Source organism: Brevundimonas sp. SORGH_AS_0993 (genome assembly GCF_030818545.1).
GTDB lineage: Bacteria > Pseudomonadota > Alphaproteobacteria > Caulobacterales > Caulobacteraceae > Brevundimonas.
The window spans coordinates 2,528,146-2,585,816 of the sequence record NZ_JAUTAH010000001.1 but is presented as its reverse complement, the minus strand read 5'-3'; the positions used below and the strand labels follow the sequence as shown (position 1 = coordinate 2,585,816).

Genomic DNA, 57,671 nt, shown 5'->3' with positions numbered 1-57,671 from the left:
CTACGCCCCCACCTTCCAGCTGGGCCATCCGCTGGTGTTCGAACTGGCGGCGCGTCTGGGCCTGCTCTTTCCCGCCGACATCGACCACGTCTTCTTCGCCGGCTCGGGTTCGGAAGCCGTGGACAGCGCCTTGAAGATCGCCCTGGCCTATCAACGGTCGCGCGGCTTCGAGAACCGCACGCGCCTGATCGGCCGCCAGAAGGGCTATCACGGCGTCGGCTTCGGCGGCATTTCCGTAGGCGGGCTGGAGAACAACAAACGCGGCTTCCTGACCCTGCCGGGCGTCGATCACCTGCCCCACACGCTGAACCTGGAAGAGGCCGCCTTCTCGCGCGGGCAGCCCGCCTGGGGCGCCCACCTGGCCGACGAGCTGGAAATCCTGATCGACCAGCACGGCGCCGAGACCATCGCCGCCGTCATCGTGGAGCCCCTGTCGGGTTCGGCCGGGGTCATCGTGCCGCCGGTCGGCTATCTGGAGCGTCTGCGCGAGATCACGGCGCGCCACGACATCCTGCTGATCTTCGACGAGGTCATCACCGGCTTCGGCCGCGTGGGCGGCGTGACGGCGGCCGAGACGCTGGGCGTCACCCCCGACCTGATGACCTGCGCCAAGGGGTTGACCAACGGGGCGGTGCCGATGGGGGCCGTCGGGGTTCGCAAGGGCATCTACGACGCCGTGGTGAACGGCGCGGCCGGACCGGGGATCGAGCTCTTCCACGGCTACACCTATTCCGGCCATCCGCTGGCAGCCGCCGCCGCCCTGGCGACCCTGGACGTCTATGAGGCCGAGGGGCTGTACGACCGGGCGCACGATCTGGGCGACTATTGGGAAGAGGCGGTCCACAGTCTGAAGGGCCTGCCCAACGTCATCGACGTGCGCAATCTGGGCCTTGTCGCCGCCGTCGAGCTGGCCCCCCGGCCCGAGACGCCGGGCGCCCGCGCGACCGAGGTTTTCCACCGCGCCTTCGATACCGGCCTGCTGATCCGGGTGACGGGCGACGTCATCGCCCTGTCGCCGCCGCTGATCATCGACAAGGCCCAGATCGACGAACTGGTCAGCGGCCTGGCCGATCTGATCAAGACAACACCCTGAAACACAGCCTGACGGCGCGCGCGATTTGGGCGATGCTGCACCATCGGCGAAGAGGAGACGGCACGACGTGAGGCGCGGATCGGCAGATAGGGTGTGGAGCCGGTTCAGCCGCGCCGTTCTGGCGGCCGCCCTGCTGCTGGGCCTGACCGCCCTGCCCGCCGCCGTTCAGGCTCAGGCGCCCCCCCGAACTTCTGGTGATCGGCTGGTGCTGGGCCTGCCGCTGGAGCCGCCCAACCTGGACCCCACCTCGGGCGCGGCGGCGGCGGTGGACGAGGTGGTTTACGCCAACGTCTTCGAGGGCTTGACAAAACTGACGCAGAACGGCGCGGTCGCCCCGCTTCTGGCCGAAAGCTGGGAGGCGTCGCCCGACGGCCTGACCTGGACCTTCCACCTGCGGCGCGGCGTGACCTTCTCCGACGGATCGCCCTTCGACGCCTCGGTCGCCAAATTCAGCCTGGACCGCATCACCGCGCCCGGCTCAACCAATGCGCAGAAGGCCCTGTTCGCCCCGATCCAGCGGGTGGAGGTCGTCGATCCGGCGACCCTTCGCATCCATCTGTCCCGACCGATGGCGACCCTGCCCTATGTCCTGGCCTGGGGCGATGCGGTGATGGTGTCGCCCAAGAGCGCCGCGACCGAGGCCGTCGCTCCGGTCGGCACCGGCCCGTTCCGCCTGCAAGGCTGGCAGCGCGGCAGCCAGCTGACCCTGGTGCGCCGCGACGGCTATTGGGGAACGCCGCCCCGGCTGAACACCGTCGTCTTCCGCTTCATCGGCGACCCGACCGCCGCCTTCGCCGCCGTCAGCGCCGGGGACGTGGACGCCTTCCCCAACTATCCCGCGCCCGAGAACGCCGCCCAGTTCCAGCGCGATCCGCGTTTCCGCGTCGTGGTCGGCGCGTCCGAGGGCAAGGTCATCCTGGGGATCAACAACGCCAGGGCGCCGTTCAACGACGTGCGGGTGCGTCGCGCCCTGTCCTACGCCATCGACCGCGACGCCCTGATCCAGGGGGCCATGTTCGGCTTCGGCGAGCCGATCGGCAGCCACTATTCGCGTCAGGCGCCGGGCTATGTCGACCTGACCGGCCTCTATCCGCACGACCCGGCCAGGGCGCGCGCCCTGCTGGCCGAGGCGGGTCATCCCAACGGGATCGACGTGACCCTGCGTTTGCCGCCCCGCCCCTACGCCCGGCGCAGCGGCGAGGTGCTGGTCTCGCAACTGGCCCAGGCGGGCATCCGCGCGAAGATCGAGAATCTGGAATGGGCCCAGTGGCTGGATCAGGTGTTCAAACGCCGCCAGTTCGACCTGACCATCGTCGAACACGTCGAGCCGATGGACTACGACATCTATGGCCGGAAGGACTATTATTTCGGCTATGACAGCCCTGCGTTCGACGCCCTGTTGAAACAGGTTCAGGCTGCGCCGGACGAGGCGACGCGCACCCGCCTGCTGGGCGACCTGCAACGCCGCATCGCCGAGGACGCGGTCAACGGCTTCCTGTTCCAGTCGTCGCGCATCGGGGTGTGGAAGGCCGGTCTGAACGGCCTATGGATCAACGCCCCCATCGCCGCCAACGACGTGACCGGCGCCTATTGGGAAGGGTCGGGACCAGCGGGTGAAGCGACGAGTGGACGTAACGGCGCCACCTTGCCCTGGGGCTGGATCGGCCTGATCGCGGGCGCCGCCCTTCTGGCCTTCGTCGGCTGGCGGTTCGGCGCGGTCTGGCTGGCGAGGAAGCTGGGCGGCCATGCCCTGACCCTGCTGGCGGCGACGGTCGTGATCTTCCTGTTGCTCCAGGTCGTGCCGGGCGATCCGGCCAGCTATATGATGGGGTTGAACGCCAGCCCGGAAAGCATCGCCGCCCTGCGCCAGCAGATGGGGCTGGAGGGCTCGGGCCTCGAACGCTACCTGGCCTGGCTCGGCGATCTGCTGACCGGCCGCTTCGGGACCAGCTACACCTATCAGGTGCCGGTCGGCGGGCTGATCGCCGAGCGTCTGGCCGTCTCCGCCCCCCTGGCCCTGATGGCCACCGTCCTGTCCCTTCTGGTCGCCCTGCCCATAGGCGTCGCCGCCGCCAGCCGTCGCGGCACGGCGGTCGACACCGGACTGATCGGCCTGACCCAGATGGGCGTCGCCCTGCCCAACTTCTGGATCGCCATGCTGCTGATCCTGCTGTTCTCGGTGAACCTGGGCTGGTTCTCGGCGGGCGGCTTTCCGGGCTGGAGCGGCGGCTTGTGGCCCGCCTTCAAGGCCCTGATCCTGCCGGCCGTGGCGCTCGCCGCGCCCCAGGCCGCCATCCTGGCCCGCGTGTTGAGGACCGCCCTTCTGGACACGATGAACGAGGACTATGTCCGCACCGCCCGCGCCAAGGGTCTCAGCGTCAATCAGGCCCTGTGGCGGCATGCGCTCAGGAACGCCTGGATTCCGGTCCTGACCATCCTGGGCCTTCAGTTCCCCTTCCTTCTGGCCGGCGGCATCATCATCGAGAACGTCTTCTCCCTGCCCGGCCTGGGGCGTCTGGTCTTTCAGGCCATCACCCAGCGCGACCTGATCGTGGTGCAGGGCGTGGTGGTGGTGCTGGTCTTCGCCGTGGTCCTGGTCAGCTTCCTGATCGACCTGGCCTATCTGTTCGCCGATCCGCGCCTGAGGGGGCGTCGCGCATGACCCAGGTCGTCGCCCTTCCCCCCTCGATCCCGACGCGCGCCCGCTGGCCCCTGTCGCTGGTCGTCGGCCTGATCCTGACGGCGTCGGTGATCGCCACCGCCCTGACGGCCCTGGTCTGGACTCCCTACGATCCGGCGGCGGTGGACATCGCCGCCAAGCTGAGCGCGCCGTCCGCCGCCCACTGGATGGGGACCGACCATTTCGGCCGCGACGTCCTGTCGATGATCATGGCGGGCGCGCGGAACTCCCTGATCGTCGCCTTGGTCGCGGTCGGCGTCGGCGCGGGCGTCGGCACGCCGCTGGGTCTTCTGGCGGCGGCGCGCGGCGGTTGGATCGACGAGCTGGTGATGCGCGGCAACGACCTGATCTTCGCCTTCCCCGCACTGTTGCTGGCGGTCATGATCACCGCCGTCATGGGGCCGGGCGCGATCAATGCGATCATCGCCATCGGCGTCTTCAACATTCCGGTCTTCACCCGCGTGGCGCGCGGCGCGGCGCAAGGATTGTGGACCCGCGAATATGTCCTGGCGGCCCGCACGGCCGGCAAGTCCAGGGCGCTGATCTCGGTCCAGCACATCCTGCCCAATCTGATGAGCCTGCTGATCGTCCAGGCGGCCATACAGTTCGCCGTCGGCATCGTGGCCGAGGCGGGCCTGTCCTATGTCGGCCTGGGCGCCCAGCCGCCGGCGCCCAGTTGGGGCCGGATGCTGGCCGAGGCCCAGACCCTGATCGGCTTCGCGCCGTGGCTGGCCGTCATGCCGGGACTGGCCATCTTCGTGACCGTGCTGGGCCTCAGCCTGACCGGCGACGGCCTGCGCGACCTGTTCGATCCCCGCGTGCGGCGGGAGCGTCGCGCATGAGCGTCCTCGACATCCGCGACCTGAACCTGACCATCGGCCAGACGCCGATCCTGAAAGGGGTTTCGCTGTCCGTCGCCCCCGGCGAGATCCTGGGCCTGGTCGGCGAAAGCGGATCGGGCAAGTCGATGACGGCCCTGGCCGTGCTGGGCCTGACGCCGCCGCGCGCGACCCTGACCGGCGACATCCGCCTGAACGGCCGGGCGATCTCCAACGCCCCCGACGCCCTGATGCAGCAGATGCGCGGCCGCGAGGTCGGCATCGTGTTTCAAGAGCCGATGACGGCCCTGAACCCCGTCATGACCATCGGCGATCAGGTCGCCGAGACGGTGCGCCTGCACAGGAAGGTGTCGCGCAAGGCGGCCCTGGCCGTGGCCCGTTCGGTGCTGGACCGCGTCGGCCTGCCCGCCGACCGCTTCCCCCTGACCCGCTATCCGCACGAGCTGTCGGGCGGCCAGAGGCAGCGCGTCGCCATCGCCATCGCCATCGCCCTAACGCCGAAACTGCTGATCGCGGACGAAGCGACGACGGCTCTGGACGTCACCACCCAGGCCCAGGTGCTGGACCTGTTGAAACGGCTGGTGCGCGAGGACGGCATGGGCCTGATCCTCATCACCCACGACCTGGCCGTGGTGGCCGAGACCTGCGACCGTCTGGCGGTGATGAAGGACGGCGAGGTGGTCGAGGAAGCGCCGGTCGGCCGCATCCGCACGGGCATGACCCATCCCTACTCGCAACGCCTGCTGGCCAATGCGACCCACGCGCCGGTGCGCCGCAGCCGGCCTCAGGCCGACGCCGCCCCCGTGCTGGAGGTCCAGGGCCTGGTGCGCGATTACGGCGGCGCGCCCGCCCTGTTCGGCAAGTCCAGAACCTTCCGCGCCGTCGACGACGTCAGCCTGTCGATCCAGCCGGGCGAGAGCGTCGGACTGGTGGGCGAAAGCGGCTGCGGCAAGTCCACCCTTCTGCGCGCCATCCTGGCGCTGGAACCGCCCCAGGCCGGCCGCGTCCGGGTCAAGGGCCGCGACATCACCGCCGCGCGCGGCGCCGCGCGGAAGGCCATCCGCCGCGACATTCAGGTGGTGTTCCAGGACCCCTACGGCAGTTTCGACCCGCGCTGGAAGGTCCGCGATCTGGTCGCCGAAAACTTCCACCTGCTGGACGTAAGGCCCGACCCCGCAGAGGCCCGCCGCCGCATCGACGAAATGCTGGAGCGCGTCGGCCTGGCCAGCGGCGCCGCCGACCGCTATCCACACGAGTTCTCGGGCGGCCAGCGCCAGCGCATCGCCATCGCCCGCGCCCTGATCACCGAACCCTCGGTCATCTGTCTGGACGAGGCGGTGTCGGCCCTGGACGTTTCTGTCCGGGCCCAGGTGCTGGACCTGCTGGCCGACCTGTCGGATCGTCTCGGCCTGTCCTACCTCTTCGTCACCCATGACCTCGGCGTGGTCCGAAGCGTCACGGATCGCCTCCTGGTCATGCAGGGCGGCAGGATCGTCGAACAGGGCCAGACCGCCGCCGTCTTCGCCGCCCCGGCCCACCCCTATACGCAGAAGCTTCTGGCGGCGACGCCGGATCTGGTCCGCAATCCCGTCCTGGAAAAGGAAACCGCCCGATGAACCGCAGAACCGTCCTCGGCTCGGCCCTGATCGGCGCCGCAGCCTCCGCCGCCGGCGCCGCGAGCGCCAAGCCGGCCGCTCAAGCCGCCGCCCGCGCCTCGGGCCGCACCGGGCCGCTGAACCTGATCACCGATGTGGAGGGCCTACAGGTCGGCCAGGCCCACGACGCCGACGTGCGCACCGGCGTCACCGTCATCCTGGCCGAAAAGCCGGCCACCGCCGCCGTCGACGTGCGCGGCGGCGGCCCCGCCGGACGCGAGACCGACGTGCTGCGGCCCGAGAACCTGGTGCAGGAGGTGGACGCCATCATCCTGTCGGGCGGCTCGGTCTATGGGCTGGGGTCGGCCGACAGCGTCGCCGCCTGGATGGGGATGCGCGGGCGCGGCTATGGCATGGGCGGGGCGCCGGGCGTGCCGCCCTCGCCCATCATCCCGACCGCCTGCCTCTACGATCTGGCCAATGGCGGGAACAAGCAGTGGGGGATGGAGCCGCCCTATCGCCGACTGTCGGTCCAGGCGCTGGAAGCCGCCGGCGACCGCTTCGACCTGGGCACGGCCGGCGCCGGCTATGGCGCCGAGGCCGGGGCGCTGAAGGGCGGGATCGGCTCGGCCTCGGCGGTGATGGAGGCGGGCTGGACGGTCGGCGCCATCGTCGCGGTCAACAGCGTCGGCTCGGTCGTCGCGCCCGGCGGCAAGACCTTCTGGGCCGCCCCCTATGAGATCGGCGACGAGTTCGGCGGCCTGGGCGCCGTGGGTCTTCACGCCTCGGCCGAGGACTGGGGTCTGTCCAAGTTCCGCGCGCGCCCGCGCGAGAACACGACCATCGCCTGCATCGCCACCGACGTGGCCCTGACGCGGGTGGAATGCCAGCGCATGGCCATCATGGCCCAGGACGGCATGGCCCGCGCCATTCGCCCCAGCCACGCCCCCTTCGACGGCGACACCCTGTTCTGCCTGTCCACCGGCAAGAAACAGATTGACAACCCGGCGCTGCGCCAGGTCGCGGTTGCCCAGTTGGGCAACGTCGCCGCCGACGTCCTGGCCCGCGCCGTGGCGCGCGGCGTCTATCACGCCACCAACTATCAGGGCGCCGCCGGCAAGACCTGGCGAGAGCTGTCGGTCTAGATTTTTCAGCGTGTCGATTTCGCGGCGAGGGGCCTGGGCGAAGCGCGGTTGTTGCTGACGTTTCTGGACTGTGTGTGGTCCAGAAACGTCGACACCCCCGTCGCTTACGCGGCGGGGGTGTCGGTGTCGGTGGGTGCGGGAGCAGGATTTGAACCTGCGACCTTCAGGTTATGAGCCTGACGAGCTACCGGGCTGCTCCATCCCGCGTCGAAGGGGTGGATCGGAAGGAAGAGTGCGTTCGAGAAGGCCGAGTGTATCGGCTGTATTGGTCTTCATTTCGTTGTCCGCCTGGTAGACCCGGCGGCGACCTACTCTCCCGCGCCTTAAGACGAAGTACCATTGGCTCTGGAGGGCTTAACGACCGAGTTCGGAATGGGATCGGGTGGGGAACCTCCGACATAGCCACCAGGTCAACGAGGCGGACAGCGGAATGAAGAGAAGACATTGTCTGGATCGTTCGGGTCTGAACGATCATCGAATGAGTTTTGCTGAGAAACGATCAAACCGATCGGATTATTAGTACCAGTAAGCTTCATGGGTCGCCCCACTTCCACACCTGGCCTATCAACGTGGTAGTCTTCCACGATCCTCAGCGAAGCCTTGTTTTGAGGTTAGTTTCCCGCTTAGATGCTTTCAGCGGTTATCTATTCCATACTTAGCTACCCTGCTGCACAGCTGGCGCCATGACAGGTACACCAGAGGTATGTCCATCCCGGTCCTCTCGTACTAGGGACAGATCCTCTCAAGCTTCGAACACCCACGGCAGATAGGGACCAAACTGTCTCACGACGTTCTGAACCCAGCTCACGTACCACTTTAAATGGCGAACAGCCATACCCTTGGGACCTGCTCCAGCCCCAGGATGTGATGAGCCGACATCGAGGTGCCAAACTTTGCCGTCGATATGGACTCTTGGGCAAAATCAGCCTGTTATCCCTAGAGTACCTTTTATCCGTTGAGCGATGGCCCTTCCACTCGGGACCACCGGATCACTATGGCCGACTTTCGTCTCTGCTCGACTTGTCAGTCTCGCAGTCAGGCGAGCTTATGCCATTGCACTCGACGAGCGATTTCCGACCGCTCTGAGCTCACCATCGCGCGCCTCCGTTACACTTTGGGAGGCGACCGCCCCAGTCAAACTACCCACCACGCCATGTCCCGGGACCGGATAACGGTCCTCGGTTAGACGTCAACGACAGTAAGGGTGGTATTTCAAGGACGACTCCACCAGAGCTGGCGCCCCGGTTTCATAGTCTCCCACCTATCCTACACATACGGTCGCTAACGCCAAGGCGAAGCTATAGTAAAGGTTCATAGGGTCTTTCCGTCTGACCGCGGGAACCCCGCATCTTCACGGGGAGTTCAATTTCACTGAGCCTATGCTGGAGACAGTGGGGAAGTCGTTACGCCATTCGTGCAGGTCGGAACTTACCCGACAAGGAATTTCGCTACCTTAGGACCGTTATAGTTACGGCCGCCGTTTACCTGGGCTTCAGTTCGGAGCTTTCACTCCTCCCTTTAACCTTCAGGCACCGGGCAGGCGTCAGACCCTATACGTCGCATTGCTGCTTCGCAGAGCCCTGTGTTTTTGCTAAACAGTCGCTACCCCCTGGCTTGTGCCACTCAGTCCTGCTTGCGCAGGGTGAGTCACGCTTATTCCGAAGTTACGCGTGCAATTTGCCGAGTTCCTTCAGCATAGTTCTCTCAAACGCCTTGGTATGCTCTACCTGACCACCTGTGTCGGTTTCGGGTACGGTCTCTGCTGGAGTTATTTCCTGGGACAACGCCCCCGCACACACAATCCAATAAGTGTGTACGAGTTATGCCATCCGTCACTTCCAGCTGGTGCAGGAATATTTACCTGCTTCCCATCGACTACGCTTTTCAGCCTCGCCTTAGGGGCCGACTAACCCTGCGCAGATTAGCTTTACGCAGGAACCCTTGGTCTTTCGGCGAGAGTGTCTCTCACACTCTTATCGTTACTCATGTCAGCATTCTCACTTCCGATACCTCCAGCCAGGCTCACGCCTGACCTTCACCGGCCTACGGAACGCTCCGCTACCGCTTGCAGTAAACTGCAAACCCATATCTTCGGCGCACGGCTTGAGCCCCGTTACATTTTCCGCGCAGGATCGCTTGATCAGTGAGCTGTTACGCTTTCTTTAAAGGATGGCTGCTTCTAAGCCAACCTCCTGATTGTCAAAGCAATCCCACATCGTTTCCCACTTAGCCGTGACTTGGGGGCCTTAGATGATGGTTAGGGTTGTTTCCCTTTTCACGACGGACGTTAGCACCCGCCGTGTGTCTGCCCGATAGTTCTCTTGGGTATTCGGAGTTTGGTTAGTATTGGTACCGCTCGCGCAGCCCGCAACCATCCAGTGCTCTACCCCCCAAGGAATTCGTCGGACGCTCTACCTAAATAGATTTCGCGGAGAACCAGCTATGTCCAGGTTTGATTGGCCTTTCACCCCTATCCACAAGTCATCCCAGAATTTTTCAACATTCACGGGTTCGGTCCTCCAGTTAGTGTTACCTAACCTTCAACCTGCTCATGGATAGATCACCTGGTTTCGGGTCGTCATACGTCGAACTTAGCGCCCTATTCAGACTCGCTTTCGCTGCGCCTACACCTAACGGCTTAAGCTTGCTCGACACATGAAGTCGCTGACCCATTATACAAAAGGTACGCCGTCACCGCGCTTGGCGGCTCCGACTGCTTGTAGGCTTCCGATTTCAGGATCTGTTTCACTCCCCTTGTCGGGGTGCTTTTCACCTTTCCCTCACGGTACTTGTTCACTATCGGTCGTAGAGGAGTACTTAGGCTTGGAGGGTGGTCCCCCCATGTTCAGACAGGATTTCACGTGTCCCGCCCTACTCGAGTCTCTTGCTGTTTGATGACTACGGGGCTTTCACCCACTATGGCCGACCTTTCCAGATCGTTCGTCTTTATTTCACAAGAGCACTGGCCTGGTCCCGGTTCGCTCGCCACTACTACGGGAGTCTCGGTTGATGTCCTTTCCTCCGGGTACTGAGATGTTTCAGTTCCCCGGGTTCGCTTAATGAAGCCTATGTATTCAGCTCATTATACCTTTCAACAATCCGCCAATCTCAACCCCGAAGAGCAGAGTTGGAAGACTGTAAAGGTGGGTTTCCCCATTCGGAAATAACCGGATCAAAGGGTGCTAGCGCCTCCCCGGTTCTTATCGCAGCTTGCCACGTCCTTCATCGCCTCTCTACGCCAAGGCATCCGTCAGAAGCCCTTCAACGTTTGATCGTTTCTCAGCAAAACTCATGCCTGGTTTATTCCGCCCGACTGGAAAGATGCCGGGGGACCAAGCCTGATTTTTGTCAGACAATGTCTTCTTCTCGAACACGACCTAAAAGCTCAGGGGAGCCGGTCTAGTTCTTCCTTCACGATGTCAATGCCAGTTGGCGAGCGCCAACGGGCAATTCCTGATGCGATCTGCGAGCTTTGGCGGGGTGCGCCACCGCTTTCAAAGCGGAGCCTCGGGTCAAATCCAGGGCCGCGGGTGCGGCCTGGTGGAGCCAGACGGAGTCGAACCGACGACATCCTGCTTGCAAAGCAGGCGCTCTACCAACTGAGCTATGGCCCCGTTCCAGAGAACGGTGCGCAGCCCAGGAGAGCTGTCGGCGACCCAAGCTGCGCTCAAGCAGCAAATACGCGGACGTATTTGCGTTAGCGCCACCAGAATGACCTGGTAGGCCCGGGCAGACTCGAACTGCCGACCTTACGCTTATCAGGCGTACGCTCTAACCACCTGAGCTACGGGCCTATGGCAGCGACAGCCAGGCGTTCAAGCCCAGGCTCGCGATCGCGTCACCCACGCAACGACCCGTATGGCCGAGGCGTCGATGACGAAAGTGGAAAGAGAAACGGAGACGGCGGCGTTCCGCATTGTTTGCTCAGCGCTGCGAAGCGCTTCGCTATGCGGAGCCTCAATAGCCTCGTGAGAGGCTGGAGAAGCATCCTTAGAAAGGAGGTGATCCAGCCGCAGGTTCCCCTACGGCTACCTTGTTACGACTTCACCCCAGTCGCTGACCCTACCGTGGTCGCCTGCCTCCTTGCGGTCAGCGCAGCGCCTTCGGGTAGAACCAACTCCCATGGTGTGACGGGCGGTGTGTACAAGGCCCGGGAACGTATTCACCGCGGCATGCTGATCCGCGATTACTAGCGATTCCAACTTCATGCCCTCGAGTTGCAGAGGACAATCCGAACTGAGACGACTTTTAAGGATTAACCCTCTGTAGTCGCCATTGTAGCACGTGTGTAGCCCACCCTGTAAGGGCCATGAGGACTTGACGTCATCCCCACCTTCCTCCGGCTTAGCACCGGCAGTCCCATTAGAGTTCCCAACTAAATGATGGCAACTAATGGCGAGGGTTGCGCTCGTTGCGGGACTTAACCCAACATCTCACGACACGAGCTGACGACAGCCATGCAGCACCTGTGTCCCAGTCCCCGAAGGGAAAGCCACATCTCTGTGGCGGTCCGGGCATGTCAAAAGGTGGTAAGGTTCTGCGCGTTGCTTCGAATTAAACCACATGCTCCACCGCTTGTGCGGGCCCCCGTCAATTCCTTTGAGTTTTAATCTTGCGACCGTACTCCCCAGGCGGATTGCTTAATGCGTTAGCTGCGTCACCGAAATGCATGCATCCCGACAACTAGCAATCATCGTTTACGGCGTGGACTACCAGGGTATCTAATCCTGTTTGCTCCCCACGCTTTCGAGCCTCAGCGTCAGTAATGAGCCAGTGTGTCGCCTTCGCCACTGGTGTTCTTCCGAATATCTACGAATTTCACCTCTACACTCGGAGTTCCACACACCTCTCTCATACTCAAGACACCCAGTATCAAAGGCAATTCCGAGGTTGAGCCCCGGGATTTCACCCCTGACTTAAATGTCCGCCTACGCTCCCTTTACGCCCAGTAATTCCGAGCAACGCTAGCCCCCTTCGTATTACCGCGGCTGCTGGCACGAAGTTAGCCGGGGCTTCTTCTCCGGGTACCGTCATTATCGTCCCCGGTGAAAGAATTTTACAATCCTAAGACCTTCATCATTCACGCGGCATGGCTGCGTCAGGCTTTCGCCCATTGCGCAAGATTCCCCACTGCTGCCTCCCGTAGGAGTTTGGGCCGTGTCTCAGTCCCAATGTGGCTGATCATCCTCTCAGACCAGCTACTGATCGTCGCCTTGGTAGTCCATTACACTACCAACTAGCTAATCAGACGCGGGCCGCTCTAAAGGCGATAAATCTTTCCCCCGAAGGGCACATTCGGTATTAGCACAAGTTTCCCTGAGTTATTCCGAACCTAAAGGCACGTTCCCACGTGTTACTCACCCGTCCGCCACTAACTCCGAAGAGTTCGTTCGACTTGCATGTGTTAGGCCTGCCGCCAGCGTTCGCTCTGAGCCAGGATCAAACTCTCAGGTTGAGTTGACTTCTGACCTAAGCTTGAAGCTCACCGTGGTGAGCTTGGCATTAGTTCTACGTATTCTATTGACGAGTTCCCACGTCATCGATCTAAAGACCGACGCATGGTATCTTTTCAAAAAGACCGCAGATAGTCAGTGTCGTATGATGACCTCGAAGGGCCATCGCAAGAACACCGCCGCCTGCGTTTCTCTTTCCATATCAACAATGTCAAAGACCAGAACCGCCAGAGCGGCCCGACTTGTTTAGCGCCTCAGTCGTCGGCGGAGGCGGCGATTTAGAGACCGCCGAACCTCATGTCAACCGCTCTTTTCAGAGATCTTTCGGAGAGAAGAGCGAACCCTTCAGACCGCAAGAAACCACCGGAGGAAAGCGAGGCTTGCCCCTAAAACCCGTCGGCGATTCGATTGGAGCGCGGAAACTATCCAAACCAACCAACGAAAGCAAGAAGTTTTTCGCTTCTTCCTTCCGTGGAACCCCGGAGATCTGAACCCCCGCGGCCCCGACGGCCAGCCCGTTTCCGAGCGAGGCGGCTCTATACGGACCACCCTTCCACCCAGCAAGAAAATTCTGACAGGGAAATGAAATATCTCACGGACCCGGAATCCCTGAACGGAGGTCGCCGTCGGCCGGATCAGCCTGCAATATAGGTTCTGAGGCTCTCGGCCTCTTGCGCGTGTTCGGCGATCTGGGCTTTGACCACGTCGCCGATCGAAACGACCCCGACCAATCGCCCGCTCTCCATCACCGGCAGGTGGCGGATGCGCCGGTCGGTCATGCGCGTCATCAGCGCCGCCATGGGCTCGCGCGGTTCGGCGACTATGACCTTCTCGGTCATATAGGCGGAGACGGGCCGACCCAGGGCGGCCGGGCCCTCCGACGCCAGGGCGCGCACCACGTCCCGTTCGGAGAAGACGCCGGCCACCCGGTCGCCATCGCACACCACCAGGGCGCCGACACGGCGTTGCTCCAGTTCGCGGCAGGCGCCGGCGACCGACAGGTCGGGCGTCACGGTGAAGACGGCGTTTCCCTTGGTCTTGAGGATTTCAGCGACGAACATCGCGGCTCCTTCTCTCCGATAGAAGAGACGACCGCGGGGCCGGGATGGCGACAGGGCCGCTCGCCGACGATGATCGCTCAGCCGGCGGCGGGAATCAAACGGCCAGGGCGACACGTCCGAAGACACGTCCCAGCGGCCCGATGGCGATCAGCCCGACCAGGAAGCCGACGGCGTGCGCCTCCCAGGCGATCTGCGCGCCGTTCAGGCCGGGTGCGAAACCGATCAGGCCCGTGAAGGCGTTGACCGCCATCCAGACCAGCGACATCGTCACCACGCGCCGGTCCAACAGCGGCAGCACCCGGCCGTGTCCGCCCAGGAGGCGCGTCGCCGCCCCGATCAGGCCGAACACCGCGCCCGAGGCGCCGCCCACGCTCGCCGTCGATCCCCAGTGGATCAACCCATAGCCCAGGGCCGCCGCCGCCCCGCAGACGACGAAGAACAGCAGGAAGACGCTGGACCCGTATCGCGGGCCGAACTGGCGGGCGACCGGGGTTCCGAAGGCCAGGACGCCGACGGCGTTCATCAGCACATGGCCCCACCCGCCGTGGATCAACATATAGGAGAACAGGCCGCCCCATCCCCCCTGCTGCAGATCCGCCGGGACGAAGGCCATCCCCGCGCCCAGATCCGGCAGCCGCATCTGAAGAAAGAACAGCACCGGGAGGGCCACGGCGATCACGATCACCGCCAGGGGGGCGTTGAACATCCTCTCGCGGGCGGGCGATCCGCCGAATCGGGCGTCGTCGTCGGACATGGCGTCCATGTGGACAAGCCGTTCGTTCGCATCAAGCGCTTCTTAATAACCTTAATGCAGTTTGGGCGACGGATCGCGTCTTGGATCCGTGTCGAACTTGCACGCCAGGAGGCTTCTGAGATGTCCGCCACAAGGCTGATCCCGCCCGCGACGATCGCGTCCGCCGTCGGCCTGGCCGTCGTGGCCGCCGTCGCCCTGCCCGCCGTCGCCCAGTCGACCGGCTCTGGCGGCGCGGCCCGCTTCCAGCAGGGTTACGGCGGCGCGCGCTCGGCCGCCGCCAACGCGACCACCGGCTCCACCCGCGACGCCAACGGCAACCGCCTGATCGTCAACGGCATCATCCAGGCCGGCGCCTCCTCCTATTCCAGCCAGTCCAACGGCGTGGCCTCGGCCTATTCGGGCGCGGGCTCCACCCGCTCCCACGGCACGATCATCGGCGGGGCCACCGCCATCGGCAACCAGTTGAACGTGGTGGTCCAGGGCAGCCGCAACACCGTCATCGTCAATTCGAACCAGACCAACACCGGCCCGATCAACGCCGGCACGGCGCTGAACGGAAGCATCAACCTGCCATGAGCCGTCGTTCTTTTCTTCGCATCGGCGCCGCCGCGACGGCGGCCGCCCTGCTGCTGGCCGGCTGCGTCAGCCCGGTGGCGGGGCCTTCGGGCCTCTACGCCTCGCCGATCGGCAATGCGCCGGTGACGTCCAACCCGACGCCCTATTCGACGGCCCTCTACTGCCTGGCGGACTACGCCCGGCGCTACAACCTGCCCTCGCCGCGCATGGCCGTGGGCCGGATCAGCGACTACACCGGCACGGTCTCGGCCGACGGCGGGCGTCAGATCACGGGCGGCGCCTCTCTGATGGCGACGTCGGCCCTGGCCAAGGCCGGGGCGCAGATCGTCGAACGCTACGACACCTCGGTGTCCGAGCTGGAACTGCGCTACGCCAACAACAAGCTGATCGGCGATCGCGCGTCCGGCGCCCAAAACCCGGACGACACCCAGTATCGCCGCATCCTGGCCGGCCAGGTGCCCGGCTCGGACTTCTACATCGTCGGCGGCATTACCGAGGTGAACTACAACATCCGCTCGGGCGGGGTCGACCTGGCCACGGGCGAGATCGACAGCAAACGCCCCGGTTCGAGCCTGATCAACCACCGCGTCTATGTGATGAACATCGCCATGGACCTGCGCCTGGTGCAGACCACGACGCTGGAGGTGGTCGATGTCGTCTCCTATCAGAAACAGATCATCGGCCGGGAAATCTCGGCCGGGGTGTTCGACTTCCTGAACGGCAATGTCTTCGACCTGTCGGCCGGCACGGGCGGCATGGAGCCGACGCAACTGGCCGTGCGCGCCCTTGTCGAGCGCGCGACGGTCGAGTTCATGGCCAATCTCTATGGCGCGCCGGGGCCGGAAATCTGCCTGAACGCGGCCAACGACCCCCTCGGTGAGTCCACGGTCGGACCGACCGGCGGCTACTACCCGGCCTATCCCACCCAGGACACGAACAATGGCCAGACTCGCGCCGATCCCTCTCGCTGGCATGATCGCCGCGACCGCGACGTTCGCCCTAGCCGCTACTGAGGCGACCGCCCAGACGACGCCGGCCTGCCCGCCGGAAACCGGCTCGGCCTGCCGGATCGACCAGACCCAGACGGGCGAGGTGACGGGGACGGTCGATCTGGACGTGGCGGTGGGTCAGCTGACCGTGATCAATACGGCCACGGGCAACCACGTCGTCGGCGGCGTCCAGTCGACCCACGGCGCCGTCGTCTCGCGCCAGATCCTGACGGGCGCCACGTCCGCCCGCACGCCCGTCGCCCTGAACGGCGTCAGCGACGGCTTCGTCGATTCGACCACCCAGGCGGCCGGCAACCAGTTCCAGGTCTCGACCGACGGCGCGACCTTCGACGTGGACGCGGGACAGTCCGCGCGCGGCGACAATGTCAGCGCCCGCACCGATCTGCACGGCCCCTCGGCCCATATCCTTCAGGGCGGCCGGGTCGCCAGCGGGGCGACGGCCAACGCCGTGGCCATGGGCGGCCCCTCCACCATCCTGACCGGCCGCGTCGGCCAGACCAGCCAGACGACCGTCTTCGCCGAAACGGTGGCCGACATACAATATGTGCCCGCGCCCCTGATCGTCTCGGCCGACGCGCAAGGCAACGCCGCCCAGGCGGTCACGACCGGCCCCTCGCATCAGGCCCTGACGGTCGACCAGACCAACGCCGCCTCGACCATCGAGGCCCGCACCAGCGTCTATGTCGACAACGCCTGGAACCTGGCGGGCCGGTCCAACGCCTCGGCCAACCGCGCCACGCTTCAGAACAGCGGCGGCTCCATGATCGCCGACACGACCCAGGACAACCAGGGCCGGGTCCGCGCCTACACCCGCGTCCAGACCAATCTTCAGGGGCAGACCACGGCCGGCGCCCGCGCCGTGGCCAACGAGGTCGTCGCCGGCGTCAACGACATCTATCTGAAGCTGAACAACGATCAGTTGAACTCGGGCGGGGTCGAGGCGACGGCCGAATACGTCGGGGTCAAGGGCTACGACAGCTACGTCAGCGCCGAGGCGGCGGGCAACAGCGTCGTCGGCTACGCCTGTTCCCAGTGCGGGGGCGAGGTCAACGTCGACAACACCCAGGTCAACACCGGCCCGGTCTCCGCCACCGCCAATGTCAGCATCGCCCAACCGGGTCGCGCCGCCGTGGTCGGCTCCAACGCCGTCGGCAACACCGCCACCTTCTACATTTCGCGCCCCGGCGGCTGAGGCTTCCTTTCGGGCGGCGTTGCGTGAAAGCACCCGGATCGGCGAAGGCGTCTTGCCCCGGCGGCGCCCCGGGCCTAGTGCCGATTGTCCGCCCCATCGGGGGTTGCGGTCTTTCGGAGCTGGTTCATGCGTTCTGCGCGTCTTCTTCTTGTCGCGGCCTCTGGCCTCGCCCTCGCCGCGGGTTTGTCGGCTCCGGGCGGCGCCTTGGCTCAAACCGCCCCGACCCGAACCGCCCCGGCCCAAAGCGCCCCGACCATGGCCAGCCAGGCGCAAGCTCCCTCCTCGCCCTGGGCCCAGGCCGCCAGCGACATTCCCGCCGATCCGGCCGTCCGCTTCGGCCAGCTGCCCAACGGCATGCGCTACGCCCTGATGCACAACGCCACCCCGCCCGGTCAGGCGTCGGTCCGCCTGCGCATCGCCGCCGGGTCGTTGATGGAGCGCGACGACCAGAAGGGTCTGGCCCACTTCATGGAGCACATGGCCTTCAACGGCACCAAGGACATCCCCGAGAACGAGATGCTGCGCATCCTCGAACGGCTGGGCCTGGCCTTCGGCGCCGACACCAACGCCTTCACCAGCTTCGACCAGACGGCCTATTCGCTGGAGCTGCCCAACACCAAGACCGAGACGGTCGAGACCTCGCTGCACGTCCTGCGCGAGATGATGTCCGACGCCCTGATGGCCGAGACCGACATCGATTCCGAACGCGGCGTCATCGTGGGCGAGGCGCGCATGCGCGACACGCCCCAGCAGCGCGTCCTCAAGACCCAGCTGGCCCTTCTGGCGCCCGGCCAGCGCCTGTCCCAGCGCCTGCCCATCGGCGACCTGAACATCATCCGCACGGCGGAGCGCCAGCGTTTCGTGGACTTCTATGACGCCTATTACCGCCCGTCGCGCGCCACCCTGATCGCCGTCGGCGACTTCGACGTGGACGTGATGGAGCGCCAGGTGCGCGACGCCTTCGCCTCCTGGACGCCCAAGGCGCCGGACGGGCCGCAGCCCGACCTGGGCCATGTCGCCCCGCGCGCGCCCGAGACCAGCATCATCGTCGAGCCCGGCGTCCAGTCCTCGATCCAGATCAACTGGATCAAGGCGCCCGACCTGTCGCCCGACACCGCAGCCAAGCGCACCGCCGCCCTGCGCCGCAGCCTGGGGCTGGCCGTGCTGAACCGCCGCCTGGGCGAGATGGCGCGCGCCGACAATCCGCCCTTCCTGGGCGCCGGCGCGGGCTATCAGTCGCTGTTCGACAGTCTGGACGCGGGCGTCCTGGCCGTCTCCTTCAATCCAGGCGACTGGAAGAAAGCCCTGACCGCGACCGAGCAGGAAGCCCGCCGCCTGGCCCAGTACGGCGTCACCACCGAGGAATTGCAGCGGGAGATCACCCAGTACCGCACCGCGCTTCAGAACGCGGTCGCCACCGCCGCCACCCGCTCGACGTCCGCCCTGGCCGGCGCCCTTCTCGGCGACGTCAACGACGACGAGGTGTTCAACACCCCGCAGGAGGGCCTGGCCCTGTTCGAACAGGGGGTGAAGGATCTGACGGTCGATCAGGTCAACGCCGCCGTTCGCCCGGTCTTCGAAGGCCAGGGTCCGCTGGTCCTGTTCACCAGCCCGGTCCCGGTCGAAGGCGGAGAGGCCGCCGTCACCGCCGCCCTTCAGGACTCGCGCCAGGTCCCGGTCACGGCCCGCGCCGCCCAGACCGCCCTGCAATGGCCCTACACCGACTTCGGAACGCCGGGCGCGCCCGCGATCCGCACCGAGGTCGCCGACCTGGGCGCCACCCTGGTCCGCTTCCCCAACGGCGTGCTTCTGAACATCAAGCCGACCCAGTTCCGCGAAGACCAGATTCTGGTCAGCGCCTCGACGGGCATCGGCGAACTGGGCCTGCCGACCGACCGCGTCACATCCATGGCTCTGGCCGACACGGTCATGGGTCCGGGCGGCACGGGCAAGCTGAGCCTGGACGAGTTGAACCGCGCCCTGAACGGCCACGTCTATAGCGCCAACGTCAACCAGGGCGCGGACTCCTACACCTTCTCGGGCGCGACCCGACCCGAGGACCTGCAGCTGGAAATGCAGATCCTGGCCGCCTATCTGACCGATCCCGGCCTGCGCGCCGCGCCGTTCGAGCAGACCAAGGCCGCCTTTCCGCAGATTCTGGCCCAGCTGTCGGCCACGCCGGGCGGCGTGTTCCAGCGGGACGTGACCGGCCTTCTGGCCTCGGGCGACAAGCGCGAGACCGTACCGACCGCCCAGGAGGTGGCCGCCATGTCGATCGACGAGATCCGCGCGGGCGTCCACAGCGCCCTGGCCCAGGGTCCGATCGAGATCACGGTCGTCGGCGACGTCGATGTGGACGCGGTCATCGCCGCCGTCGGCTCCACCTTCGGCGCCCTGCCCGCGCGCGGCCCGGCCCCGACGCCGGCGCCCGCTTCGGCGACCCGTCGTTTCCCGGCCCCGACGGCGACGCCGGTGCGCCTGACCCACACGGGTCCGGCCGAACAGGCCCTGGGCTTCACCGCCTGGCCGACCACCGATCAGGTGGGCGACCGCACCACGGCCCGCCAGCTGGGCGTCCTGTCCAGCGTGCTGCAACTGCGCCTGAACGACGAGATCCGCGAGAAGCAGGGCCTGGCCTATTCGCCGCGCGCGGCCTCCTCGTCCTCGGACGTCTTCCCAGGCTACGGCTATCTGGCGGTGACGGCCGAGGTGCCGCCCGAGGCCCTGTCCAAGCTGTTCGAGACGGTGGACGGCATCGCCGCCGATCTGCGGGACAAGCCCGTCAGCGCCGACGAGCTGAACCGCGCCCGCCTGCCGGCGGTCGAACGCATCCGCCGCAACATGGCCGACAACGGCTACTGGCTGACCCAGCTGTCGGAAGCCCAGTCCCACCCGGAAAGCCTGGAGCAGACGCGCCGTCAGATCGCCGTGCTGGAGGCCGTCACCCCGGCCGACCTGCAACGCCTGGCGCAGCAGTATCTGAAACCCTCGACCGCCTGGCGCGCCGAGATCGTCTCGGACAAGGCGCCCGCCAGGCCCTGATCGGGCGCAAGAAAAAGGCCCCGGCTCGATCAGAGCCGGGGCCAGTCGTTCTCTTCAGGATCGTCGACGGAGAGCCGACGGTCCTTTTTCGCATCCGGACCCTGATCGGCGCCTGAACGGCCCCGTTCGGCTGCGATTCAGAACACCCGGCCGCCGACGCCGCCGTCCAGGGTGATGGCGCCGGTGATGACGGTGGCGGCCTGGACCTGCTCCTCGCGGTATTCGGTGTATTCCTCCTCGCGGTACATCGTCAGGATCTTGATCCCGGCGCCGTAGCGACGCAGCAGCGAGCGTTCGTTGCAGTCCCGCTCCGGCTTCTCGGGCCGGCAGACCAGTTGGCCGCCCTCCCCGAACCACAAGGCTTCGTGCTTCTTGCAGGTCAGGGTCGCGCCGTGATCGAAGTTCACCTCGCCCTCGTAGTCGGCGATGGTCGCCTGCAGCCAGGCGCCGGCCAGGCAGCGATAGATTTCGCCCTCATAGCCGTCGGCGATCTCCCGGTCCGGCTTCACCTGAGAAGCCGGGTGCGGCACCTGGCGGTCGTCGATGCAGACCGCCTGGATCACCACCCGCTTCATCATGCGCCGCCAGGCGGTGACGGGAGTCCGCACCACCTGGGCCGCCATGCCTTCCACGGCCAGACCCTGAATCGTCGTCGGATAGGGCTGATCGACCGAGACATAGGCCGCGCCCCCGCCCCCGCCGTAACCGCCCGCCCCTGCCCAGCTGCGCGCGTTCAGATAGCCGCGCGCATAGCCGCCGGCGTTCGCATTGGCGTTGGCCCCGGCGTTGTTGATGTTGACGTTCACATTGACGTTCTGATTCTGGTTCCAGTTGCCGTTCCAGCCGGGACGGCCGCCGCCGCAGTCACTTCCGCCACAGCCGGACGGCGGCGGCGGAGGGGGCTGACACGCGGAGCCGCAAGGGTCCGGGTCGGGCGGCGTACAGCCCGAGTTGCATTGCGCCAGAGCGGCGCCGGCGCTGGTCATGACGAACAGACCGGCCGCCAGGCCCAGCATCCAGTGTGTGATCCGCAGCCGCATGGGCGGAACTCCCGAACGAAAATCGCTCGGTCAGGCGTGGGGCCGACCGATCCAGCCTTCACCCAAACATCAAAAGCCTTTCGTTTCCGTTGATACGCCCCGCGCCGGGCGTCGTTCGGGGATGGCGCAACGCCGCATCCGTCTGCTAGACCGCCCGCACTATGACCGTCCGCGTCTTCCTTCGCCTGATTTCGATTAGCCGCCCGGCGTAGCGCTTATGGGCCATCCGGCCCCGCGCACGCCGGGATCGACAGCCCTCAAGGCCGCGCCGGGCGCGACAGGGCGAACAGACCAGCGAACGACAACCTAGACGCCGAGACGCCCCATGGCCGACGCCACTTCCGAATCCCCCGCTCAGCCCCGCGAAGGCGGGGACCGCGACTATCGCGACACCGTCTTCCTGCCCGAGACGCCCTTCCCCATGCGCGGCGGCCTGCCCCAGAAGGAGCCGCTGATCCTGGAACAGTGGGGCGATCTCTACGGAACCCTGCGCGCCGAGCGGCAGAAGCAGAACGCCCCCCTCTATGTCCTGCATGACGGCCCGCCCTACGCCAACGGCGACATCCACATCGGCCATGCGCTGAACAAGACGCTGAAGGACTTCGTGGTCCGCAGCCGCTTCCTCCTGGGCTACGACGTCGATTATGTTCCCGGCTGGGACTGCCACGGCCTGCCGATCGAATGGAAGATCGAGGAGCAGTTCCGCGCCAAGGGCCGCCGCAAGGACGAGGTGTCCAAGGACGAGTTCCGTCGCGCCTGCCGCGATTACGCCGGCCAATACATCGACCTTCAGCGCGACCAGTTCAAACGCCTGGGCGTCACCGGCGACTTCGCCAACCGCTACGCCACCATGGACTTCACGTCCGAGGCGGCCATCGTCGCCGAGTTCCACAAGTTCAAGAACTCGGGCCAGCTGTATCGCGGGTCCAAGCCCGTCATGTGGTCGCCGGTCGAACGCACAGCCCTGGCCGACGCCGAGATCGAATACCACGACCACGTCAGCCCGACGATCTGGGTCAAATTCCCGGTCACGGCCATGTCCGACGACCATCCCGACGACCTCCTGGCCTTCCGGTCCAGCACCCCGTCCATCGTCATCTGGACGACCACGCCCTGGACCATCCCGGCCAACCGCGCCATCTCCTACGGCCCCGAGATCGCCTATGGCCTGTATGAGGTCACGGCGATGGAAGAGGGTCTTGAATTCGCGCCCTGGGCCAAGCCCGGCGACCGCCTGATCCTGGCCGACAAGCTGGCCGAGGACGTGTTCAAGGCCGCCAGGATCGCCGCCTGGACCCGCGTTTACGACATCAATCCGTCGGGCCTTGAGACCGCCCACCCGCTGGCCGCGCTGGACAGCGGCTACGGCTTCTCCGTGCCCCTGCTGGCCGGCGATCACGTCACCGACGACGCCGGAACCGGCTTCGTCCACACCGCGCCGGGCCACGGCGCCGACGACTTCGAGGTGTGGAAGGCCCACGGTCATCACGAGGTGCCCGACACCGTCGATCCCGACGGCGCCTATTACCCCTCCGTCCCCCTGTTCGCCGGCCTGAAGGTGCTGGAGACCGAGGGCAAGAAGACCGGCAAGTTCGGCCCGGCCAACGGCGCGGTGATGGACAAGCTGATCGAGGCCGGAAACCTGTTGGCGCGCGGGCGGCTGGAGCACTCCTATCCGCACAGCTGGCGCTCCAAGGCCCCGATCATCTTCCGCAACACCCCCCAGTGGTTCATCCGAATGGATGAACCACTCTCTTCCAAGACTCTGGGGTTCATCCGAATGGATGAGGCGCTCAAGAGCGGCGACACCCTGCGCGAGACGGCGCTTCAGGCCATCGACGACACCGCCTTCCACCCGGCGGCGGGAAAGAACCGCATCCGCTCGATGGTCGAGGGCCGTCCCGACTGGCTGGTCAGCCGCCAGCGCGCCTGGGGCACGCCTCTGGCGATGTTCGTCGACAAACAGACGGGCCAGCCCCTGCATGACCCCGAGGTGGACGCCCGCATCGTCAAGGCCATCGCCGAACACGGCGCCGACATCTGGTTCACCGCCCCCGACAGCGACTTCCTGGGCGCCCACGACCCGGCCCGCTACGAAAAGGTCGAGGACATCCTGGACGTCTGGTTCGACTCGGGTTCGACGCACGCCTTCACCCTGGACCCGCGCCTGCCGGAAAACGGCTACACCGGCGACCGCCCGGCCCACTGGCCCGCCGACCTCTACCTGGAAGGCTCGGACCAGCACCGCGGCTGGTTCCAGTCGTCCCTGCTGGAGGGTTGCGGCACGCGCGGCCGCGCCCCGTTCAAGGCGGTCCTGACCCACGGCTTCACCCTGGACGAGAACGGGGAGAAGATGTCCAAGTCGCGGGGCAACACCACCGACCCCCTGACTATCATCAAGGAATCGGGCGCGGACATCCTGCGGCTGTGGGTGGCTCTGGTCGACTATTCGGACGACCAGCGCATCGGCAAACAAATCCTGCAAACCACGGTCGACGCCTATCGCAAGCTTCGGAACACCGTCCGCTATCTGCTGGGCGCCCTGGCCGGTTTCGACGAGGCCGAGCGCCTGACCGATCTGGATCAGTTCCCGCCGCTGGAGCGGTTCATCCTGCATCGCCTGCACGAACTGGACGCCCAGGTCCGCGCGGCCTACGCCGATTACCGCTTCCAGGACGTGGTCCGTCCCGTGCTGGAGTTCTGCGCCGGCGACCTGTCGGCCCTGTATTTCGACATCCGCAAAGACGCCCTCTACTGCGACCGTCCCGACGCCTTGCGTCGCCGCGCCGCCCGCACGGTGATGGACGCGGTCTTCGCCCGACTGACCGCCTGGCTGGCCCCCCTGACCCCCTTCACCATGGAAGAGGCATGGACGACGCGCTTCCCCGACGCAGGCAGCAATTGCGCCCGCGTCATCCCCGAAACCCCGACCAAATGGAAGAATCCAGACGAGGCCGCGCGCTGGGCGGGCGTGCAAAAGGTGCTGGAGATCGTGACATTTGGACTGGAAGAAGCACGTCGCGGCAAACAGATCGGTGGAGCACTCGATGCGTGGCCCAAGGTCTTCCTACCCTCCGAGGCCAATGCACTATTCGCTGACCTCGATGCAGCGGAAGTCTTCCGAACAAGCGGTGCCGACCTGATCGTCAACGACAGCAATGTGATCACAGCGGAAATTCACTCGGCCGACTATCCCAAATGCGCCCGCTCGTGGCGCCGCGTCCCCGATGTCGGCTCCGACCCCGCCTACCCCGACCTCTCGGCCCGCGACGCCGACGCCGTGCGCTATTGGGACCAGACACACGGCTGATCCTCGTCGCCGCCCTTTCCGCTCGGAAGGGGCGGCGAACCGGCCTTGCGCCCCCAAGTCGGCGAACCTTCCGCCACGCTTTCAAGACGTTGCGGCGCCCTGGCCGCGATCCCGTCGCCCTACGCCGCGCCTCGCCTATGATGCCGGGTTTCATCCGGCGACCGGAGGGGGACGAACCCGGTTCAATTCGGACTGATCGGACTGATCGGACTGATCGGACTGATCGGACCGATCGGACTGATCGGACTGATCGGACTGATCGGACTGATCGGACTGATCGGACTGATCGGACTGATCGGACTGATCGGACTGATCGGACTGATCGGACTGATCGGACTCCTTTTTGACGGTCCGATCTACATCGGATTTCATCTGCGCCCCCAAATATGGGGAAACTCCGCGGCGGCTCACGCTTTGTTACATCCGCCATGGTCAAGGCGGGTTCGCCGCGCTAGATCGTGCTGCGTGTGCGAGCGGGGCCAACCCGCCGGCGATCTGAAAATGCTCAGGGGCTACAGATGACTCAGTGGGTGTACGGCTTCGGCGGAGGCTCCGCCGACGGCGATGCGTCGATGAAGAACCTTCTCGGCGGCAAGGGCGCGAACCTGGCGGAAATGTCCGCCCTGGGCCTGCCCGTCCCGCCCGGCTTTACCATCACCACCGAGGTCTGCACCTACTATTACGCCCACGGCGAGACCTATCCCGCCGATCTGGACGCCCAGGTCCAGGCCGCCCTGGCCAAGGTCGAGGGCGTGGTGGGCAAGACCTTCGGCGACGTGGACAATCCGCTCCTGGTGTCGGTCCGTTCCGGCGCGCGGGCGTCGATGCCCGGCATGATGGACACGGTGCTGAACCTGGGCCTGAACGACCAGACGGTCGAGGGCCTGGCCAAGCTGTCGGGCGACCGCCGCTTCGCCTTCGACAGCTATCGCCGCTTCATCACCATGTATTCGAACGTGGTGCTGGGCCTCAGCCACGACGATTTCGAAGAGGTGCTGGACCGGCACAAGGACCGGCTGGGCCTCGCCGTCGACACCGACCTGACCGCCGCCGACTGGGAGAAGGTCGTCGCCGACTACAAGGCGGTGGTGATGCGCGAACTGGGCCATCCCTTCCCGCAGGACCCCAAGGACCAGTTGTGGGGCGCGATCGGCGCCGTGTTCGAAAGCTGGATGAACGACCGGGCGAAATTCTATCGCCGCATGCACGACATCCCCGAAAGCTGGGGCACGGCGGTCAACGTCCAGTCGATGGTGTTCGGCAATATGGGCGAGACCTCGGCCACGGGCGTGGCCTTCACCCGCAACCCCTCGACCGGCGAAGCTCGCCTGTACGGCGAGTTCCTGATCAACGCCCAGGGCGAGGATGTCGTGGCCGGCATCCGCACGCCGCAGAGCCTGACCAAGATCGGCCGCGAGGAGATGGGCGAGACCGCCCCCTCGATGGAAGAGGCCATGCCCGAGGTCTTCGCCCAGTTCGTCGAGGTCGTCGGCAAGCTGGAAAGCCATTACCGCGACATGCAGGACATCGAGTTCACGGTCGAACAGGGCCGGCTGTGGATGCTGCAGACCCGCAACGGCAAGCGCACGGCCAAGTCGGCGCTGAAGGTGGCGGTCGATCTGGCGGCCGAGGGCGTGATCTCTCAGGAGGAGGCCATCAGCCGCGTCGAACCCTCGGCCCTGGACCAGTTGCTGCACCCGACCCTGGACCCCGATGCGGCCCGCACCGTGGTCGCCGCCGGCCTGCCCGCCTCGCCCGGCGCGGCGACCGGCAAGATCGTCTTCGACGCCGACGAGGCCGAGCGCCTGGCCGGTCTGGGCGAGGCCGTCATCCTGGTGCGCGAGGAGACCAGCCCCGAGGACATTCACGGCATGCATGCGGCGCGCGGCATCGTCACGGCGCGCGGCGGCATGACCAGCCACGCGGCGGTCGTGGCGCGCGGCATGGGCCGGGCCTGCGTGTCCGGCGCCGGCGAAATCCACATCGACGAGGCCAAGGGCGTCTTCACCGCGCGCGGCCGCACCTTCAAGGCCGGCGAGATCATCACCATCGACGGATCGAAGGGCGAGGTTCTGGACGGCGCCGTGCCGATGATCGAACCGGAACTGACCGGCGACTTCCAGACCCTGATGGGCTGGGCCGACGCGGTGCGCCGCCTGAAGGTCCGCGCCAACGCCGAGACCCCGCTGGACGCCAAGACCGCGCGCGGCTTCGGCGCCGAGGGCATCGGCCTGTGCCGCACCGAACATATGTTCTTCGACGACAGCCGCATCGCCGCCGTGCGCGAAATGATCCTGGCCGACGACGAGACGGGACGCCGCACGGCCCTGGCCAAGATCGCGCCGTTCCAGAAATCGGACTTCGTGGAGTTGTTCACCATCATGGCGGGCCTGCCCGTCACGGTGCGGCTGCTGGACCCGCCGCTGCACGAGTTCATTCCGCACACGGACGAGGACATCGACGCCCTGGCCGCCTCGTCCGGCATCGACGCCGACAAGCTGAAGCGTCGCGCCAAGGAACTGCACGAGACCAACCCGATGTTGGGCCATCGCGGCTGCCGCCTGGGCGTGGCCTATCCCGAAATCTACGAGATGCAGGTCCGGGCCGTGCTGGAGGCCGCGCTGGAGGTCAAGACGACCTCGGGCCAGGCGCCAATCCCGGAGATCATGCACCCCCTGGTCGCCCTGGGCCTGGAGATGAAATATCTGCGCGAGCTGACCGACCGCACGGCCAAGGCCGTGTTCGAGCAGGCGGGCGACAGCGTCGACTATCTGGTCGGGACCATGATCGAACTGCCGCGCGCCGCCATCCGCGCCGGGGACCTGGCCGAATACGCCCAGTTCTTCAGCTTCGGCACCAACGACCTGACCCAGACGACGTTCGGCATCAGCCGCGACGATTCCGGCCGCTTCCTGCAGGCCTATCTGGACAAGGGCATCTTCGAGACCGATCCCTTCGTGCGTCTGGACCAGGACGGCGTCGGCGGCCTGATCGAGATCGCCGCCGAACGCGGCCGCAAGGTCCGGCCCGAGGTCAAGCTGGGCATCTGCGGCGAACACGGCGGCGACCCGTCCTCGATCGCCTTCTGCGAGAAGGCCGGGTTGGACTACGTTTCCTGCTCGCCCTACCGCGTGCCCATCGCCCGCCTCGCCGCCGCCCAGGCCGCGCTGAACGGGGAGCGCGAGAAGGACCGCTAGGTCTTCACAGCACGCCGAACGGAAGAAGGGCGGTCTCTGTCGAGGCCGCCCTTTTTGCTGCGGCGCCACAAAGTCGCCGATCTTAGCGGAACGCTGTATGTGTCCCGGCGTCCACAGGCATTCCTCGTGTTTTCACACCTCTGGAACAGATAAGCTCCCGACCTATTTAAGCACTCGCTGGATGGGGCTGATGATCGGTCTGGTCATCACATCTAGGAGTTAATAAGAAACAATGCGTAACATTCTTCTTGCCGCTGTCGCCGTTTCCGCAATCGCCGCTCCGGCCTTTGCTCAAACCAATCCAGAGCCGCGTGGTTACGGCTCGCTGGGCTACACTCATCTTGAAGGTGACAATGCAACGACTGGCGCCGTCACGGGTCGTCTGGGCGTGAACCTGAACCGTTACCTGGCCGTCGAGACCGAAGCTTCGGTCGGCGTCAAACACGACGACTTCACCGTCGCCGGCGTGGATGGCGAGATCAAGCACGAGTGGGACGCCGCCGGTTACGTCGTCGGCAAGGTGCCGGTCTCCGACAAGCTTGAGCTGTTCGCGCGTGGCGGCTACGGCCACACCGAGCTGAAGCAGAAGTTCCCCGGCGCCGACACCGACGTGGGCGGCGACAGCTGGAACTATGGCGCGGGCGCCAACTACTTCGTGGACGGCGTCAACGGCGTGCGCGCCGACTGGACCCGCCGCGACTACCGCGACGACGCGGGCAAGGCCGACGCCTATTCGGTCAGCTACATCCGTCGCTTCTGATCCTGACGATTCAGGTCAAACGACGAGGCGCGCTCCGCAAGGAGCGCGCCTTTCGTCTTTTCGGAAGGCGGATCAGGCGAAGTCGCCGGCCAGGGCCCAGCGTTGCGAACCCTCGCCGAACGGGCGCACGAACCAGTCGCGGTACTGTTCGAAGGTTTCGATGATCTTCTGGCGCAGATCGGGCGGATTGACTGCTTCGCCGCGCTGGCGCTTCATCGCCGCGACGCAGTCGACCACCAGGTTCTGATGCGCCGAACCGCCCATGCTTTTCAGCACGGCGGCGATATCCTTGGCCAAGCTTTCCAGCACCTGCTTGGGCGTGTTGTGAGCCATCTGGGATTTCCCCTGTTCTCGACGAGAGAAGGGGTGACAAAAACACGTGACAGTTTCAAGCGTGGCGGCGAAAGAATCCGCATGGCCGCGAATTAACGTGACATACCGCCGATCGAAGCTTTTGGTTCGGTGAACGGGGCGAGAATGAACACTTTCGATGCGGCGGCCGCGACGGCCCAGTGGCTGGCGACCCTGTCGCCGCAAGAGACGGCCCGCGCGGTCGCCTATACGCACGGATCGCACTGGCTGATCCTGTGGAGTTTCCTAGTCTCGGCCCTGGTCGCCTGGATCATCGTGCGAACTGGCCTGCTGACGGCTATCCGCAGCCGGATCGAGCGCCGCCGCCGTCGGCCGGTCATGGCCAGCTTCCTGGTCGCTGCGGTCTATTCGATCCTGAGTTGGGTCCTGACCCTGCCGTGGTCGATCTACGCCGGCTGGTATCGGGAAAGACAGTATGGGCTGACCAGCCAGGCGTTCGGCGGCTGGCTGGGCGAGGCCCTGATCGGCGCCGCCATTTCGGTCGTCGTGAGCGCCCTGATGCTGGTCGCCATCTACGCCCTGATCCGCCGGGCGCGTCGGTTCTGGTGGGCGTGGGGCGCGGGCGTGACGGCGGCCTTCATCGTCATCGGCCTGGTGCTGTCGCCCTTGGTGATCGAGCCGATCTTCAACACCTATACGCCAGCCCCGAACGGCCCGGTGCGCGACGCCGTGGTGGCCCTGGCCACACAGACCGGCACGCCGTCGGACAAAATCTTCATCTACGACGGCTCCAAACAGTCCGACCGCTACACCGCCAACGTCTCGGGCCTGTTCGGCACGGCGCGGGTGGCCATGAGCGACACCATGTTCAAGCAGGGCGCGGACCTGGCCGAGGTGCGCGGCGTGGTCGGCCATGAGATGGGCCACTACGTCCACGTCCACATCCTGTGGACGGTGGCGATCCTGATCGTCCTCTCCGCCCTGGCCTTCTGGTTGACCGATCGCCTCTATCCCCTGGTCCGCCGCCTGCTGCGGGCGGATCGGGTGGGCGACATCTCCGATCCGGCGGGCCTGCCGATCCTGGCGCTGATCCTGGCATTCCTCGGGGTTCTGGGCACGCCCGTCCTGGCCACCATGACCCGCACCATGGAGGCGGACGCCGATCGCTTCTCCCTGGTTCACGCCAATGAGCCGGACGGCCTGTCCAAGGCCCTGATCAAGACGGCCGAATACCGCGCGCCCTCTCCCTCGGCGATCGAGGAGTTCCTGTTCTACGATCACCCCAGCGTGGAGAACCGCATACGCCGCGCGATGGAATGGAAGGCGACGCATCCACCCCAACCCTTGGCAGAGCAACCGACGCGCCCCTAAGGCATTGAAGGCTTTGCTATTCCCAGCGGAGCCTTCGTCCCATGATCGACCTCTATCGCGGCCTCGGCCTGGGCGTTCCGGCGCTGATGGACATCGCGCCCTTGATCGCGCGGGTCGTGGTCGGGGGAATGTTCTTCCTGTCGGGCTTCTACAAGCTGTTCACCCCGGCCCAGGCCGAGGAGATGCAAAAGACCATGGTGGAGGCGGGGATCGCCGCGCCGCGCCAGACCGCCAGGTTCGTCTCGGTGTGCGAGTTCGCCTTCGGCGCCCTGCTGATCATGGGCCTGTTCACCAGCCTGGCCGCACTGGTGCTGCTGGTGATCAGCCTGGTCGCCCTGGTGACCGTGGCGTCAAAGTCGGTGGAGGGGACCAGCCTGGGCTTTCGCCTCTCCAGCTATTTCGACCTGCCCGAGACCCTGCTGATGGTCATCCTGATCTGGCTGATCGCCAATGGACCGGGGCTTTGGAGCCTGGACTTCGTCCTGTTCCTGCCCCGGCTTTAAGGCTTCAGGCGCGCTTCCTGACGAAGACCGTACCGGCCGAATAGCCGGCGCCAAAGCTGCAGATCAGCCCGGTCTCGCCCGCCTCGAACCCGTCATTGTGCAGGTGGAAGGCGATGATCGACCCGGCCGAGGAGGTGTTGGCGTATTCGTCCAGGATGATGACGTTCTCGTCCGCCGACGGCTCGCGACCCAGCACCTTCTTGCCGATCATCGTGTTCATGTTGATGTTGGCCTGGTGCAGCCACAGCCGCTTCAGGCCGTGCGGATCCAGGCCCAGTTCGCCGGCGTGATCCACGATCATGTCCGACACCATCGGCACCACGTCGCGGAAAACCTTGCGGCCCTGCTGGATGAACAGCTTGTCGTTCTGAGTGCTGTCGTCGGCCTCGGGGCTGTCCAGATGCGCGGTGTCGCGCGCATTGCGGTTCAGGAAGCCGAAGTTGTTGCGGATATTGTTCGAGAAGGTCGTCTTCAGCCGCGTGCCCAGCACGTCCCAGCCGCCCGGTCCCGCCGTCTCCGACGACTCCACGATCACCGCCGTCGCCACGTCGCCGAAGATGAAATGGCTGTCGCGGTCGGTGAAGTTCAAATGGGCCGAACAGACCTCGGGGTTGACCATCAGCACGGCCTTGACCGAGCCGCCGGCGATGAAATCCGCCGCCGTCTTGATGCCGAAGGTCGCCGAACTGCACGCCACATTCATGTCGAAGGCGAAACCCTCGATGCCCAGGGCCTGCTGAACCTCGATGGCCATGGCCGGATAGGCGCGCTGCATGTTCGAGGCGGCGCACAGGACGGCGCCGATTTCCGACACCGGCTTGCCCCAGGCCGCGATCGCCTGACGCGCGGCCTTGACCGCCATCTCGGCCAGGATCGAGATTTCGTCGTTGGAGCGTTCGGCCAGGTTCGGCGCCATCCGCTCGGGATCGATGATCCCGGCCTTGTCCAGCACGAACCGGCTCTTGATGCCCGAAGCCTTTTCGATGAACTCGGGCGAGGAATGCGACTTCGCCTCCAGTTCGCCGGCCTCGATCCGGGCGGCGTGGCGGGCGTTCCAGCCGTCGGCCCAGGCGTTGTAGCTGTCGACCAGTTCGGCGTTGGAGACCGACTGCTCGGGGGTGAAGAGGCCGGTGGCGGCGATGACGGCGTGGGTCACTTTGTTCTGTTCCTATCGCTCGGCCCGCGGGGCCTCGCTGCTTGAGGAGATATTCGTTCCTACCGCTCGACGCGCGGCGTCCCGCTGCTTGAGGAAGGTCCGTTTCCTATCCGAACGCATCAATAGGACGGCGGCGGCCTGCGGTCGAGACTGGCGACGATGCCGGCGGCCCAGCGCTGCACCTGACCGCGCGGCGCCCTGGGCGTCGGCTGGTCGCGCGCGGCGATCAGCCGATCCACCAGATCCTCGGCCTCGCAGGGCCAGCCCTCGGGCGTGACATACAGGGGATAGGCGATCAGGGCGGCGTGGACCAGGTGATCGACGCCGGCGCGGCGGCTGCGGCGCTCGAACGTCAGCCGGTCGTCGGTCAGCCCCCATCCGGCATAGAAGGGCCGGCCATAGACCGACACCGCCTTGCCCCGCATCAGGGCCTCGAACCCGGTCAGCGAGGTCAGGGTCGCCACCCGCCGACAGGCGTTCAGACAGTCCACGATATCCAGCCCGTCGCCCACCGCGTCGACCGAGGCCATGGCCCCGGCGTCCAGCCGCCCCGGCCGGTTGCCCGCCAGCACGTCGGGGTGGTTGCGATAGACCAGAAAGGCGTTCGGATGATCGCGCCGCGCCGCCTCCACCAGGGCCGAGTTGGTGTTCATATCCGGCGCACAGCCCAGCAGGATCGACTTGTCGTTCTCGACCTGACCGACCACCAGCAGGATGTCGCGATCAGCCGGCCAGTCGGTCGGCGCCTGGCCCCTCAGATTATACTTCGACAGGCCCGCATCGACCACGCGCGTCCGCAGGGCGGCGGCCCGCGCCAGCTGAACCGGCGACAGGTCCGACGCCTCGATCAGGGTCTCCAGCCGCGACGGCCGCGACGGGTCGTAATAGACGCCCTGATCGTCCAGGGCGACCGACAGGGCGCCGACGAAATCGGACCCCAGGCCGCGCGAGCGAATGAAGCCGTCCTCCATCCGCACCGTCGGACCGGCGAATGCGGCGGCGGCCTGCCGCGTCGCCTCGCTCTCCTTGCCCGCCCACCAGATCAGCCGGCCGTCGGTCGCCTTCGCATGGGCGGCGGCCCGCGACGGCGACATGAAATAGCGCATCGACGCCTTGGGCGAGTTCAGCAGGCGACGCACCGGCGGCCGCTTGGCGGGCGCGAACCCCACCGCCGACCACGAGCCCGCCAGCCGGTCGGCCCGGTCGCGCAGGGCGATCAACCGCTCCAGCGCCTGTTCGGCCTCGCATCGCTGGCCCGTCACCGGATCGACATAGCGGCTGTAGGCGATCAGTGCGGCGGCGGCGACCTGTTCGATGGACCGCGCCACGCCGCGCCGTCCGGTCTGGACCGCATCGGTCGTCAGACCCCAGCCGGAATAGAAGGGCGCCCCGAAACACCGCACCGGCAGGCCCCGCAACAGGGCCTCGAAGCCCAGGGCCGAGGTGACGCAATAGACCGCATCCACCGCCGCCAGCAGGTCGACGGGCCGCACGTCCGTATCGACCAGGGTGACGCCCGTCAGGTCCGTCACGCAGCCGCGCTTTTTCCCCGCCGCCACCGCCGGATGGCGTTTGACGATCAACTGCGCGTCCGGCTCGTCGCGCCGAGCGGCGGCGATCATGTCGTCGAAACTCTGCGCCGTCGCGAGGCCGCAGGCGATGGAGGCGTCCCCGAACGTCTGGTCCACGATCAGCACGCGCCGACCGGGCTTAAGCACGCCATGATCCAGCGGCCCGCCCATATTGGTCTTGGACACGCCGGACGCCACGATCCAGTCGATCAGTCCGCGCGCCCGCGCCGTCATGGCCGCGTCGCACCAGTCGTCCGCCGTCTGGATCAGATGCTCCAGCCGACTGGGCCGCGTCGCATCATAATAGACGCCCAGATCGTCGACGATCAGGCTGAGACTGGTCGCCCCCGTCTCCCCGATCCCGACCGAGCGCAAAAACCCGTCCTCCAGCGCCACATAGGGCCGCCCGTTCTTCTGCGCCCACCCCCACCCCGCCGCCGCTGTCGGCTTCATGCCCCAGCCCAGCACCGCCCGAACCTCGTCTCCCGGCAGACGGCGCAAGGCGTAGTCGGGCAGGAAGGCGTCCAGGAACGGGACCTTCAGAACGCCGGGCGCGCAGACCCAGGCCACGGTCCGGGTCGCGGCATCGGCGCGGGGGGCGAAGGGGGCGGGGTCTGGCGTCAAGGCGGGTCCGGCGGCGGTCGAACCCGAGCTTTAGGACCCTTGGCCCGAACGGGCTAGGCCGAAAGCGGGGTCAGCCGCGCGTGCTGGCCAGGGCGGCGGCCAAATCGGCGTGGCGGAAGGGCTTGACCAGACGCGGCAGGTCCGGGGCCAGGTCCTCCACCTCCGCATATCCCGAAACGATCAGGACGGCGCAGTCGGGGCTGCGGTTCTGCACCTGACGAGCCAGTTCCACGCCCGTCAGACCGGGCATCAGGTGATCCGTGACCAGAACCTTGGGCCGGACGCCGGACTCCATCAGGGCCAGGGCCGCCTCGCCGCTGTCGGCCTCGATGACGCCGAACCCCAGTTCCGACAGGGAGGCGACCGTGGCCGCGCGGACCAGGGGCTCGTCGTCCACCACCAGGGCCAGGCCGGATTCGGCCGTCGCACAGCGCGTTTCGGCCGGCCCCATGTCCGCGGCCTCTTCCGTCGCGGGCAGCCACAGCTCGATGTTGGCCCCCAGGCCCGGCGCGCTGGCGATGGTCAGGGCGCCGCCCAACTGGGCCGCCAGACCGTGCGCCATGGACAGACCCAGGCCCGTGCCCTTGCCCACCCCCTTGGTCGAGAAGAAGGGTTCGATGGCGCGGGTCCGCGTCGCCTCGTCCATGCCCACGCCCGTGTCCGCAACCGACAGGCGGATGTAGGAGCCCTCGGCCAGATCAGACGGACGCTTGCCGCGCGGCCCCACCGCCGTCACCGACAGACGCAGCACGCCGCCGTCCGGCATGGCGTCGCGCGCATTCACCCCCAGGTTCAGGATGGCCATCTCAAGCTGGTTGCGGTCGGCGCGGGCGGCGGGCAGGCCCTCGTGCGCCTCGATCGCCACACGGATCTGGGGGCCGGTGATGCTGTCCAGCAGGTCGCCCATGTCCACGACCAGGGCCGAAACATCCACCGCCGTGGTCTGCAGCGGCTGACGACGCGCAAAGGCCAGCAGGCGCTGGACCAGCACACGCGCCCGTTCGGCCGACTGCAGGGCGCCTTCGATCAGTTTCTGCTCGCGCTCCCCGCCGATCTTGCGCCGTTGCAGCAGGTCCAGACTGCCGAAGATGGGCGTCAGCAGATTGTTGAAATCATGGGCCACGCCGCCGGTCAACTGGCCCATGGCCTCCAGCTTCTGGGCCTGACGCAGGGCCTCCTGGGCCTCCTGCAATTCGGCGGTGCGGGCGGCGACGCGGGATTCCAGCGTCTCGTTCAGGGCCTGAAGCGCCTCTTCGGCCCGCGCCCGCTCGACCGCGTCCCAGGTGCGGGCGGCGAAGGCCTCGGCCAGGGCCACGTCATAGTCGGACCACCGGCGTGGCGCGGTCCCCAGCAGCACCAGGGCGGCGGTCAGCCGGCCGTTGCGGATAAGGGGAATGGCCAGGCCGGCGCGCACGCCCCGGTCCCGATAGGGCTGGAGCCGCCCGGCGGCCCGCGGGTCTGTCTCGATGTCGTCGATCCGCAGGGTCTCGCCCCGCGCCAGGGTGGCGGCGATCTGGGGGCCGAAGTCCGCCAGGGTCGCCACCTCGCCGGCCAGGCTGTCGCCCGTCAGGGTCCAGTCGCGCGTCATGATCACCCGTTCGGCCTTGGCGTCCGCCTCGCCATAGCTGACGCGCGACACGCCCAGCACACGGCCCAGAAGGGCGGCGGCCAGGCGCTGGACCTCGGCGGGGTCGCGGGTGGCGCCGGTCAGGTCGGCCAGATCGCCCAGGGCCTTCGCCTGTCGCTCGCCCATCACCTTGGCGGTGGTGTCCAGGCACAGGTCCAGGAAGCCGACCACCTGGCCGGCGTCGTCCCGCAGGGGGCTGTAGGAAAAGCTCCACCAGGTGTCTTCCGGATAACCCTTGCGGGTCATGACCATGTGCATGTCTTCCGACCAGGTCGATCCGCCGGACAGAGCCGTCTCGACCAGGGGTTCGATGTCGGGCCAGACGTCGGGCCATACCTCAGGCAGGCGCGCGCCCAGGGCGGCGGGGTGGCGGCCGGCCAGAATGGGGCGATAGGCGTCGTTATAGATGAAGGTCAGTTCCGGCCCCCAGGCCAGGCAGGCCGGCTGGCGCGTCGCCAGCATCATCCCCACGGCGGCCTTGAGCGACAGCGGCCAGCCCTTCGGATGGCCGAGCGGCGTCCCCGCCCAGTCCGCCGCGCGGATCAGCGCGCCCGTCTCGGTGTCGTCACCCAAGAAGTCCAAACCGGCGTCCGTAAAGTCAGGCTGGAATCCAGCGGCGAGACGGCGCTTGCCGTTCGCCGTCAGCTCTAGCGCGCAGGAGACTGTTCGGTTCCGTACAGGTGTTCGAAAAGAGGCGTCTGCGCCAGCCGCGCAACAAACCGCCGTCGCCACACTCCATGAAGGCGGCTTCTCCCAATCGAAGAGGGCTCGGCCTTGCGCGACCCGAAGTGAAGGCGCGCTCGAAGAAATGATTCAGATAGAGGCCGAAGTTCTGCGCCAGCGCTCGCAGCACGAACAGCGTGGGGCCCGCGAACAGCACAGGCAGACGGCCAGGATCAGATTCAGCTCCGACAGTCGCCGCACGCCCTTTTCGACGCCGGACAGCACCGACAGGATCGCCACCCCCATCACCGCCACGGCCACCCAGGCGCCTTGTCGATGAAGAAGAAGTAACTCGGGCGCACGAGCGTCGCCTGATAGTTGCGAGACAGGAGCGGCGCGAAACGACCGCAGGGGATGTGTCCATGTCAATCATCAAGCTCGCGCCCGTGCTGGGCGCGGCCCTGGCCCTGCCTGCGGGCGCGGCCCTGGCCCAGATCGCACCGGCCCAGACCGCGACGAACCAGACCGCACCGGGCCAGACGCCGTCCGCTCAGGCGCCCGCCCAAACCCGGCCGACCGCCGGCGATCGGAATGAGCCGGCCTCGGTCGGCGACGTGGTGGTCAACGCCCGCGCGGCCGATGTCCGCACCTCCATCGATTCCGTCAGCTACAGTCTGGCCAACGACCTGCAGGCGACGACGGGCAGCCTGGCCGACGCCCTGCGGAACGTGCCGTCGGTCGATGTGGACCCGGAGGGCAACGTCTCCCTGCGCGGCGATTCCAACGTGACCATACTGGTGGACGGCCGCCCGTCCGGTATCCTGACCGGCCCCGGTCGCGGCCAGGCGCTGATCCAGCTGCCGGCCAGCCAGTATGCCCGCATCGAGGTCATGACCAATCCGTCCGCCGCCTACAGCCCCGAAGGCTCGGGCGGGGTCATCAACCTGATCACCAAGCCCACGGCGCCCAAGCCCGGAACGCAATCGACCGGCTCCCTGCGCGTCAATGTCGGCGACAACGGCCGCTGGAACGCGGGCCTCAGCGGCTCCTACCAGAAGGACCGCCTGACCCTGTCGGGCGACGCCAGCTATCGCTCCGATCCGACCGAACTGACCTTCAACCGCGTCCGGGAACAGTTGGACCCGATAACCGGCGCGGTGGTTTCGACCACGACCGTCGAACAGCCGGTCGAGTCCGAGCAGAACGGCGCCTTCGCCCGCTTCACCGCCGAATACAAGCTGGACGACAAGACCCAGCTGACCGGCGAGCTGCGCGGCGTGGCCTTCGATGGGTCCGGCACGGGCGACAGTCTGTTCGAGACGCGCAATGCCGCCGGCGCCGTGACCAGCGCCTATCGCCGCGAAGGCGGTTCGGACTTCACCTTCAACAACTGGGGCGCCACGGCCCGGGTGCTGCGCCGTTTCGACGGCGACGGCCATGAGTGGTCCAACGAGCTGCGCTACGACTCCAATGCGAACGACTCCACCGGCCAGACCCTGACGACCTTCCTGACCCCGGCCGGCCCCGCGCTTTACGAGCGGACCGCCAACACCACCGATCAGATCATCTGGGGCTTCACCAGCGCCTATACGCGGCCCCTGTCCGACGGCGGCAAGCTGCGTCTGGGCTATGAGCTGAACGCCCAGCGGCCCGAGCAGGACACCCAATTCCTGCGCGGCCCGTCCGAGGCCGCCCTGGCGCCGGTTGCGGCCCTGAACAACCGCTTCGAGGCCACCCAGACGGTCCACGCCCTCTACACCACCTATGAGCGGCCGCTGGGCGAGAAGCTGTCGGCCCAGCTGGGTCTGCGGCTGGAGCAGGCGGACATCCGGATCAAGGATCTGACCGGCGGCGCCTCGGCGTCCCAGGACTATTTCCGCGCCTATCCGACCGCCCACGTCCAGTATCAGCTGACGCCCGAACAGACCCTGCGCGCCAGCTATTCGCGCCGCATCCAGCGGCCCCAGCCCAGCCAGCTGAACCCCTTCGTCTCCTATCAGGACCCGCTGAACGTCCGCTCGGGCAACCCCGACCTGGAGCCGCAAGAGACCGACAGCTTCGAGGCCATGTGGCAGATGCGTAAGGGCCAGAGCTTCTATCAGGCCACCGCCTATCTGCGGAACACGGACAAGGCCTTCACCGACGTGGCCTCCGACATCGGCGGCGGCGTCTTCCTGACCCGGCCCGAAAACCTGGGCTCGCGCCGGGACGTGGGGGTGGAGGCGGCGGCGAACGGTCGCCTGTCCTCGACCCTGCGCTACAGCGCCGGCCTCAATGTCTTCCGTCAGGAGATCGACTCGGGCGCCGTGATCGGCGGCGGCGACCGAGAGGCGACCCTGGCCAGCGGGCGTCTCAGCCTGAACTGGCAGCCGACGGCCAAGGACTTCGTCCAGGTCTCCAGCTTCTGGCAGGGCGACAGCCTTCTGGCCCAGGGCCGGCGCGAGGCGGGCGGCATGGTCAATCTGGGCTATCGCAGGAAGCTGAACGAGCAGCTATCGTTCAACTTCACCGCACGCGACCTGTTCAACACCTTCAACACGACCACGATCTACGAGACGCCGCAGTTCCGCGAGCGCTCGGAGCAGGACATCAAGCTGCGGGCCTTCTACATCGGCCTGACCTGGAACTTCGGCGGGCCGCGTCGCCAGCCGGAACAGTTCGACTTCTCCACCGGCCCCACGGGCGGCTGACGACCCGGCGAGCGGGGCCGAAAAAGTCCCGCCCCCGACCCCTGGCGACCCCTTGTGTGCCTGATTGGCCACACCATCTGGATTTCACAGACCCGCGTCGTCGCTTCCTGAAAGGGCGTCGCGGGCGAAATCCGCCTGATGAGGGGACCGTCATGAATCTCGAACTCTATTCCGACCGCGCCAAACAGGCCGTCCAGTCGGCCCAGTCGCTGGCCCTGGCCCGCCGTCACCAGCAGTTCGCGCCCGAGCATCTGCTCAAGGTGCTGATGGAGGAACGCGACGGCCTGGCCCGCAACCTGATCACCGCCGCCGGCGGCGACGCCCGCCGCGCCGAGGCCGATGTCGAAACCGCCCTGAAGAAGCGCGCCCAGGTCTCGGGCGGCTCGGGCCAGCTCTATCTGGACGGAGACACCGCCCGCGTCTTCGCCGCCGCCGAGGACGCCTCGAAAAAGGCTGGCGACGCCTTCGTCACCACCGAACGGCTGTTGGCCGCTTTGGCCAAGGAGGGCGGGGTCGCCGCCGAGGTGCTGAAGGCTTCGGGCGTCACGGCCGACAAGCTGGAGGCCGCCATCGCCGATATTCGCAAGGGCAAGACCGCCGACAGCGCCGGCGCCGAAGATGGCTATGACGCCCTGAAACGCTACGCCCGCGACCTGACCCAGGCGGCGGCCGACGGCAAGATCGACCCGGTCATCGGCCGCGACGAAGAGATCCGCCGCACCATCCAGGTGCTGGCGCGCCGCACCAAGAACAACCCCGTCCTGATCGGCGAACCGGGCGTCGGCAAGACCGCCATCGTCGAGGGTCTGGCCCTGCGCATCGTCAACGGCGACGTGCCCGAATCCCTGCGCGACAAGACCGTCATGGCGCTGGACATGGGCAGTTTGATCGCCGGCGCCAAATATCGCGGCGAGTTCGAAGAGCGGCTGAAGGCTGTGCTGAACGAGGTGTCGGCGGCCGAGGGCGGGATCATCCTGTTCATCGACGAGATGCACACCCTGGTCGGCGCCGGAAAGGGCGACGGCGCCATGGACGCCTCCAACCTGCTGAAGCCCGCGCTTGCGCGCGGCGAGCTGCACTGCGTCGGCGCGACCACCCTGGATGAATACAGAAAACACGTCGAGAAGGACGCGGCCCTGGCCCGCCGCTTCCAGCCCGTCTTCGTCGAGGAGCCGTCCGTCGAGGACACGGTCTCGATCCTGCGCGGCCTGAAGGAGAAGTACGAGGTCCACCACGGCGTGCGCATTTCCGACAGCGCCATCGTCGCCGCCGCCACCCTGTCGAACCGCTACATCACCGACCGCTTCCTGCCCGACAAGGCCATCGACCTGATCGACGAGGCCGCCAGCCGTGTGCGCATGGCCGTGGACTCCAAGCCCGAGGCCCTGGACGAGATCGACCGCCGCCTGGTCCAGCTGAAGATCGAACGCGAGGCGCTGAAGAAGGAAACCGACCAGGCGTCCCAGCACCGGCTGGAAAAGCTGGAGGACGAGATCGCCGATCTGGAAGGCCAGTCCGACGACCTGACCGCCCAGTGGAAGGCCGAAAAGGACAAGGTCGGGCAAGGCGCGACGCTGCGCGAAACCCTAGACCGCCTGCGCCTGGAACTCGCCAACGCCCAGCGCGCCGGCGACCTGGGCCGTGCGTCAGAGATCGCCTACGGCCAGATCCCCCAGATCGAAAAGCAACTCGAAGAGGCCGAGGCCAATGAGACCTCCGGCGCCTCAGGTCGTGGGGGCCCCCTGACCCCCGAGGTCGTCGACGCCGAACAGATCGCCGCCGTCGTCAGCCGCTGGACCGGCGTGCCCGTCGACAAGATGCTGGAGGGCGAGCGCGAGAAACTGCTGCAGATGGAGACCGCGCTCGGTGGCCGCGTCGTCGGTCAGGACGAGGCGCTGGCCGCCGTCTCCGACGCCGTGCGCCGCGCCCGCGCCGGCCTGAACGACCCCAACCGTCCGCTGGGCAGCTTCCTGTTCCTGGGCCCGACCGGCGTGGGCAAGACCGAACTGACCAAGGCCCTGGCCGACTTCCTGTTCGACGACGAGGCGGCCATCACCCGCCTGGATATGTCGGAATATATGGAGAAACACTCGGTCAGCCGCCTGATCGGGGCCCCTCCCGGCTATGTCGGCTATGACGAGGGCGGCGCCCTGACCGAGGCCGTGCGTCGTCGCCCCTATCAGGTCGTCCTGTTCGACGAGGTCGAAAAGGCCCACCCCGACGTCTTCAACGTGCTGTTGCAAGTGCTGGACGACGGCCGCCTGACGGACGGGCAGGGACGAACCATCGATTTCAGGAACACCCTGATCATCATGACCTCCAACCTGGGCAGCCAGTATCTGGCCGATCAGGGCGAGGGCGACGACGTGGAGGCCGTGCGCCCCTTCGTCATGGACGCCGTGCGCGCCCACTTCCGGCCCGAGTTCCTGAACCGGATCGACGAGATCATCCTGTTCCACCGCCTGGGCCGCGACCAGATGGGCGGCATCGTCCGCATCCAGCTGTCACGCTTCGAGAAACTGCTCGCCGACCGGCGCCTGACCCTGGACCTGGACGACAGCGCCCTGGCCTGGCTCGCCGACCGCGGCTACGACCCCGCCTATGGCGCGCGACCGCTGAAGCGCGTCATCCAGAAGGAGCTTGTCGACCCCATCGCCCGCAAGCTGCTGGCCGGAGAGATCGAGGACGGCGGGGTGATCGCGGCCACGGCCGGGGAGGGCGGGTTGGAGATCGGCAAAGCGCGGGTGCACTAACGTGAAATCCTTCTCCTATTGGCAGAAGGTGGCCGCGAAGCGCACGGATGAGGGTCGGGCGCCAAAGTCGGCGTGAGCCGTCACGCCGGTAGGGCTGCAGCGGAGGGCGGGCGACGCCCGCTGGAATGGCACCTGACCGCCCCGACCGGCGACGGCGCGCGCCCGCACGACATCACCGGCTTCACCCACAGACAGATCGTCGCCGATGTCCTGGACAAGCTGCAGGCGTGGCGACTGACGTAAGGCGGCGCGGGCCGACTCAAAGGCTCGTCTCTCGCCCTTGGGGCGACAATCCATAGGCCCGGTCCTCGGACTGTCTTGACCGTGCGGGAAGCACCGGGAGCAGGGATCCTGCGAACAAGCCCCAGGATGACGGATTGGGGGGGCAGAACCGGCTGCGTCGCCCTTGGCCCGGACGCCTATGAACGCTAGCGTCCGGCGTCTTCGCTGGAGTTCGCCATGTCCCTTCGTCTGTCGCGCCGTTCCCTGTTCGCTTCTGGAGGGGCTGCGGCGCTGGCGGCTCGACCGGCCTTCGCGCAGGCGCCCGCCAACGACTACGCTTCGCTGGTCCAGGCGGTGGACGCCTATGTGGCCAGATGCATGGCCGCCTGGCCCGATCAGCCGGCGCTGGGCGTCGCCGTGGTCAAGGACGGCCAGACGGTTCTGGCGCGCGGCTATGGGGTCAAGGTTCAGGGCAAGCCCGCCCGCGCCGACGAACACACCCTGTTCGCCATCGCCTCGAACACCAAGAACGTCACCGCCGCCGCCCTGGCCATCCTGGTCGACGAGGGCAAGGTGAAGTGGGACGAGCCCGTCAAAACCTATCTGCCCGACTTCAAACTGTCCGACCCCTATATCGGCGAGCACATCACGGTGCGCGATACGCTGAGCCACCGCGCCGGCTTCGGCCTGGGGGCCGGCGACCTGCTGTTCTGGCCCAACAGCGACCGCACCCGCGCCGAGGTGGTGGCCCAGGCCGCCTTCGTGCCGATCGAAGACGGGTTCCGCGCGCGCTACCACTATTGCAACCTGATGTTCGTGGTCGCCGGCGCCGTGCTGGAGGCCGTGTCGGGCATGAGCTGGGAAGCCTTCATCCAGACCCGCATCCTGGACCGGGTCGGCATGACCGAGACCGTGCCCCTGGCGCGTCTGGCCGATCCGGCTCGGTCCGCCCTGCCCCACGCCCGCGTCGGGCCGCCGCTGCGGACCCACGGGCCGATGGTCCAGATCGCCCAGTCCATCGCCGAGGTCTGGAACTGGGATTCGGCGGCGGCGGCGGGCGGCATCTGCACCACCCCGACCGACTGGGCCAAATGGATCGCCGTGCGCCTGAACGAGGGCAAGCTGCCCGACGGCTCGCGCCTGTTCTCCGAAGAGGCGGCGCGTGAGATGTATCGGCCCAACATCATCGTCGGCTCGTCGGCCGGCCCGACGGCGGAACTGCCGAACCGATCCATCGCCTCGACCTATGCGATGGGGCTGCAGGTTCAGGATTATCGCGGCGAGCGGATCGCCAGCCACGGCGGCGGCTCGCCCGGCGGCATTTCCGCCACGGTGCTGATCCCCGGCCGCAAGATCGGCTTCTGCATCTTCTCCAATGCGGAGGAGAGCTTCCTGCTGCGCGCCCTGCGCTCGGGGATTTCCGACCTGTGCATGGGCAAGGTGGACGTCGACTGGATCGCCGATTCCAAAAAGCTGGAGACCGAGGGCGAGGCCAAGTCCCAGGCCGCCGCCGTCGAGATCGACGCCAAGCAACGCGCCGGCGCGCCGCCCGCCATGCCGCTGGACGCCTATGCCGGAACCTGGCGCGATCCCTGGTACGGCGACATCGTCATCGAACCGAAGACCGAGGGCCGTGGCCGCAACAGAAAGAGCGGCCTGTGGCTGCGCTTCACCCACACCCCCGCCCTGCAAGGCTGGCTGGAGCCCTATGACGGCGAGACCTTCCGCACCCGCTTCCCCGACAAGCGCGAGGAGGACGCCTTCGTCACCTTCAACATCCTGACGGCCAAGCCCGCGACCGCGACGATGAAGGGCGTCAGCCCCGACATCGACTTCAGCTACGACTATCAGGACCTGCGCCTGACGCGGGTGTGACGCGAGTGTGACGCGGGGTCGCAAAGCCGGAACGCCGGCCGGATCGAGGCGCTGTCTTCCCATCAATCCAAAGGGAGATCGTCATGTCCAAGACCCAGAACCCCCGCGCCCTCGACCGCGACGAAGCGCAGATGGTGGAACAGTCAAAGGCCCTGGCCGACCAAGCCCCCGCCGAGCTTCGCGACCTGATCGGACGGTTGCGGGCGCGTCGCGACCGGGTGCAGCGTCAGATTCGAACCCGCGTTCGTGACGGTCGCGACGAGCCGCATACCGGCGCGCGCGAAAAGAAGGCCCTGCTGGCCGAGGCCATCGACCGCGTCGCCGACGAAATGGCCGCGCGCAAGGACAGCCGTTCCGCGACCGCCAACCTTCGCAAGGCCGTGGCGCGAAAGGCCGAAACCCCGCGCTGGACCGGTCCCGAAGACCGCACCGCCGACACGGGTCCGGCCGAAACCCCCAACACCAAGATCGCCCCCTCCGGCGCCCTGCACGCCGAAGGCATGCGCGCCGCCATCGCCCGCTCGACCGGGGCGCGGTGAGGGCAGCCCTCCACCCGAACTCGTCTTTCCGGGGCTGAGCGAAGCGAAGAAACCGGAACCCAGGGCTACGGTCGCACCGCCCAACGCATTCGACGCCGGACGCCAGCCCCTGGGTTACGGACTCGTCCTTCGGACGCCCCGGAATGACGATCGACTCGACCTGGGACGGCCTACCGAACGATCTCCAGAAGCTCCAGCTTGGCCTCCTGCTTGGGCCAGGGAATGGCCAGGCGCCAGCGGTTCTGGCCGATCCGTTCCAGTACGCCCAGTTGGTCGCGCTCGGGCGTCTGGCCGTAACGGGGATAGTGGGCCTCGTCGCCCCATGCCTGGGCGCCGACATAGACCAGGCGGCGATCCGTGTCGGGATACAGCAGGCCGCGCGTCCGCTGCGAGCCGGCGGTCTTGCTCAGAATCAAATCGCCGCCGGTCGTCAGTTCCACCGAACAGGCGAACCAGGGATAGGCGACATAGGCCAGTCCCGCGCCGTCGCGGCTGCCCATCTTGATCGTGCGACAGCGATAGGGTCCGGGTGCGGGCTGAAGGCGTCCGGCCTGGGCGGCGTTCGGATCGACCAGAGCCCCCAGCTTCTCGACCTCGGCGGCGAACCCCCTGGCGTCGGCTTCGGCCCGCGCCATGCGCCAGGCGTCGTCCAGCCGTCCCAGCAAGGCTGCGTCGTCGCGCTTGGCCACCTGACGCCAGGCGTCGGTCCCGCCCTGCTCGCCCGCGGCGGTGGGGGAGGCGGCGGGGTCAGGCTGGTCGGGGGCGTCGGAGGCCGCCTGAGGCGCGGCTTGCGGGGGCACGCCCGGCGCCGGGCTGCTGACGGCGGGCGACATCTCCGCCGGGCTGTTCGGCCGATTGTCGCCGCACGCGGCCAGGGCGGCGGCGGCGGCCAGGGCCAGAGCGGTCGGGGCCAGAGCGGTCGGGGCGGTCGGGCGGCGCATCGGGGTCTCCTCGCACAGGTGGAGCGAAGGAAACGGTCAAGGCCGCGCAGGGTTCAGCCGCGCCTCATCCCCGCCGGACGGGAACCAGTTCGATCAGGTCCAGGTTCGATTCATAGGCCGGCCACGGCGTCACCAGCCGCCAGCGCGCCTCGCCGATCCGTTCCAGCACGCCGACCAAGTCGCGGTCGGGATTGCGGCCATAGGCGCCGGCCGTCGGCTCCTGCGCCAGGGCCAGGGCGCCCAGCAGCACCATGTGTCGGTCGTTCTCCGGATACAGCAGGCCCGACGGCCGCTGCGACCCCGTCAGCTTGGTGAACCGCAGGCCCTGCGGCGTCTGTTCGATGCGGCAGGCGAACCAGCCATAGACGACAGAGCCCAGGCCGTCCTCGCCGCCCTGAGAGCCCAGCTTGACCGTGCGGCAGCGATAGTCGCCGACCGGCGGCGTCACGCCGGGGCGGTCCGCGCCCGGCCGGATCAGGTCGCCCAGACGGGTCAGATCGCCCGATCCCTTCTGCCGCTGCGCCTGCTGCAGGGCCAGGTCCCAGGCGGCCTGACGGCGCTGATAGCGGTCGCGGTCGGCGCTCGTGATGACACCGCGCCAGTCCATCAGAACCGTCGCGCCCGGCGCCGGCGGCGGGGCGGGCGGGGGCGGCGGCGGCGTCGCACAGGCGGCTGCGGCGACCAGCGCGGCGAGCGAGGCGAGGCGAACGAACAGACGCATGGGCTTGCCTTGAGCGATCCTTAATTCACGCCCACCCTTAGAGCATCGCCTCCGCCGACGGAACCGCTTCCGGCCCGTCGTCGCCCAGCACGGCCGCCAGGACGGCGGCCAGCGCCGTCAGGTCCAGCGGCTTGGTCAGATAGGCTTCGAAGCCCAGGGCCTGGGCCTTGCGGATGTCGTCCTGTCCGGCGGCGGCCGTCACCGCCACGACCGGCACGGCGCAGGTCTTGGGGTCCAGCGCCAGCCGCGTTCGCACCTCGTGGCCGTCCATGTCGGGCAGGTCGATGTCCAGCAGGATCGCATCGGGCCGCAGCGCCCGCGCCAGGTCCAGCCCCTCGACGCCCGAGGTCGCGGCATAGAAGGTCAGGCCCAGCGCCTGCGTCACCTGGCGCATCAGGGCGATGTTGGCGGGATCGTCCTCGATGTGCAGCACCACCGCGCCCGCGCGAACGGCCACGACGGGCGCGCCCGCCGCCGGCAGGCCCAGGACGTACAGCGTCCCGTCCGCATCCGCCCGCGCCTCCAGCGTCCCGCCCATCCGCTGGGCCAGGGTCCGCACGGTCTCGACGCCCAGAGAGCCGCCCAGAGAGCCGGCCATGGACCCGTTTAGGCGATCCAGCGGATCGGTCGCCGACCCGCCCGGGTCCAGCACCGTCGCCGTCACCCGGCCCTCGACGCGCGCCAGGGTCATTCGAACGGCCCCGCCCGGCGGCGTGTGACGCAAGGCGGGCTTCAGCAGCCTACGCAGCAGGCCGCGCAGGGCCGCGGGATCGACGGCGACGCCCAGCCCGGCAGCCGCCGGCGGACACGCCAGAATCACGCCCGCCGCCATGGCCTGGGGCTCCAGGCCCTCGCAGACCTGGAGCAGCGCCAGTCGCAGGTCCAGCCGCTGGATCGACAGGCGGCAGCCTCCATCCGGCGTCGCGGCCAGATCGTCCGCCTCTTCGACCAACCCCCACAGGACGCCGGCTGCCGCCTCGATCCGGCGCAGGGCCTGGGCCTGGCGGTGGGTCAGGGGGTCGGCGTCGGGCGCCGACCCCAGCCATTGGGCGAAGCCCATCACCGTGGTCAGGGGCGTGCGCAGTTCGCGCCCCACGGCGCGCAAAAGGGCGGACTGGACGTGATGCTCCTCGACCCGCCGCGCGGCGTCAGTGTCGGATTCCCACGCCGCGAGACGGCGTTGCAGATCGAGATTGAGCCGCCTCAGGGCGACGGCCTCCTGGCGGGCGCGGAAAGCCTGTCGCCAACCCGCCCCGGCCACGGCCGCGGCCACAAGCAGAATGAAACCCAACAGGACGAATTCCATGACGCTCTCCCTGCGACGCAGAATCGCGCGCAAGGGTTGCGTTCAGGTAAACATGCCCGTCAGGGTTGCTTTCAGTCTTCGCTGGCGGCCGTTTCGGCCTTGCGACGCGGGGCGCGGCGACGCGGCGCGGCCTCGGCCTCCTCGCTCGATGCGGCGGGCGCGGGGGTGGCGGGCGCGCGGGTCAGGAAGCCCGGCAGGGCGGCGGGCGCCTCGTCCTCGACAGCGGCGGCGGCCGGACGGCGGGTGCGGCGCGCCGGACGGGCGGCCTCCGTCTCGGTCTCTACGGCGGGTTCGGGTGCAGCGACGACGGGCACGGCCTCGACCGGCGCATCGGCGGTGACGACCGTGTCGGCCTCGCCGCCGAGGTTCTCCTGGGTTTCGAAGCGACGGTTGCGTTCCTCGCGGCGACGTTCCCAGCGTTCGCGGCGGCTTTCGCGGCGACCGCCGCCCTCGCCCTCGGCGCGGGCCTCGCCGTCCTCGCGGGGTTCGCGCGGTTCACGATTCTGGTCCCGATTCTGATCCCGGTCGCGGTTGAAGTCGCGGTCGCGGTCCCGGTTCTGATCGCGGTTCTGGTTCTGCTCGGCCCGTTCGGCGGCGTCCTGGGCCTGGCGCTCGGCGGCCTGCTGGGCGGCGACGAAGGCGGCGGCCTGGGCGCCCGATTCATCTTCGAAATCGATGTCGAAGCCCTGGTTCGACTGTTCGCGCGCGGCGATGTCCGAGAAGGACCGCTGCGGCTGCAGCGCCCTCAGGACGCGATAATAGTGTTCGGCGTGCTGCTGATAGTTTTCGGCCAGAACCCGGTCGCCGCTGGAGGCCGCGTCGCGGGCCAACTGCTGATAGCGTTCATAGACGGTCTGGGCGTTCCCCCGAACCTTGATGTTCTCGGGGCCTTGCGAATCCCACGAACGATTCGGATTGGCGCTGTTGGCGTTGTTCGCCCCCGCCTTGTTCCGATTGCGTCCGCGTTGACGCTTCATGCCCTTGAAATCTCTCATGCCCGCTACCGTGTGCAGGGTCGGAGCCGACGCCTGAAAGGCCGGGTCCGTCCGTTTCGTGGTTCCGTTTCGCCCGGGGCCGATCCCCGATTGTCGATCTGTCGGAATGCCTTGCCGCCCGCATGGTGCGCTGGTCCTTTCGGGACCGACCGTCATGATCGGCTCAAGCCGCGAACAGCCGGACGTTCATCCGGAAAGCTGCGTCATGAGTGGGAGACGGGGATGACTTAGCCTGTGCGACGCGCCTTTCCAAGAGATATTCGTCAAGGTGTCGCAGCCCCGATACCCTCCGATGCTTTGCCGCCGCGCGCCGCATGGGCTAGGCATGGAGTTTGAGACGACCAACGAGGCTTCATTTCATGCGCGTTCTGGTTCTGGGCGGCGACGGCTTCTGCGGCTGGCCCACGGCGCTGCACCTGTCGGCGGGGGGGTGGGACGTCACCATCGTCGACAACCTCAGCCGCCGGAACATCGACAACGAACTGGAGGTCCAGTCCCTGACGCCGATCCGCACCATGGGCGAGCGGATCCGGGCCTGGAAGGATGTCTCGGGCCGCGACATCGGCTTCGTCAACATGACGGTGGGCAAGGAATTCGACCGCCTGGTCGCCCTGATCCGCGACCTTCGGCCCGACAGCGTCGTCCACTTCGCCGAGCAGCGCGCGGCCCCCTATTCGATGAAGTCGGCGCGGCACAAGCTCTACACCGTCGACAACAACATCAACGCCACCAACCATCTGCTGGCCGCCATCGTCGAGAGCGGGCGCGACGTGCATCTGGCCCATCTGGGCACCATGGGGGTCTATGGCTATACGACCGCCGGCCTGCGCATCCCCGAGGGCTATCTGAAGGTCACGGTGGACACCGACTTCGGCCCGACCGAACAGGAAATCCTGTTCCCGCCCAATCCGGGCAGCATCTATCACATGACCAAGACCCAGGACGCCCTGCTGTTCCAGTTCTACGCCAAGAACGACGGGCTGCGGATCACCGACCTGCACCAGGGGATCGTCTGGGGCTGCCAGACCGAAGAGACGCGCAAGGACGCGCGGCTGATCAACCGCTTCGACTATGACGGCGACTACGGCACGGTGCTGAACCGGTTCCTGATGCAGGCGGCGGTCGGCTATCCGCTGACGGTGCATGGATCGGGCGGCCAGACGCGCGCCTTCATCCATATTCAGGACACGGTGCGCTGCGTCGAGTTGGCGCTGAACAACCCGCCCCGGCGCGGCGACCGGGTCAAGATCCTGAACCAGATGACCGAAAGCCGGCGCGTGCGCGACCTGGCCCAAATGGTCGCCGACATGACCGGCGCCGCCATCCACAACGTTCCCAACCCGCGCCAGGAGGCCGAGGAGAACGACCTGGTCGTCGCCAACGACCAGTTCAAGGAACTGGGGCTGAAGCCGATCACCCTGGCCGAGGGGCTGATGCGCGACGTGACCGAGATCGCCCGCCGCTACGCCGACCGGGCGGACCTGACGCGCGTGCCTTGCGTCTCCGCCTGGAACCAACGCCGGGCCGAGGCGCTGGAAAACCAAGCGCGGCCGTTCGATGCGCCGCCCGCCCAAAGCCGCACCGCCTGACCGCCGAAAGCCCGACCGAAGCCATGCCGACCGCCGCCCCCGCCCCGTCCCTGCTGGTCTTCGGCGGCGGCTATGTCGGGCGCGCGGCGGCGCTCGAGGCGATCCGCCGCGGCGGCCGGGCCTGGGCCACCGCGCGCGACGCCGCCCGACGCCAGGCCCTGGCGGCCGAGGGGATCGCGGCCCTGGACCCCGCAGACGCCGAAGCGCTGAAGGCGGCGCTGGAGCAGGCTGCGGCCGTCCTGATCACGGCGGCGCCCGACGGTCAGGGTTGTCCGGGCTTGCGCGCCCTGGCGCCGTTGGCCGCCAACGCCTGGCCCGACTGGATCGGCTATCTGTCCTCCACCGCCGTCTATGGCGACCGCGCCGGCGGCTGGGTGTTCGAGGACGGGCCGCTGAACGCCGCCGCTCTGGAGGGCGCCCGTCGCGTCCGGGCCGAGCGCGACTGGCTGGACGGCGCGCGCGGCATGGGGCTGACGGTGCAGATCTTCCGCCTGCCCGGCTTCTACGGGCCGGGGCGCAGCCTGGTGGACCGCTTACGCGACGGCAGCGCGCGCCTGGTCAGGAAGCCTGGCCAGATCTTCAACCGCATCCATGTGGACGACATCGTCTCGGGCCTGTTCGCCTCGATGGCCCGCCCGCGACCGGGCGCCGCCTACAATCTGACCGACGACGAGCCGGCGCCCGCCGATGTGGTGATGGAATGGGCGGCCGAGCGGATGGGTCTGCCCCGCCCGCCCGAGGTCCAGTTGGACGATCCCTCGGTCAGCGCGGCCATGCGGCGTTTCTACCTGGATTCCAAGCGCGTCTCGAACGCACTGGCCAAGGCCGAGCTGGGCTGGCGCCCGCGCTACCCGACCTGGCGAGAGGGACTGACGGCGGTGATCGACGCCCCGCCGCCGCTGCGGTTGGCGAGCTAGAAACCCTCACGCGCCCAAGCCGCGAGCGACCGCGTCGCGAGCAGAACGCCCCTAGAAAGGCAACAAATTCCGCTGGCGGCTGTAGCTCATGGTGCCGACGTTGGCGCCCAGGCGCAGGCCGACGCCCGTGCGGATCGGCGCCAGGACGATGCCGTCGGCGCGCTGGTAGTTCACGCCCAGGCCGGCGACCAGATAGGCCGAGCCCTCCACCCCCGGATAGCGGCGATAGAGCATGTCGGGGTGATACAGGCCATAGACCAGGGTGAAGACCCGGCTGGCGTTGCCACCCCAGTCCCAGCCGATCGAGGCGCCCTGCCAGAACACCTCCTGCGAGGCCGACAGGTCCTTCATGTGCAAAGCGCCGCGGCCGTAACGCGCGCCCACGACGAAGGAGCCCGCCCCCTCCTCGCCTGCGATATAGGCGGTCGGACGATCGCCCTGGTCGGCGAAGACCCGTTCGATGGCGCCGCCCACGACCTCGGCCGCGATGCCCAGTTCGCGCGATCCCGCCGCCACCAGTTCATCGAAGCTGTAGGCCTGGGCCCGTTCGTCCGAGGCGATCGGATAGTTGGGATTAGCCGGCGCCGTGGCGCAGGCGCCCATCGACGAAGCGCCGGCCGCCGTGGCCAGGCCGGACAGGATCAGTTGGCGACGATGCATGGGGCGCTCCGAGGACGGCGAGGGGGACGGCCGGCGGACGCGCCGGGTTTGCACCACCGTCCCCGACCTTTGCGGCAGCCTTGCGGCTTCAAGGTTAACGGGAACTTACGGGATGCAGCGTGAAACGGCTTTCACATGAAGCCTGCATCGCCTTTGAGCCACAACACAATCGTAGTGGGCCGTCAGCCAGGGTTAGCTGGCTTTGGGATGTGGCGCTGAGGGTTTCAGCCCAACGTTCAAGAGCGATAGCATGATCGCCACCCCAAACGACGCGGCAGCCAGCAGCGTCAGATCGGGCCGCACACGACCAAACAGCATTGCAACGCCAAACTCAAAGAACAGTGCGGTTCTGACGAACAGCAGCGATTTGTCGCCGGCGCGTGAGCCGAACAGTCCCCACTCAGGATCCCTCAGTTTAGGCCATCTGGACCGAAATGACTGGCCACCATGCATCTCTCGATTGGCAGCCGCGATGCCACGGTGAAATCGAGGATCGAAAACCATTCGGAGAAACAGGACCAAAGCAGTGGCGGCGCAAACGTAGGTCACAGGCCGAACAAGGAAGCCGACATTAGGATAGACGGCGTAAAAGGCCACCGTCGCGCCGCCAACAATAGCGACAACTAAGGCTGGGAAATACAGCGTGTGCCGTTTCATACGGAACCCCAATGGCGCATGTGGAATATCCGCAGCAGGTCGAAAGGCGGCCTTCAGGATCGCGCCGGAAAGCCGCTCCCGACCTTTACCCCCGCAGCCTGCCGCCCTGCTTCTCCAGGGCCGCCACGATCTTGGCGGTCAGGGCCTCGATCTCGGCTTCGGTCAGGGTGGCGTCGCGCGGCTGGATGACGACCTCCAGGGCGACGGACTTGAAGCCCTCGTCCACGCCCTTGCCGCGATAGACGTCGAAGACGCGGACGTCGGCGATCAGGGCCTTGTCGGCGCCGGCGGCCGCGCGGACCAGATCGCCCACGGGCTTCAACTCCTCGACCACGAAGGCGAAGTCGCGGGTCAGGGGCATCAGGGTCGACAGGTCGGCCGATCCCCGCGCCTTGCCGGACCCATTCTTGCCTTTCTGGCCGCGCGGCTCGGGCACATTGTCCAGCACGATCTCGAAGGCCAGCATCGGCGCATCCGCGTCCAGCGCCTTCAGCACGCGCGGGTGCAGTTCGCCGAACTCGACCATCACATTCTTCGGCCCCAGCTGCAGCCGGGCCGAACGGCCGGGGTGCCACCAGTCGCGGTTCTGGCCCTGAACCAGTTGCAGCGAGGCGACCGGCGCGCCGATCTCCTCCAGCACGGCGGTCAGGTCGCCCTTCAGCGCGAACAGGGCGTCCTCGTCGGGACCGGCCCAGTGGCGGGCGGCGTGCGGCGCGACAAGCCCGGCGATGACCGTGCGCTGATCGCCTGGCCCGTCGCCCAGATAGATCGGGCCGATCTCGAACAGCGCCGCGTCGGCGAAACCGCGCGCGGCGTTGCGGGCGGCGGCCTGGGTCAGGTTCGGCAGGGCCGAGGGCCGCATGCAGTCCAGATCGGCCGCGATGGGGTTCTCCAGCACCAGACGCCCATTCGAGATTTCTGGGCCGCCGCCGAACAGGGCCGCCGTCGACTGTTTGGTGAAGGACCAGGTGACGGCCTCGGCGTAACCCAGGGCCGCCAGGGCGCGCCGCGCCGTGCGGACGCGGGCCTGACGGGGGTTCAGCACCCCGCCGGCCGGACGCGCGACCTCGGGCAGGGGCGTGTCGGGCAGGCTGTCGAAGCCCTCGATCCGCGCCACCTCTTCCACCAGATCGGCGGGGCCTTCCACGTCGCGGCGCCACGACGGCGGGGTGACGACCCACGGCGCGGCCTGACCGGCGGGCGCGGCCTGCACCAGGAAGCCCAGCTGGCCCAGGATGGTCCCGATCCGGTCGTCCGCCAGGTCCATGCCTGTCAGACGCTTCACATGGGCGGGGTCGAAGGCGAAGGGCGAAGGCCCAGCCGGGGGTTCGCCGACGAAGACGATGTCGGACGGCTCGCCCCCGCCACAGGTCCAGGATCAGCCGTGTGGCCAGTTCCAGCCCCGGCGTGACCGAAACCGGATCGACGCCGCGCGCGAACCGATACTGGGCGTCGGAATGGATGCCCAGCGTGCGCCCTGTCTGGGCGATGACCAGCGGGTCGAACCAGGCGCTTTCCAGGAAGACGTCGGTGGTGGTCTCGTCGCAACCGGTCGATTCCCCGCCCATGACGCCGCCCAGACCGATGGGGCGTTCTCCATTGGCGTCCGCGATGACGCAGTCAGTCGCCGCAGCGGCGTAGGTCTTGCCGTCCAGCGCGATCAGATGTTCGACCTCGCCACCCTCGATATGGGCGGTCTCGGCGGAGGTCAGACCGCCCCGCACCACGATCTCGGTCCCCGACAGCTTGGCCAAGTCATAGACGTGCAGCGGCCGCGCGCGGTCGTAGGCGATCAGATTGGTCACATCGACCAGTCGATTATGAGATTTCACACCGATGGCCGTCAGCCGCTTCTGCAGCCAGGCCGGCGACGGGCCGTTCTTCACGCCCCGGATAACCCGCCCGGCGAAGACCGGGCACATCTCGGGCGCCTCCAGCCGCACCGAGATCGGCGAGGGGAAACCCCCGCGCACCACGGCGATGTCGAAATGCTTCAGCTTGCCGACGCCGGCGGCCGCCAGATCGCGCGCGATCCCGGCGACGCCCAGCCAGTCGGGCCGGTTCGGCGTGACCTCGAAGTCGATGACGGGCTCGGCGCCGAACAGGCCCGCGACCGGGGTTCCGACCGGGATTTCGGGCGGCAGTTCCTGAATGCCGTCGCTTTCGTCGGCCAGCTCCAGCTCCGACGCCGAACACAGCATCCCATTGGACACCACGCCGCGCACCGGCTTCTCGACCAGGGTGACGCCCAGGCCCGGCACATAGGCGCCGATGGGGGCGTAGATGGTGGTCAGGCCCGCCCGCGCGTTCGGCGCGCCGCAAACGATCTCCTTCATCCCGTCCACCGTCTCGACCTGACAGACCTGCAGCCGGTCGGCGTTGGGGTGACGATCGGCCGAAACGATCTTGGCCACGGTGAAGGGCGCCAGTTTGGCGGCGGGATCGAGAACGTCCTCGACCTCCAGCCCGGCCATGGTCATGGCCTCGGCGATCCGATGCACGTCCGCCTCGGTTTCGAGGTGGTCCTTCAGCCAGGAGAGGGTGAACTTCATGCCGTCTGTCCCGCCACGGTAGGAACGGCCGCCAGCTGCTCCAGAATTTCTGCGGCTCCGGTGAAGCCGACATTATAGAACTCGCAGCCGATAAAGGTGCAGTCGTGCATCGGAATCGTGCCCAGCGCCTTATCCCCCATCGGCTGAAGCAGAAGATTCTTCATGCCGCCGCGAGAGTCGCCAAAGTTCGTCTCGTCAAACGTCGTGCCAGGCCCGACCAGAACGATCGCCGGACCATCCAGCCGGCAGCCGGTGAAGGCGCGCCCCACGACCGCACCCTTGTCGCGGCAATGCTGATAAAGATCGTGCAGGTTCAGATCGACGTTCTCGAACGTCGTCTGGGTCAAGTCGCGTGCAAGATTGACGGGTCGGTTGATCGGCAAACGCGCCATTACTTCAGCCTTTTAATCGGTATGACGCGGCCGGAGCCCCGTCAGTCATGGGATCAGCTCAGGCCCGAGGCCGGGTTGGGGGCGGCGAAGGCCGAGAAGCCGTAGTGGGCCAGCCAGCGGGTGTCGGCCTCGAACATGGGGCGCAGGTCGGGCACGCCGTATTTGAGCATGGCCAGGCGGTCCACGCCCATGCCGAAGGCGAAGCCCTGATACTCGTTCGGGTCGATGCCGCAGTTCCGCAGCACATTGGGATGCACCATCCCGCAGCCCAGAATCTCCAGCCAGTCGTCGCCGGTGTTGAACACCAGCTTCCCGCCGGAACGGTCGCAGCGAATGTCCATCTCGGCCGACGGCTCGGTGAAGGGGAAGTGGTGCGGGCGGAACCGCGCCTGAACCGCGTCCAGTTCGAAGAAGCGGGCGATGAAGGTTTCCAACGTGGTCTTCAGATGCCCCATATGGATGTCGCGGTCGATCACCAGACCTTCGATCTGGTGGAACATCGGCGTGTGGGTGGCGTCCGAATCCTTGCGGAAGGTACGGCCCGGCGCGACGATGCGGATCGGCGGCGTCTGTGACATCATGGTGCGGACCTGCACCGGGCTGGTGTGGGTCCGCAGCACCTTGCGCTCGCCCGTCTCGGGGTCGGGCTTCAGGAAGAAGGTGTCGTGCATCTCCCGCGCCGGATGTTTGGGCGGGAAGTTCAGGGCGGTGAAGTTGTGGAAGTCGTCCTCGATGTCGGGGCCTTCCGCCACCGCGAAACCCATTTCGGCGAAGAGGGCGATCATCTCGTCCATCGTCTGCATGGTGGGATGGACCCCGCCCTTCCGGCGCGGCCGGGCCGGCAGGGTCAGGTCGATGCGTTCGGCCTGAAGCCGCGCATCCAGTTCGGCGGCCTCCAGTTCGGCCTTGCGCGCGGCGATGGCCGAGGCGACGCGGTCGCGCAGGCCGTTGATCATCGGTCCCTTCTCGCGGCGCTCGTCCGGGCTCATGGCGCCCATGCCCTTCAGCAGGCCCGAGACGGAGCCGGACTTGCCCAGGGCGGCGACGCGCACCTCCTCCAGGGCGGCGACGCTTTCGGCGCTGCCGATGGCGTTGATCAGTTCGAGTTCGAGTGTGGCGAGATCGGTCATTATGGCCCGTGCCTTAGAGCATGATCGGTTCGGACGGAACCGCCTGGCGCCGCCGACAGGGTCTTGAACCCCGCCCCGGACGAAAATTACGACTTGGGCGCAAGGGCGGCCAAGCCTTCGGGGGGCGTCGACAGGGCCTGGACGATCCAGGCCGGGGGCGCCGGCTCATAGCGGTCCGTCGCCCCGTCCGCCTGTCGCCAGCGGTGCAGCCAGGTTCCTCCGTCGTGATCCACGAAGGCGTCGGGCCGCCGATAGAGCGGGTCCGCCAGGACCTGTTGCAACGGGACGAACCGATAGCCCCGCGCCAGGAAAAGGGCGTGAATCCGCGGATACCAGTCCTGGTTCAGGGCGCTGGCGTGCACCAGCAGAACCTGGGGCGGCTCTCGCCCGCCGGCGACCTCGGCGCTGAAGGGCCCGGCGAAATCCAGCACCGCCGCCGTATAGGCCACATAGGCCTCGCCGATTCGGCGCATCAGGGCGGCGTCGCCCAAACCCTGGGCCTTGCGATAGGCGTCGGCGAACATCCAGTCGTTGGCGGCGATCGTGACCGGAGCGACGGCGTAGCCGCGTAGGGCCAGGCCCTCGGCCGCCGCGTCGTGCTTGGCCCGGGTGTCGCCGGTCGAGAGATAGGGATGGCGGAACCAGCGCAACGGCCTTCCCCGCGCCCTCAGGACGCCCCGCGTCACGGCCGCGCCCGCATCGACATCGGCCAGCCAGGCCCCCACCGTCGTCTTGTCCAGATCGAGGTGATGGGCTGTGTGGTTGCCCAGGTCCAGGCCCGCGCCCGTCCACACGCTCAAGGCCGCCGTCAGAACCGCTCGGCCGGCGCCGGGGCAGGCGTCGCCCTCATTCACGAAGCCCGTCGCATGGGTGTGCAAGGGCCGCAGCATGTCCACGAACCGCCGCGTCAGCGTCAGGGCCGCGGCACGGTCGCACAGGATTTGCGGTCCGGCCTGAAATGGCAGGTCGTCGATGGTCAGGGCGACCCGCCGCGGTTCGGCCCGCGCTGGGGCCTGGGCCTGGGTCTGGGCTTGCGCCCAACCCGCCCAGGCCAGACTGGACAGGCAGAGGAGGGCCGTCAGGCCGCGGAACAGGGGGCGTGCCGTCATGCCCCTATTCTAGGCCGACCGCCCCGCCGGGCCTAGCCCGCGCATTTTT

At 67.4% G+C, this 57,671-nt stretch carries 39 protein-coding genes, 3 tRNA genes, 3 rRNA genes and 1 pseudogene (1 of these 46 running past the window's edge); 21 read left to right on the top strand and 25 right to left on the bottom strand.

The features are described from left to right. From QE389_RS12745 to QE389_RS12725, 5 genes are all read left to right on the top strand, one after another. A protein-coding gene (locus tag QE389_RS12745; RefSeq protein ID WP_307367913.1) for an aspartate aminotransferase family protein crosses the window boundary here: on the top strand, positions 1-1,093 show its 3' portion. The gene continues 227 nt to the left of window position 1, outside the view; only the last 1,093 of its 1,320 coding nucleotides appear in the window; the start codon falls outside the window, past its left edge; the stop codon is at positions 1,091-1,093. A 67-nt stretch (positions 1,094-1,160) separates the two neighbouring features. Further along, positions 1,161-3,755 carry an ABC transporter substrate-binding protein gene (locus QE389_RS12740; RefSeq protein ID WP_307367911.1) on the top strand — a complete coding sequence of 865 codons (2,595 nt, stop codon included), beginning with the start codon at positions 1,161-1,163 and terminating at the stop codon, positions 3,753-3,755. Next, on the top strand, positions 3,752-4,615 hold the full coding sequence (locus tag QE389_RS12735; protein WP_307367908.1) for an ABC transporter permease: 864 nt from the start codon (positions 3,752-3,754) through the stop codon (positions 4,613-4,615). The genes QE389_RS12740 and QE389_RS12735 overlap by 4 nt, the downstream gene beginning before the upstream one ends. After that, positions 4,612-6,228, top strand: coding sequence for an ABC transporter ATP-binding protein (locus QE389_RS12730; protein ID WP_307367905.1), 1,617 nt, complete (start codon positions 4,612-4,614; stop codon positions 6,226-6,228). The genes QE389_RS12735 and QE389_RS12730 overlap by 4 nt, the downstream gene beginning before the upstream one ends. After that, on the top strand, positions 6,225-7,352 hold the full coding sequence (locus QE389_RS12725) for a P1 family peptidase (RefSeq protein WP_307367902.1): 1,128 nt from the start codon (positions 6,225-6,227) through the stop codon (positions 7,350-7,352). The genes QE389_RS12730 and QE389_RS12725 overlap by 4 nt, the downstream gene beginning before the upstream one ends. A gap of 130 nt (positions 7,353-7,482) precedes the next feature. Here the strand turns inward: QE389_RS12725 and QE389_RS12720 are convergent. The 8 genes from QE389_RS12720 to QE389_RS12685 all read right to left on the bottom strand — a co-directional run bounded on the left by QE389_RS12720 (position 7,483) and on the right by QE389_RS12685 (position 14,620). After that, a tRNA-Met gene (locus QE389_RS12720) sits at positions 7,483-7,559 on the bottom strand. An 88-nt stretch (positions 7,560-7,647) separates the two neighbouring features. After that, positions 7,648-7,762 (bottom strand): 5S ribosomal RNA (gene rrf / locus QE389_RS12715). A gap of 85 nt (positions 7,763-7,847) precedes the next feature. Then, a 23S ribosomal RNA gene (locus QE389_RS12710) occupies positions 7,848-10,626 on the bottom strand. A 264-nt stretch (positions 10,627-10,890) separates the two neighbouring features. After that, positions 10,891-10,966, bottom strand: a tRNA-Ala gene (locus tag QE389_RS12705). Between the two features lie 103 nt (positions 10,967-11,069). Then, a tRNA-Ile gene (locus QE389_RS12700) sits at positions 11,070-11,146 on the bottom strand. Between the two features lie 200 nt (positions 11,147-11,346). Then, positions 11,347-12,807: ribosomal RNA gene (locus QE389_RS12695) — 16S ribosomal RNA — on the bottom strand. The 16S, 23S and 5S rRNA genes sit together here with 3 tRNA genes alongside, the layout of an rRNA operon. A gap of 633 nt (positions 12,808-13,440) precedes the next feature. Further along, entirely contained in the window at positions 13,441-13,866 is a 426-nt protein-coding gene (locus QE389_RS12690) for a CBS domain-containing protein (protein ID WP_307367899.1), read from the bottom strand. Between the two features lie 94 nt (positions 13,867-13,960). Beyond that, positions 13,961-14,620, bottom strand: coding sequence for a rhomboid family intramembrane serine protease (locus QE389_RS12685; RefSeq protein WP_307367896.1), 660 nt, complete (start codon positions 14,618-14,620; stop codon positions 13,961-13,963). Between the two features lie 120 nt (positions 14,621-14,740). On the opposite strand from QE389_RS12685, the gene hfaA reads away from it, so the two are divergent. From hfaA to QE389_RS12665, 4 genes are all read left to right on the top strand, one after another. Then, positions 14,741-15,196, top strand: coding sequence for a holdfast anchoring protein HfaA (gene hfaA / locus QE389_RS12680; protein WP_307367893.1), 456 nt, complete (start codon positions 14,741-14,743; stop codon positions 15,194-15,196). After that, on the top strand, positions 15,193-16,209 hold the full coding sequence (hfaB, locus tag QE389_RS12675; protein ID WP_307367890.1) for a holdfast anchoring protein HfaB: 1,017 nt from the start codon (positions 15,193-15,195) through the stop codon (positions 16,207-16,209). The genes hfaA and hfaB overlap by 4 nt, the downstream gene beginning before the upstream one ends. Continuing rightward, entirely contained in the window at positions 16,136-17,398 is a 1,263-nt protein-coding gene (gene hfaD / locus QE389_RS12670; RefSeq protein ID WP_307367888.1) for a holdfast anchor protein HfaD, read from the top strand. The genes hfaB and hfaD overlap by 74 nt, the downstream gene beginning before the upstream one ends. 204 nt (positions 17,399-17,602) lie before the next feature. Continuing rightward, complete coding sequence (locus QE389_RS12665) at positions 17,603-20,440, top strand: pitrilysin family protein (protein WP_307367886.1); 2,838 nt, start codon at positions 17,603-17,605, stop codon at positions 20,438-20,440. 137 nt (positions 20,441-20,577) lie between these two features. Here QE389_RS12665 and QE389_RS12660 read toward each other — a convergent pair whose 3' ends face one another. Beyond that, positions 20,578-21,480 carry a hypothetical protein gene (locus tag QE389_RS12660; protein WP_307367883.1) on the bottom strand — a complete coding sequence of 301 codons (903 nt, stop codon included), beginning with the start codon at positions 21,478-21,480 and terminating at the stop codon, positions 20,578-20,580. A 325-nt stretch (positions 21,481-21,805) separates the two neighbouring features. On the opposite strand from QE389_RS12660, the gene ileS reads away from it, so the two are divergent. Further along, positions 21,806-24,790, top strand: a complete 2,985-nt coding sequence (gene ileS, locus QE389_RS12655; RefSeq protein ID WP_307367880.1) for an isoleucine--tRNA ligase — start codon at positions 21,806-21,808, stop codon at positions 24,788-24,790. A 150-nt stretch (positions 24,791-24,940) separates the two neighbouring features. Here ileS and QE389_RS12650 read toward each other — a convergent pair whose 3' ends face one another. Beyond that, complete coding sequence (locus QE389_RS12650) at positions 24,941-25,162, bottom strand: hypothetical protein (RefSeq protein ID WP_307367879.1); 222 nt, start codon at positions 25,160-25,162, stop codon at positions 24,941-24,943. 146 nt (positions 25,163-25,308) lie between these two features. Between QE389_RS12650 and ppdK the strand changes: the two genes are divergently transcribed. Both ppdK and QE389_RS12640 read left to right on the top strand, forming a co-directional pair. Further along, a complete protein-coding gene (gene ppdK, locus QE389_RS12645; RefSeq protein WP_307367875.1) occupies positions 25,309-27,987 on the top strand; it encodes a pyruvate, phosphate dikinase in 2,679 nt (892 codons plus the stop codon). A 232-nt stretch (positions 27,988-28,219) separates the two neighbouring features. Next, on the top strand, positions 28,220-28,747 hold the full coding sequence (locus tag QE389_RS12640) for a porin family protein (protein WP_307367871.1): 528 nt from the start codon (positions 28,220-28,222) through the stop codon (positions 28,745-28,747). A gap of 72 nt (positions 28,748-28,819) precedes the next feature. Here the strand turns inward: QE389_RS12640 and QE389_RS12635 are convergent, their stop codons facing one another. Beyond that, positions 28,820-29,080, bottom strand: coding sequence for a hypothetical protein (locus QE389_RS12635; RefSeq protein ID WP_307367869.1), 261 nt, complete (start codon positions 29,078-29,080; stop codon positions 28,820-28,822). A 144-nt stretch (positions 29,081-29,224) separates the two neighbouring features. Here QE389_RS12635 and QE389_RS12630 point away from each other — a divergent pair, with 144 nt between their 5' ends. Both QE389_RS12630 and QE389_RS12625 read left to right on the top strand, forming a co-directional pair. Continuing rightward, a complete protein-coding gene (locus QE389_RS12630; RefSeq protein WP_307367867.1) occupies positions 29,225-30,430 on the top strand; it encodes a M48 family metallopeptidase in 1,206 nt (401 codons plus the stop codon). 41 nt (positions 30,431-30,471) lie between these two features. Beyond that, positions 30,472-30,933, top strand: coding sequence for a DoxX family protein (locus QE389_RS12625; RefSeq protein WP_307367864.1), 462 nt, complete (start codon positions 30,472-30,474; stop codon positions 30,931-30,933). A gap of 4 nt (positions 30,934-30,937) precedes the next feature. On the opposite strand, the gene QE389_RS12620 is transcribed toward QE389_RS12625, so the two are convergent. The 4 genes from QE389_RS12620 to QE389_RS12605 form a co-directional block, all read right to left on the bottom strand. Next, the gene (locus tag QE389_RS12620; RefSeq protein WP_307367862.1) at positions 30,938-32,089 is read right to left on the bottom strand and encodes a beta-ketoacyl-ACP synthase III; all 1,152 of its coding nucleotides are present in this window, start codon (positions 32,087-32,089) and stop codon (positions 30,938-30,940) included. A 119-nt stretch (positions 32,090-32,208) separates the two neighbouring features. Continuing rightward, positions 32,209-34,284: a capsular polysaccharide biosynthesis protein gene (locus QE389_RS12615; RefSeq protein ID WP_307367859.1), complete on the bottom strand. Its 2,076-nt coding sequence runs from the start codon at positions 34,282-34,284 to the stop codon at positions 32,209-32,211. A gap of 70 nt (positions 34,285-34,354) precedes the next feature. Further along, complete coding sequence (locus tag QE389_RS12610; RefSeq protein WP_307367857.1) at positions 34,355-36,484, bottom strand: ATP-binding protein; 2,130 nt, start codon at positions 36,482-36,484, stop codon at positions 34,355-34,357. A gap of 240 nt (positions 36,485-36,724) precedes the next feature. Continuing rightward, positions 36,725-36,895 (bottom strand): BCCT family transporter, encoded by a 171-nt coding sequence (locus QE389_RS12605; RefSeq protein ID WP_307367854.1) that lies wholly within the window; start codon positions 36,893-36,895, stop codon positions 36,725-36,727. Between the two features lie 101 nt (positions 36,896-36,996). Here QE389_RS12605 and QE389_RS12600 point away from each other — a divergent pair, with 101 nt between their 5' ends. The 5 genes from QE389_RS12600 (at position 36,997) to QE389_RS12580 (ending at position 44,653) form a co-directional block, all read left to right on the top strand. After that, a complete protein-coding gene (locus tag QE389_RS12600) occupies positions 36,997-39,264 on the top strand; it encodes a TonB-dependent receptor domain-containing protein (RefSeq protein WP_307367851.1) in 2,268 nt (755 codons plus the stop codon). A 152-nt stretch (positions 39,265-39,416) separates the two neighbouring features. Continuing rightward, positions 39,417-42,017 carry an ATP-dependent chaperone ClpB gene (gene clpB / locus QE389_RS12595; RefSeq protein ID WP_307367847.1) on the top strand — a complete coding sequence of 867 codons (2,601 nt, stop codon included), beginning with the start codon at positions 39,417-39,419 and terminating at the stop codon, positions 42,015-42,017. A gap of 72 nt (positions 42,018-42,089) precedes the next feature. Continuing rightward, complete coding sequence (locus QE389_RS12590; protein ID WP_307367846.1) at positions 42,090-42,260, top strand: hypothetical protein; 171 nt, start codon at positions 42,090-42,092, stop codon at positions 42,258-42,260. 216 nt (positions 42,261-42,476) lie between these two features. Then, positions 42,477-44,114: a serine hydrolase gene (locus QE389_RS12585; protein WP_307367843.1), complete on the top strand. Its 1,638-nt coding sequence runs from the start codon at positions 42,477-42,479 to the stop codon at positions 44,112-44,114. Between the two features lie 83 nt (positions 44,115-44,197). Beyond that, the gene (locus QE389_RS12580; protein WP_307367841.1) at positions 44,198-44,653 is read left to right on the top strand and encodes a hypothetical protein; all 456 of its coding nucleotides are present in this window, start codon (positions 44,198-44,200) and stop codon (positions 44,651-44,653) included. Positions 44,654-44,823: 170 nt separating this feature from the next. Here QE389_RS12580 and QE389_RS12575 read toward each other — a convergent pair whose 3' ends face one another. From QE389_RS12575 to QE389_RS12560, 4 genes are all read right to left on the bottom strand, one after another. Next, positions 44,824-45,594, bottom strand: coding sequence for a DUF4893 domain-containing protein (locus QE389_RS12575; RefSeq protein ID WP_307367838.1), 771 nt, complete (start codon positions 45,592-45,594; stop codon positions 44,824-44,826). A 64-nt stretch (positions 45,595-45,658) separates the two neighbouring features. Further along, complete coding sequence (locus QE389_RS12570) at positions 45,659-46,315, bottom strand: DUF4893 domain-containing protein (protein WP_307367835.1); 657 nt, start codon at positions 46,313-46,315, stop codon at positions 45,659-45,661. Positions 46,316-46,352: 37 nt separating this feature from the next. Beyond that, on the bottom strand, positions 46,353-47,621 hold the full coding sequence (locus QE389_RS12565; RefSeq protein ID WP_307367832.1) for a response regulator: 1,269 nt from the start codon (positions 47,619-47,621) through the stop codon (positions 46,353-46,355). Positions 47,622-47,692: 71 nt separating this feature from the next. Further along, positions 47,693-48,616, bottom strand: a complete 924-nt coding sequence (locus QE389_RS12560; RefSeq protein ID WP_307367829.1) for a DUF4167 domain-containing protein — start codon at positions 48,614-48,616, stop codon at positions 47,693-47,695. 359 nt (positions 48,617-48,975) lie between these two features. Here QE389_RS12560 and QE389_RS12555 point away from each other — a divergent pair, with 359 nt between their 5' ends. Beyond that, positions 48,976-50,205 carry an NAD-dependent epimerase/dehydratase family protein gene (locus tag QE389_RS12555; RefSeq protein ID WP_307367825.1) on the top strand — a complete coding sequence of 410 codons (1,230 nt, stop codon included), beginning with the start codon at positions 48,976-48,978 and terminating at the stop codon, positions 50,203-50,205. Between the two features lie 23 nt (positions 50,206-50,228). Continuing rightward, positions 50,229-51,122: an NAD-dependent epimerase/dehydratase family protein gene (locus tag QE389_RS12550; protein WP_307367822.1), complete on the top strand. Its 894-nt coding sequence runs from the start codon at positions 50,229-50,231 to the stop codon at positions 51,120-51,122. A gap of 51 nt (positions 51,123-51,173) precedes the next feature. On the opposite strand, the gene QE389_RS12545 is transcribed toward QE389_RS12550, so the two are convergent. From QE389_RS12545 to QE389_RS12520, 6 genes and pseudogenes are all read right to left on the bottom strand, one after another. Further along, entirely contained in the window at positions 51,174-51,782 is a 609-nt protein-coding gene (locus QE389_RS12545; RefSeq protein ID WP_307367819.1) for a DUF1134 domain-containing protein, read from the bottom strand. 192 nt (positions 51,783-51,974) lie between these two features. Further along, positions 51,975-52,439: a hypothetical protein gene (locus QE389_RS12540; protein ID WP_307367816.1), complete on the bottom strand. Its 465-nt coding sequence runs from the start codon at positions 52,437-52,439 to the stop codon at positions 51,975-51,977. Positions 52,440-52,524: 85 nt separating this feature from the next. After that, positions 52,525-54,991: pseudogene (gene pheT / locus QE389_RS12535) on the bottom strand (phenylalanine--tRNA ligase subunit beta). Next, the gene (locus tag QE389_RS12530) at positions 54,988-55,383 is read right to left on the bottom strand and encodes a hypothetical protein (protein ID WP_307367812.1); all 396 of its coding nucleotides are present in this window, start codon (positions 55,381-55,383) and stop codon (positions 54,988-54,990) included. Before QE389_RS12530 ends, pheT begins: the two are co-directional and overlap by 4 nt. Positions 55,384-55,436: 53 nt before the next feature. Further along, positions 55,437-56,513, bottom strand: coding sequence for a phenylalanine--tRNA ligase subunit alpha (pheS, locus tag QE389_RS12525; protein ID WP_307367810.1), 1,077 nt, complete (start codon positions 56,511-56,513; stop codon positions 55,437-55,439). A gap of 86 nt (positions 56,514-56,599) precedes the next feature. Continuing rightward, entirely contained in the window at positions 56,600-57,622 is a 1,023-nt protein-coding gene (locus tag QE389_RS12520; RefSeq protein WP_307367809.1) for a polysaccharide deacetylase family protein, read from the bottom strand. Between the last annotated feature and the right edge of the window lie 49 nt (positions 57,623-57,671).

What these genes read in the sequence shown, in the direction of transcription:
- QE389_RS12735 (WP_307367908.1), top strand. Translation starts at nt 3,752, where the DNA reads ATGACCCAGGTCGTCGCCCTTCCCCCCTCGATCCCGACGCGCGCCCGC.
- QE389_RS12730 (WP_307367905.1), top strand. Translation starts at nt 4,612, where the DNA reads ATGAGCGTCCTCGACATCCGCGACCTGAACCTGACCATCGGCCAGACG.
- QE389_RS12725 (WP_307367902.1), top strand. Translation starts at nt 6,225, where the DNA reads ATGAACCGCAGAACCGTCCTCGGCTCGGCCCTGATCGGCGCCGCAGCC.
- QE389_RS12690 (WP_307367899.1), bottom strand. Translation starts at nt 13,866, where the DNA reads ATGTTCGTCGCTGAAATCCTCAAGACCAAGGGAAACGCCGTCTTCACC.
- QE389_RS12685 (WP_307367896.1), bottom strand. Translation starts at nt 14,620, where the DNA reads ATGTCCGACGACGACGCCCGATTCGGCGGATCGCCCGCCCGCGAGAGG.
- hfaA (WP_307367893.1), top strand. Translation starts at nt 14,741, where the DNA reads ATGTCCGCCACAAGGCTGATCCCGCCCGCGACGATCGCGTCCGCCGTC.
- hfaB (WP_307367890.1), top strand. Translation starts at nt 15,193, where the DNA reads ATGAGCCGTCGTTCTTTTCTTCGCATCGGCGCCGCCGCGACGGCGGCC.
- hfaD (WP_307367888.1), top strand. Translation starts at nt 16,136, where the DNA reads ATGGCCAGACTCGCGCCGATCCCTCTCGCTGGCATGATCGCCGCGACC.
- QE389_RS12660 (WP_307367883.1), bottom strand. Translation starts at nt 21,480, where the DNA reads ATGCGGCTGCGGATCACACACTGGATGCTGGGCCTGGCGGCCGGTCTG.
- ileS (WP_307367880.1), top strand. Translation starts at nt 21,806, where the DNA reads ATGGCCGACGCCACTTCCGAATCCCCCGCTCAGCCCCGCGAAGGCGGG.
- QE389_RS12650 (WP_307367879.1), bottom strand. Translation starts at nt 25,162, where the DNA reads ATGAAATCCGATGTAGATCGGACCGTCAAAAAGGAGTCCGATCAGTCC.
- ppdK (WP_307367875.1), top strand. Translation starts at nt 25,309, where the DNA reads ATGACTCAGTGGGTGTACGGCTTCGGCGGAGGCTCCGCCGACGGCGAT.
- QE389_RS12640 (WP_307367871.1), top strand. Translation starts at nt 28,220, where the DNA reads ATGCGTAACATTCTTCTTGCCGCTGTCGCCGTTTCCGCAATCGCCGCT.
- QE389_RS12635 (WP_307367869.1), bottom strand. Translation starts at nt 29,080, where the DNA reads ATGGCTCACAACACGCCCAAGCAGGTGCTGGAAAGCTTGGCCAAGGAT.
- QE389_RS12630 (WP_307367867.1), top strand. Translation starts at nt 29,225, where the DNA reads ATGAACACTTTCGATGCGGCGGCCGCGACGGCCCAGTGGCTGGCGACC.
- QE389_RS12625 (WP_307367864.1), top strand. Translation starts at nt 30,472, where the DNA reads ATGATCGACCTCTATCGCGGCCTCGGCCTGGGCGTTCCGGCGCTGATG.
- QE389_RS12600 (WP_307367851.1), top strand. Translation starts at nt 36,997, where the DNA reads ATGTCAATCATCAAGCTCGCGCCCGTGCTGGGCGCGGCCCTGGCCCTG.
- clpB (WP_307367847.1), top strand. Translation starts at nt 39,417, where the DNA reads ATGAATCTCGAACTCTATTCCGACCGCGCCAAACAGGCCGTCCAGTCG.
- QE389_RS12585 (WP_307367843.1), top strand. Translation starts at nt 42,477, where the DNA reads ATGTCCCTTCGTCTGTCGCGCCGTTCCCTGTTCGCTTCTGGAGGGGCT.
- QE389_RS12580 (WP_307367841.1), top strand. Translation starts at nt 44,198, where the DNA reads ATGTCCAAGACCCAGAACCCCCGCGCCCTCGACCGCGACGAAGCGCAG.
- QE389_RS12575 (WP_307367838.1), bottom strand. Translation starts at nt 45,594, where the DNA reads ATGCGCCGCCCGACCGCCCCGACCGCTCTGGCCCCGACCGCTCTGGCC.
- QE389_RS12570 (WP_307367835.1), bottom strand. Translation starts at nt 46,315, where the DNA reads ATGCGTCTGTTCGTTCGCCTCGCCTCGCTCGCCGCGCTGGTCGCCGCA.
- QE389_RS12565 (WP_307367832.1), bottom strand. Translation starts at nt 47,621, where the DNA reads ATGGAATTCGTCCTGTTGGGTTTCATTCTGCTTGTGGCCGCGGCCGTG.
- QE389_RS12560 (WP_307367829.1), bottom strand. Translation starts at nt 48,616, where the DNA reads ATGAGAGATTTCAAGGGCATGAAGCGTCAACGCGGACGCAATCGGAAC.
- QE389_RS12555 (WP_307367825.1), top strand. Translation starts at nt 48,976, where the DNA reads ATGCGCGTTCTGGTTCTGGGCGGCGACGGCTTCTGCGGCTGGCCCACG.
- QE389_RS12550 (WP_307367822.1), top strand. Translation starts at nt 50,229, where the DNA reads ATGCCGACCGCCGCCCCCGCCCCGTCCCTGCTGGTCTTCGGCGGCGGC.
- QE389_RS12545 (WP_307367819.1), bottom strand. Translation starts at nt 51,782, where the DNA reads ATGCATCGTCGCCAACTGATCCTGTCCGGCCTGGCCACGGCGGCCGGC.
- QE389_RS12540 (WP_307367816.1), bottom strand. Translation starts at nt 52,439, where the DNA reads ATGAAACGGCACACGCTGTATTTCCCAGCCTTAGTTGTCGCTATTGTT.
- QE389_RS12530 (WP_307367812.1), bottom strand. Translation starts at nt 55,383, where the DNA reads ATGGCGCGTTTGCCGATCAACCGACCCGTCAATCTTGCACGCGACTTG.
- pheS (WP_307367810.1), bottom strand. Translation starts at nt 56,513, where the DNA reads ATGACCGATCTCGCCACACTCGAACTCGAACTGATCAACGCCATCGGC.
- QE389_RS12520 (WP_307367809.1), bottom strand. Translation starts at nt 57,622, where the DNA reads ATGACGGCACGCCCCCTGTTCCGCGGCCTGACGGCCCTCCTCTGCCTG.